The sequence below is a fragment of the Micromonospora cremea genome (assembly GCF_900143515.1).
In the GTDB taxonomy this organism is placed as follows: Bacteria; Actinomycetota; Actinomycetes; order Mycobacteriales; family Micromonosporaceae; genus Micromonospora; species Micromonospora cremea.
The window spans coordinates 4,206,894-4,262,380 of record NZ_FSQT01000002.1; the positions used below are offsets into that span (position 1 = coordinate 4,206,894).

The 55,487-nt window shown below is 73.3% G+C and carries 53 protein-coding genes and 1 riboswitch (1 of these 54 only partly in view); of the genes, 27 read left to right on the forward strand and 26 right to left on the reverse strand.

Annotated elements, in window-relative coordinates; genetic code table 11:
- On the forward strand, positions 1 to 570 hold the 3' portion of the coding sequence (locus tag BUS84_RS33230; RefSeq protein WP_074319295.1) for a DNA glycosylase AlkZ-like family protein. The gene continues 513 nt to the left of window position 1, outside the view; the window shows 570 of its 1,083 coding nt (coding positions 514–1,083); the start codon falls outside the window, past its left edge; its stop codon occupies positions 568 to 570.
- Positions 571 to 615: 45 nt separating this feature from the next.
- On the opposite strand, the gene BUS84_RS33235 is transcribed toward BUS84_RS33230, so the two are convergent.
- From BUS84_RS33235 to BUS84_RS33245, 3 genes are all read right to left on the reverse strand, one after another.
- The gene (locus BUS84_RS33235) at positions 616 to 1,605 is read right to left on the reverse strand and encodes an ABC transporter permease (RefSeq protein ID WP_074318323.1); all 990 of its coding nucleotides are present in this window, start codon (positions 1,603 to 1,605) and stop codon (positions 616 to 618) included.
- Positions 1,602 to 2,492, reverse strand: coding sequence for an ABC transporter ATP-binding protein (locus BUS84_RS33240; RefSeq protein WP_074318324.1), 891 nt, complete (start codon positions 2,490 to 2,492; stop codon positions 1,602 to 1,604). Before BUS84_RS33240 ends, BUS84_RS33235 begins: the two co-directional genes overlap by 4 nt.
- A gap of 88 nt (positions 2,493 to 2,580) precedes the next feature.
- Positions 2,581 to 2,988, reverse strand: coding sequence for a GntR family transcriptional regulator (locus BUS84_RS33245; RefSeq protein ID WP_074318325.1), 408 nt, complete (start codon positions 2,986 to 2,988; stop codon positions 2,581 to 2,583).
- A 220-nt stretch (positions 2,989 to 3,208) separates the two neighbouring features.
- On the opposite strand from BUS84_RS33245, the gene BUS84_RS33250 reads away from it, so the two are divergent.
- Both BUS84_RS33250 and BUS84_RS33255 read left to right on the forward strand, forming a co-directional pair.
- A complete protein-coding gene (locus tag BUS84_RS33250) occupies positions 3,209 to 4,477 on the forward strand; it encodes an Nramp family divalent metal transporter (RefSeq protein WP_074318326.1) in 1,269 nt (422 codons plus the stop codon).
- Between the two features lie 160 nt (positions 4,478 to 4,637).
- Complete coding sequence (locus tag BUS84_RS33255; protein WP_074318327.1) at positions 4,638 to 5,171, forward strand: hypothetical protein; 534 nt, start codon at positions 4,638 to 4,640, stop codon at positions 5,169 to 5,171.
- Between the two features lie 53 nt (positions 5,172 to 5,224).
- Here the strand turns inward: BUS84_RS33255 and BUS84_RS33260 are convergent, their stop codons facing one another.
- Positions 5,225 to 5,497 carry a hypothetical protein gene (locus tag BUS84_RS33260; protein ID WP_074318328.1) on the reverse strand — a complete coding sequence of 91 codons (273 nt, stop codon included), beginning with the start codon at positions 5,495 to 5,497 and terminating at the stop codon, positions 5,225 to 5,227.
- A gap of 175 nt (positions 5,498 to 5,672) precedes the next feature.
- Here BUS84_RS33260 and BUS84_RS33265 point away from each other — a divergent pair, with 175 nt between their 5' ends.
- On the forward strand, positions 5,673 to 6,197 hold the full coding sequence (locus BUS84_RS33265; protein WP_074318329.1) for a SigE family RNA polymerase sigma factor: 525 nt from the start codon (positions 5,673 to 5,675) through the stop codon (positions 6,195 to 6,197).
- Positions 6,194 to 7,102, forward strand: coding sequence for a hypothetical protein (locus BUS84_RS33270; protein WP_074318330.1), 909 nt, complete (start codon positions 6,194 to 6,196; stop codon positions 7,100 to 7,102). Before BUS84_RS33265 ends, BUS84_RS33270 begins: the two co-directional genes overlap by 4 nt.
- A 106-nt stretch (positions 7,103 to 7,208) precedes the next feature.
- On the opposite strand, the gene BUS84_RS33275 is transcribed toward BUS84_RS33270, so the two are convergent.
- Complete coding sequence (locus tag BUS84_RS33275) at positions 7,209 to 8,168, reverse strand: hypothetical protein (RefSeq protein ID WP_143728593.1); 960 nt, start codon at positions 8,166 to 8,168, stop codon at positions 7,209 to 7,211.
- A gap of 177 nt (positions 8,169 to 8,345) precedes the next feature.
- Between BUS84_RS33275 and BUS84_RS33280 the strand changes: the two genes are divergently transcribed.
- The 5 genes from BUS84_RS33280 to BUS84_RS33300 all read left to right on the forward strand — a co-directional run bounded on the left by BUS84_RS33280 (position 8,346) and on the right by BUS84_RS33300 (position 12,989).
- Positions 8,346 to 9,497, forward strand: coding sequence for an SMP-30/gluconolactonase/LRE family protein (locus tag BUS84_RS33280; RefSeq protein WP_244298803.1), 1,152 nt, complete (start codon positions 8,346 to 8,348; stop codon positions 9,495 to 9,497).
- Between the two features lie 124 nt (positions 9,498 to 9,621).
- Complete coding sequence (locus tag BUS84_RS33285) at positions 9,622 to 10,671, forward strand: NAD(P)H-dependent flavin oxidoreductase (protein ID WP_074318332.1); 1,050 nt, start codon at positions 9,622 to 9,624, stop codon at positions 10,669 to 10,671.
- Positions 10,672 to 10,733: 62 nt separating this feature from the next.
- The gene (locus tag BUS84_RS33290; protein WP_074318333.1) at positions 10,734 to 11,831 is read left to right on the forward strand and encodes an SRPBCC domain-containing protein; all 1,098 of its coding nucleotides are present in this window, start codon (positions 10,734 to 10,736) and stop codon (positions 11,829 to 11,831) included.
- Positions 11,832 to 11,953: 122 nt separating this feature from the next.
- Positions 11,954 to 12,580, forward strand: coding sequence for a CG0192-related protein (locus BUS84_RS33295; protein WP_074318334.1), 627 nt, complete (start codon positions 11,954 to 11,956; stop codon positions 12,578 to 12,580).
- A 67-nt stretch (positions 12,581 to 12,647) separates the two neighbouring features.
- On the forward strand, positions 12,648 to 12,989 hold the full coding sequence (locus BUS84_RS33300) for an MmcQ/YjbR family DNA-binding protein (RefSeq protein WP_074318335.1): 342 nt from the start codon (positions 12,648 to 12,650) through the stop codon (positions 12,987 to 12,989).
- Between the two features lie 39 nt (positions 12,990 to 13,028).
- On the opposite strand, the gene BUS84_RS33305 is transcribed toward BUS84_RS33300, so the two are convergent.
- Entirely contained in the window at positions 13,029 to 15,059 is a 2,031-nt protein-coding gene (locus BUS84_RS33305; RefSeq protein ID WP_074318336.1) for a glycosyl hydrolase family 28-related protein, read from the reverse strand.
- A 206-nt stretch (positions 15,060 to 15,265) separates the two neighbouring features.
- Between BUS84_RS33305 and BUS84_RS33310 the strand changes: the two genes are divergently transcribed.
- The 3 genes from BUS84_RS33310 to BUS84_RS38455 all read left to right on the forward strand — a co-directional run bounded on the left by BUS84_RS33310 (position 15,266) and on the right by BUS84_RS38455 (position 17,185).
- Positions 15,266 to 16,357 carry an NYN domain-containing protein gene (locus BUS84_RS33310; protein WP_074318337.1) on the forward strand — a complete coding sequence of 364 codons (1,092 nt, stop codon included), beginning with the start codon at positions 15,266 to 15,268 and terminating at the stop codon, positions 16,355 to 16,357.
- Between the two features lie 195 nt (positions 16,358 to 16,552).
- The gene (locus BUS84_RS33315; RefSeq protein WP_074318338.1) at positions 16,553 to 16,771 is read left to right on the forward strand and encodes a hypothetical protein; all 219 of its coding nucleotides are present in this window, start codon (positions 16,553 to 16,555) and stop codon (positions 16,769 to 16,771) included.
- A gap of 255 nt (positions 16,772 to 17,026) precedes the next feature.
- The gene (locus BUS84_RS38455; RefSeq protein WP_159451100.1) at positions 17,027 to 17,185 is read left to right on the forward strand and encodes a hypothetical protein; all 159 of its coding nucleotides are present in this window, start codon (positions 17,027 to 17,029) and stop codon (positions 17,183 to 17,185) included.
- Positions 17,186 to 17,223: 38 nt separating this feature from the next.
- On the opposite strand, the gene BUS84_RS33320 is transcribed toward BUS84_RS38455, so the two are convergent.
- The 3 genes from BUS84_RS33320 to BUS84_RS33330 form a co-directional block, all read right to left on the reverse strand.
- Positions 17,224 to 18,294: a Gfo/Idh/MocA family oxidoreductase gene (locus BUS84_RS33320; RefSeq protein ID WP_074318339.1), complete on the reverse strand. Its 1,071-nt coding sequence runs from the start codon at positions 18,292 to 18,294 to the stop codon at positions 17,224 to 17,226.
- Between the two features lie 98 nt (positions 18,295 to 18,392).
- Complete coding sequence (locus BUS84_RS33325) at positions 18,393 to 19,058, reverse strand: response regulator transcription factor (protein WP_074318340.1); 666 nt, start codon at positions 19,056 to 19,058, stop codon at positions 18,393 to 18,395.
- Entirely contained in the window at positions 19,046 to 20,338 is a 1,293-nt protein-coding gene (locus BUS84_RS33330; RefSeq protein WP_074319297.1) for a sensor histidine kinase, read from the reverse strand. Before BUS84_RS33330 ends, BUS84_RS33325 begins: the two co-directional genes overlap by 13 nt.
- 183 nt (positions 20,339 to 20,521) lie before the next feature.
- Here BUS84_RS33330 and BUS84_RS33335 point away from each other — a divergent pair, with 183 nt between their 5' ends.
- The 3 genes from BUS84_RS33335 (at position 20,522) to BUS84_RS33345 (ending at position 23,683) form a co-directional block, all read left to right on the forward strand.
- A complete protein-coding gene (locus BUS84_RS33335; protein WP_074318341.1) occupies positions 20,522 to 21,217 on the forward strand; it encodes an SDR family NAD(P)-dependent oxidoreductase in 696 nt (231 codons plus the stop codon).
- A complete protein-coding gene (locus BUS84_RS33340; protein WP_084757706.1) occupies positions 21,211 to 22,845 on the forward strand; it encodes an MFS transporter in 1,635 nt (544 codons plus the stop codon). The genes BUS84_RS33335 and BUS84_RS33340 overlap by 7 nt, the downstream gene beginning before the upstream one ends.
- Before the next feature lie 61 nt (positions 22,846 to 22,906).
- The gene (locus BUS84_RS33345; protein WP_074318342.1) at positions 22,907 to 23,683 is read left to right on the forward strand and encodes a TetR/AcrR family transcriptional regulator; all 777 of its coding nucleotides are present in this window, start codon (positions 22,907 to 22,909) and stop codon (positions 23,681 to 23,683) included.
- A 29-nt stretch (positions 23,684 to 23,712) separates the two neighbouring features.
- Here the strand turns inward: BUS84_RS33345 and BUS84_RS33350 are convergent, their stop codons facing one another.
- Entirely contained in the window at positions 23,713 to 24,066 is a 354-nt protein-coding gene (locus tag BUS84_RS33350) for a cupin domain-containing protein (RefSeq protein ID WP_074318343.1), read from the reverse strand.
- Positions 24,067 to 24,248: 182 nt separating this feature from the next.
- On the opposite strand from BUS84_RS33350, the gene BUS84_RS33355 reads away from it, so the two are divergent.
- Both BUS84_RS33355 and BUS84_RS33360 read left to right on the forward strand, forming a co-directional pair.
- Positions 24,249 to 25,451 carry a low temperature requirement protein A gene (locus tag BUS84_RS33355; protein WP_074319299.1) on the forward strand — a complete coding sequence of 401 codons (1,203 nt, stop codon included), beginning with the start codon at positions 24,249 to 24,251 and terminating at the stop codon, positions 25,449 to 25,451.
- Entirely contained in the window at positions 25,444 to 27,618 is a 2,175-nt protein-coding gene (locus BUS84_RS33360; RefSeq protein WP_074319300.1) for a hypothetical protein, read from the forward strand. Before BUS84_RS33355 ends, BUS84_RS33360 begins: the two co-directional genes overlap by 8 nt.
- 38 nt (positions 27,619 to 27,656) lie before the next feature.
- Here BUS84_RS33360 and BUS84_RS40340 read toward each other — a convergent pair whose 3' ends face one another.
- Both BUS84_RS40340 and BUS84_RS33375 read right to left on the reverse strand, forming a co-directional pair.
- Entirely contained in the window at positions 27,657 to 28,535 is an 879-nt protein-coding gene (locus BUS84_RS40340; RefSeq protein ID WP_244298804.1) for a hypothetical protein, read from the reverse strand.
- A gap of 380 nt (positions 28,536 to 28,915) precedes the next feature.
- On the reverse strand, positions 28,916 to 29,794 hold the full coding sequence (locus BUS84_RS33375) for an alpha/beta fold hydrolase (RefSeq protein ID WP_074318345.1): 879 nt from the start codon (positions 29,792 to 29,794) through the stop codon (positions 28,916 to 28,918).
- Positions 29,795 to 29,968: 174 nt separating this feature from the next.
- Here BUS84_RS33375 and BUS84_RS33380 point away from each other — a divergent pair, with 174 nt between their 5' ends.
- From BUS84_RS33380 to BUS84_RS33390, 3 genes are all read left to right on the forward strand, one after another.
- Entirely contained in the window at positions 29,969 to 33,310 is a 3,342-nt protein-coding gene (locus BUS84_RS33380) for an ATP-binding protein (RefSeq protein ID WP_208869790.1), read from the forward strand.
- A gap of 89 nt (positions 33,311 to 33,399) precedes the next feature.
- Positions 33,400 to 35,010: a Na+/H+ antiporter gene (locus BUS84_RS33385; protein WP_244298805.1), complete on the forward strand. Its 1,611-nt coding sequence runs from the start codon at positions 33,400 to 33,402 to the stop codon at positions 35,008 to 35,010.
- A 195-nt stretch (positions 35,011 to 35,205) separates the two neighbouring features.
- Positions 35,206 to 36,504, forward strand: a complete 1,299-nt coding sequence (locus BUS84_RS33390; protein WP_074318346.1) for a hypothetical protein — start codon at positions 35,206 to 35,208, stop codon at positions 36,502 to 36,504.
- A 58-nt stretch (positions 36,505 to 36,562) separates the two neighbouring features.
- Here BUS84_RS33390 and BUS84_RS33395 read toward each other — a convergent pair whose 3' ends face one another.
- The 4 genes from BUS84_RS33395 to BUS84_RS33410 all read right to left on the reverse strand — a co-directional run bounded on the left by BUS84_RS33395 (position 36,563) and on the right by BUS84_RS33410 (position 41,433).
- The gene (locus BUS84_RS33395; RefSeq protein WP_074318347.1) at positions 36,563 to 37,306 is read right to left on the reverse strand and encodes an amino acid ABC transporter ATP-binding protein; all 744 of its coding nucleotides are present in this window, start codon (positions 37,304 to 37,306) and stop codon (positions 36,563 to 36,565) included.
- Complete coding sequence (locus BUS84_RS33400) at positions 37,303 to 38,085, reverse strand: amino acid ABC transporter permease (protein ID WP_074318348.1); 783 nt, start codon at positions 38,083 to 38,085, stop codon at positions 37,303 to 37,305. Before BUS84_RS33400 ends, BUS84_RS33395 begins: the two co-directional genes overlap by 4 nt.
- 43 nt (positions 38,086 to 38,128) lie before the next feature.
- Entirely contained in the window at positions 38,129 to 39,007 is an 879-nt protein-coding gene (locus tag BUS84_RS33405) for an ABC transporter substrate-binding protein (RefSeq protein WP_074318349.1), read from the reverse strand.
- A gap of 275 nt (positions 39,008 to 39,282) precedes the next feature.
- Positions 39,283 to 39,394: riboswitch (SAM riboswitch) on the reverse strand.
- 86 nt (positions 39,395 to 39,480) lie between these two features.
- Entirely contained in the window at positions 39,481 to 41,433 is a 1,953-nt protein-coding gene (locus BUS84_RS33410) for an amino acid transporter (protein ID WP_074318350.1), read from the reverse strand.
- A gap of 221 nt (positions 41,434 to 41,654) precedes the next feature.
- Between BUS84_RS33410 and corA the strand changes: the two genes are divergently transcribed.
- Positions 41,655 to 42,785 carry a magnesium/cobalt transporter CorA gene (corA, locus tag BUS84_RS33415; RefSeq protein WP_074318351.1) on the forward strand — a complete coding sequence of 377 codons (1,131 nt, stop codon included), beginning with the start codon at positions 41,655 to 41,657 and terminating at the stop codon, positions 42,783 to 42,785.
- 15 nt (positions 42,786 to 42,800) lie between these two features.
- On the opposite strand, the gene BUS84_RS33420 is transcribed toward corA, so the two are convergent.
- On the reverse strand, positions 42,801 to 42,992 hold the full coding sequence (locus BUS84_RS33420; protein WP_143728595.1) for a hypothetical protein: 192 nt from the start codon (positions 42,990 to 42,992) through the stop codon (positions 42,801 to 42,803).
- A 384-nt stretch (positions 42,993 to 43,376) separates the two neighbouring features.
- Positions 43,377 to 43,892: a 2'-5' RNA ligase family protein gene (locus tag BUS84_RS33425; RefSeq protein ID WP_074318353.1), complete on the reverse strand. Its 516-nt coding sequence runs from the start codon at positions 43,890 to 43,892 to the stop codon at positions 43,377 to 43,379.
- Positions 43,893 to 43,969: 77 nt separating this feature from the next.
- Here BUS84_RS33425 and BUS84_RS33430 point away from each other — a divergent pair, with 77 nt between their 5' ends.
- From BUS84_RS33430 to BUS84_RS33440, 3 genes are all read left to right on the forward strand, one after another.
- Positions 43,970 to 44,479 (forward strand): mycothiol transferase, encoded by a 510-nt coding sequence (locus tag BUS84_RS33430; protein ID WP_074318354.1) that lies wholly within the window; start codon positions 43,970 to 43,972, stop codon positions 44,477 to 44,479.
- A 111-nt stretch (positions 44,480 to 44,590) separates the two neighbouring features.
- A complete protein-coding gene (locus BUS84_RS33435) occupies positions 44,591 to 44,980 on the forward strand; it encodes an SCP2 sterol-binding domain-containing protein (RefSeq protein WP_074318355.1) in 390 nt (129 codons plus the stop codon).
- Complete coding sequence (locus tag BUS84_RS33440; RefSeq protein ID WP_074318356.1) at positions 44,977 to 47,058, forward strand: amylo-alpha-1,6-glucosidase; 2,082 nt, start codon at positions 44,977 to 44,979, stop codon at positions 47,056 to 47,058. The genes BUS84_RS33435 and BUS84_RS33440 overlap by 4 nt, the downstream gene beginning before the upstream one ends.
- A 13-nt stretch (positions 47,059 to 47,071) precedes the next feature.
- On the opposite strand, the gene BUS84_RS33445 is transcribed toward BUS84_RS33440, so the two are convergent.
- From BUS84_RS33445 to BUS84_RS33455, 3 genes are all read right to left on the reverse strand, one after another.
- Positions 47,072 to 47,767 (reverse strand): Pr6Pr family membrane protein, encoded by a 696-nt coding sequence (locus BUS84_RS33445; protein WP_167627087.1) that lies wholly within the window; start codon positions 47,765 to 47,767, stop codon positions 47,072 to 47,074.
- 105 nt (positions 47,768 to 47,872) lie between these two features.
- A complete protein-coding gene (locus BUS84_RS33450; protein WP_143728596.1) occupies positions 47,873 to 48,676 on the reverse strand; it encodes a hypothetical protein in 804 nt (267 codons plus the stop codon).
- 120 nt (positions 48,677 to 48,796) lie between these two features.
- Positions 48,797 to 49,300, reverse strand: a complete 504-nt coding sequence (locus BUS84_RS33455) for a DinB family protein (RefSeq protein ID WP_074318358.1) — start codon at positions 49,298 to 49,300, stop codon at positions 48,797 to 48,799.
- A 132-nt stretch (positions 49,301 to 49,432) separates the two neighbouring features.
- Here BUS84_RS33455 and BUS84_RS33460 point away from each other — a divergent pair, with 132 nt between their 5' ends.
- A complete protein-coding gene (locus tag BUS84_RS33460) occupies positions 49,433 to 50,362 on the forward strand; it encodes a DUF72 domain-containing protein (protein ID WP_074318359.1) in 930 nt (309 codons plus the stop codon).
- A 63-nt stretch (positions 50,363 to 50,425) separates the two neighbouring features.
- On the opposite strand, the gene BUS84_RS33465 is transcribed toward BUS84_RS33460, so the two are convergent.
- Together BUS84_RS33465 and BUS84_RS33470 are read right to left on the reverse strand one after the other, a co-directional pair.
- Entirely contained in the window at positions 50,426 to 50,797 is a 372-nt protein-coding gene (locus tag BUS84_RS33465) for a hypothetical protein (protein ID WP_074319303.1), read from the reverse strand.
- A 172-nt stretch (positions 50,798 to 50,969) separates the two neighbouring features.
- The gene (locus BUS84_RS33470; RefSeq protein WP_074318360.1) at positions 50,970 to 51,599 is read right to left on the reverse strand and encodes a hypothetical protein; all 630 of its coding nucleotides are present in this window, start codon (positions 51,597 to 51,599) and stop codon (positions 50,970 to 50,972) included.
- Between the two features lie 197 nt (positions 51,600 to 51,796).
- On the opposite strand from BUS84_RS33470, the gene BUS84_RS38460 reads away from it, so the two are divergent.
- Complete coding sequence (locus tag BUS84_RS38460; protein ID WP_159451101.1) at positions 51,797 to 51,967, forward strand: hypothetical protein; 171 nt, start codon at positions 51,797 to 51,799, stop codon at positions 51,965 to 51,967.
- Positions 51,968 to 52,006: 39 nt separating this feature from the next.
- Here BUS84_RS38460 and BUS84_RS33475 read toward each other — a convergent pair whose 3' ends face one another.
- The 3 genes from BUS84_RS33475 to BUS84_RS33485 form a co-directional block, all read right to left on the reverse strand.
- Positions 52,007 to 52,870, reverse strand: coding sequence for an alpha/beta hydrolase family protein (locus BUS84_RS33475; RefSeq protein ID WP_074318361.1), 864 nt, complete (start codon positions 52,868 to 52,870; stop codon positions 52,007 to 52,009).
- A 123-nt stretch (positions 52,871 to 52,993) separates the two neighbouring features.
- Positions 52,994 to 54,250: an SGNH/GDSL hydrolase family protein gene (locus tag BUS84_RS33480; RefSeq protein ID WP_074318362.1), complete on the reverse strand. Its 1,257-nt coding sequence runs from the start codon at positions 54,248 to 54,250 to the stop codon at positions 52,994 to 52,996.
- A 491-nt stretch (positions 54,251 to 54,741) separates the two neighbouring features.
- Positions 54,742 to 55,440 carry a hypothetical protein gene (locus BUS84_RS33485; protein WP_143728597.1) on the reverse strand — a complete coding sequence of 233 codons (699 nt, stop codon included), beginning with the start codon at positions 55,438 to 55,440 and terminating at the stop codon, positions 54,742 to 54,744.
- Between the last annotated feature and the right edge of the window lie 47 nt (positions 55,441 to 55,487).

Here is a 55,487-nt window from a genome sequence, read left to right on the forward strand (position 1 = left end):
CAGGGCCGGCAGCGACTGTGGGACGTGGCGGAGCGGGTCTACCCGCCCGGCACGCCGGTGGTCCCGCTGGAGCAGGCGCTGCGGTTGCGCAACGAGCGGCGGCTGCGGGCGTTGGGCATCGCCCGGGAGAGGGCGGTGGTCGTCCCCGGCGAGCCGGCGGATGTCGGCGAGGCCGGTGAGCCGGCGGTTGTCGAGGGCGTTCCGGGGGTCTGGCGGGTGGACCCGGCCGCGCTCGGGCAGCCCTTCACCGGGCGTACGGCGGTGTTGTCGCCCTTCGACCGGCTGGTGCACGACCGGGTCCGACTCGCGGAGCTGTTCGAGTACGAGTACGTGCTGGAGATGTACAAGCCGAAGGCCAGCCGACGGTGGGGCTACTTCGCGTTGCCGATCCTGCACGGCGACCGGCTGGTCGGAAAGGTCGACGCCACGGCGGACCGCCGGCGCGGCGCCCTCACGGTGCACGCCATCCACGAGGACGTGCCCTTCGCCCCGGAGCTGACCCGGGCCGTGCACGACGAGCTGCACGACCTCGCGTCCTGGCTGAAACTGACCGCCGAGGGTCTGCGCTGACGGGTGATCGCCAGGCCCGTGGCCCCAACGATCACCCGTCGCGAGCTACGCGATCCGGCGGATCCGGCGGACGGCGAGGTACAGCAGGAGCAGGGCGAGGGCGACGAAGATGCCGGTCTCGATGCCCTGGAACAGCCAGAACCGGTCCGCCGGCTGGTAGAGCTGCCAGTTGTACGCACCCGGCTCGATGCCCAACTCGGACCCGCAGACCCGACCGTCCGGTCCCTTTCCGCCCGGCGGACACTGGATCCGGGTGTCCTCCGCGATCATCGTCCCGTCGGGGTTGCGGACGCCCTGGGTTAGGATCCAGTTCCCCCGGCTGATCTCCGGCGGCCCGTCCCCCTCGATCGGGAGGGTCTGGGTGCGGGCGGGCTGGTAGTGCGGGCGGGCCAGGATCTCCACCGCCGCCCGTACCCCGATGAACCCGGCCAGGGTGATGCCCATGGCGGGCAGCATCCGCTTCCACACCGTGCCGGCGAAGATGCCCAGGGCCACCGCGAAGAGGGTGTACCCGATCGGGACGACGCCCTGCAGGTCGAAGACGATCAGGCCGAGCCGGCCCTCCTGGGCGGCCTGGGTCAGCGGGTCGACCCACCACGAGATGCCCAGTCCGTAGCCGACCGCGAGGACCACCGCGCCGCCGCCGACCAGCCCGAACTTCACCAGCGCCCAGCGGGTCCGGCCGACGCCCTGGGTCCAGACGAAGCGGTGCGTTCCGTGCTCCACCTCGCGGGCGACAAGTGGTGCCCCCCAGAACAGGCCGACCAGCACCGGCAGGGTGATCAACAGCACGGCCAGCAGGTTGAGGCTGCCGTAGCGGTTGTTGAAGCGGTGGAAGCCCGCGTCGCAGCCGTCCCGGACCGCCGCGGCCACGGTCGGGTCGTTCAGTTGGCGTACGCACTCCGCCAGGCCGAGGTCGGCGAAGCTGCTCCGCATCGACAGGCCGATCGGCACCATCAGTGCGGCGAGCGCCGCGAACCCCAGCAGGGTGAAGAACGCCTGCTTGCGGTGCTGCCGCCAGGTCAGCCAGATCATGCTGGGACTCCCCACTCGCTGTGACTGGTCTGCCCGTTTCCCTCGGCCAGGTAGGCCAGGACGACGTCCTCCAGGCCGACCTCGCGCACCGTCCACGCGGGATCGGTGATCGGACCGTCGGTCTGGACCAGCAGCGTGGACTGCCGGTCGGTGTGGCTGGCCCGGACCACGGCGGAGACGCCCCCGATCGCGCCGCCGTCGTGCCGCGGGCCGATGAGCTGCCGGTGCCCGGCCACCAGGTCGTCGACCGCGCCGGCGAGCTGCACCTGTGCGGCGTTGAGCACGATCAGGTAGTCGCAGACCCGTTCCAGGTCGGCCAGCAGGTGCGAGGAGAGCAGGACCGTGGTCCCGGAGTCCGCGACGCTGCCCATCAGCGACTGGAGGAACTCCCGCCGGGCCAGCGGGTCAAGGCTGGCGACCGGCTCGTCGAGCAGCAACAGCCGGGGCTGTTTCGCCAGCGCCAGGGCGAGCGCCACCTGGGCGCGTTGCCCGCCGGAGAGTTTGCCGACCGGCCGGTCCGGCGGTATGCCGAGCTGAGCCAGCCGGGTACGGGCCAGCGCCGCGTCCCAGCGCCGGTTCAGCTTGCCTCCGGCGATGACCAACTCGGCGGCGGTGAAGTCCCGGTACAGCGGGGTGTCCTGGGCGACGAACCCGATGTCGGCCAGGCCCTCCGTGTCGCCGTACGGCGATCTGCCGAACACCCGTACCGCGCCCGCGTCGGGCTTGAGTAAGCCGACGGCCAGGTGCAGCAGTGTGCTCTTGCCCGCGCCGTTCGGCCCGACCAGCGCGGCGATCCGCCCGGCCGGCAGGTGCAGCGAGCAGTCCCGCAACGCCCAGGTGCTGCCGTACCGCTTGCCCAGCCGGTCGGCCTCCAAGACCATGTCCATCCTCTGTCCTCTCATTCCGCTCATGCCACCGCTTCGCGGCGGCGCGAGCGCCTGCTGCTGTGCCTGATGGTTCGCTCGCTGCGCTCGCTCACGCAGGCTCCTTCTGAGGGGTGTCGTCGGCGAGGGTGGCTCGCAGCGTGGTCTCCAACAGGGCGACGACGTCGTCGGCCGTGAGGCCGGCGGCGTGCGCCCGGTGCAGCCACGCGACAAGGTCTTCGCGCAGCTCGGCCTGGTTGGGCAGGGACGCGCCGGCCAGGGTGCGCTGGACGAACGTGCCCACCCCCGGCCGGCCACCGACCAGACCCTCGATCTCCAGCTCCCGGTACGCCTTCAGCACCGTGTTCGGGTTGATCGCCAGCGACTGGGCGACCTCCCGGACCTTCGGCAGTTGGTCGCCCGGCACCAGCAGGCCGACCCGCAGCGCCTGTTTCACCTGCTGCACGAGCTGCATGTAGGTGTTCACCTTCGACCGGCTGTCCAGCACGAACTCGATCACTCGAGATGATCCTTCCTGTTGTCCTACGACAGTAGGACTAATAGACAGCTTCATCGGGAGCCCCACCGCTGTCAAGGGCGACGCGGCGAGTCGTCGCGAATCCCGCGCGTCCCGGCGCGTCGGCGATGCTGGCACCGGAAGGCCACCACCTGGCACCGACGGGTCAACCGGTCGGGAAGGGGATGGGCACGCGCGATCCATGTGGACGGGGAGGTGCTCGATGGTCACCAACGAACTCGCGGTGTCGACGGCGACGCCGTTGCAGATCGCACGCGCCCGCGGCCGGGTACGCGGACGACTGATCCTGCTCGGCCCGGCGTTCGTCGCCGCCGTCGCCTACGTCGACCCCGGCAACTTCGCCACCAACTCCGCAGCCGGCGCCCGCTACGGCTACCTGCTGGTCTGGGTCGTCGTGGTGGCCAACCTGATGGCCATGCTGGTCCAGACGCTGACCGCCAAGCTGGGCCTGGCCACCGGGCGCAGCCTGCCGGAGCTGTGCCGGGAACGCCTGCCCCGCCCGGTCAACCGGGTGATGTGGGTGCAGGCCGAACTGGTCGCGATGGCCACCGACCTGGCCGAGGTGATCGGTGGCGCGGTCGCCCTGTACCTGCTCTTCGGCATACCCATGCTGCCCGGCGGGATCATCATCGGCACCGCCTCGTTCGTCGTGCTCGCGTTGCGCTCGCGCGGCTTCCGGGCCTTCGAGATCGCCATCGCCGTGCTGCTCGGCGTCATCGTCCTGGCATTCGCCGCGAACCTGCTCGCCGCCGGCTCCGACCCGGGCTCCGCCGTGGCCGGCCTCGTGCCCCGGCTCCAGGGCACCGACAGCGTGCTGCTGGCCGCCGGCATCCTCGGCGCCACGGTCATGCCGCACGTCATCTACGTGCACTCCGCGCTCACCCGCGATCGCATCCCCGCCGCCGACGACGTCGAGCGCCGTACGCTGTTCCGTGGCCAGCGCACCGACGTGCTGCTCGCCCTGACGGCGGCCGGCGCGGTCAACCTCGCCATGCTGCTCATCGCGGCGGCCAGCTTCCGCGGCGGCGGCCCGGCCGGCGCGGACAGCCTGGAGGGCGTGCACGCCGGCCTCGGCCAGACCATCGGCACCGCCGCCGCGTTCGGTTTCGCCATCGCCCTGCTGGTCTCCGGGCTCGCCTCCACCAGCGTCGGCACCTACGCCGGAGAAGTGATCATGCAGGGCTTCCTGCGTCGGCGGGTCCCGCTGCTGCTGCGCCGGCTAGTCACCCTGCTACCCGCGCTCGCCGTGCTCGCCATCGGCCTCGACCCCACCCGGGCCCTGGTGTTGTCGCAGGTCATCCTCAGCTTCGGCATCCCGTTCGCGCTGATCCCGGTGGTCGCCTTCACCCGCCGCCGTGACCTGATGGGCAACCTGGTCAACCACCCGCTCACCACGGCCGCCGCGTCCCTGGTGGCCGTCCTGGTCGTCGCACTCAACGCCTTCCTGCTCTGGCAGGTCGTCACCGGCTGACCCGGTCGGACGGGTCCCGGCCGGAGCGTGTACGTCGGGTCGGAGCGGGTACCGCGATCGGGCTGGTCCGGGGGTGTGACCGGCGAAGAGCCGAGCTGCCGTACTGCGGAAGGGTCCTGCCGTGGGGTCGTACCGGATCGGGTGGACGGGCGGATGCCGGGTGGGATCGGATGCGGCGGCCCGCCGGCCGCTGACCAGGCTCGCCACGGCGGGGCTGGCGGCGCACATCTTCTTCGAGCTGGGCGCCGGCGTCGGCATGCCGGCGGCCTCGGTTCTGGGCCCGGTGCCCGCCGCCGGGCTGTGGGCACTGGGCAGCGGGACGCTGTGGCGGGCGGCCGGCACCCGCCCGGCGTCCAGCGACGGGGTCTTCGCCGTCTGCAACGGCGTCGGGCTGGCGGCGGTGATCGCCCACCTGCGGGGCTGGCCGCGCCGGCGCACACGGCTGGGCCTGCCCTGGCTGCGGGAGTGCGAGGGGCTGGGGCCGGAGCTGATGCGGTTCTACAACCCGATCCTGTACGTGTCGGGCGCGGCGGCCCTGGGCGCGCTGTTGCGGGAGAACCGTTCGGCGCCGCGCTACCTGCCGCTGCTGGCGCTCGGCCTGGTGCCGCTGTTCATCGTCACGCAGCACGCCGAGCACTGGCGGCTGCGCGAGATCGCCCGCCAGCGGCCGGGCTGGTGGAACCGCAGGTTGTAGCTACTCGGCTGAGCCGCCGCCGGCCGGGGCTCAGCCGGCCGCGACCGGCCCGGTCACGTCCGCCGGCCCTCGTCGCGGGTGGGGATCTCCTGGCGCTGTTCGAGGGCGTCCGCCGCGTTGGCGTCGGCCGGAAGTGACGTCGCCTCCTCGAGCGTGCCCGCCGGTAGGGATCCCTGCTCGGCCAGGTCGGCTTCGGACGCCTCCGGGTCCACGTCACCCGACATCCGGTCCGGCGGCCCCATGTCGACCGCGTCCTGCCGCTGTTCGAGGGCGTCCGCCTCCGGCGCGGGAATCGGATCACTCTGCTCGTCCCGGTACGTGCTCATTGCGGCCTCCTGCCCAGCGGGTGTCGACATCCCGCCGGGCCGCTGCCTACCCGTCACCGTCCGATTCACGCCCCATCGCTGCTCCGTGGCGGACACCCGGCGCGCGGAAAGTTGCTGGCGGCAGTCAACCTGGGCCCCGGAGCCGTCGTCCTTGGTTGCGACGGAAGGAGAGCCCGTGCGGTGGAAGAAACGCTTCGAGGGGTTGGACACCCTCGTCGCTGATCGAGGCAGTGCCCTGCTCGCGACGGCGGTACTGCTGACTGGTAGCCGAGCTGCCGGCGAGGACCTGGTGCAGGCGGCGCTGGAGCGGCTTATGCGGCACTGGAGCCGGGTGCACGGTGACAAGGAGGGCTACCTGCGCCGGACGCTGTACCACCTCGCGGTGGACCAGTGGCGCAGCCGCCGACGCCGGCCGGAGGTGCTGGCCCAGGTCGAGCCGCCTGGCGAGCCGGACGGCACCGATGCGTTGCACCTGCGCCAGGCGCTGATGCAGGCGCTGGCCACGCTGCCGCCCCGGCAGCGGGCGGTGCTGGTGCTGCGGTACTGGGAGCAGTGCAGCGAGGCAGAGGCCGCCGAGATCCTCGGTTGCTCGATCGGCACCGTCAAGTCCACCGCCTCCCGGGGGCTGTCCCGCCTCCGCGAGGTGACCGCCGCCTGGACGGTCGACGACGTCCCGGCCTCGAACGGAGCGAGAAGATGACCAGCGACATCGAAGAGCAGTTGACCATTGGGATGCGTCAGGAGGTGGCGGGTCTCGCGCTCGACACGGACGTGCTGGACACGGCGACCCGGCGGCACGGGCGGCGCATCAGCGTGCAGCGAGCCTCGTACGCCGCCGGCGTGGTGGGCCTGGCCGGGGCGCTCGCCGCGGTGGTGGCGATCGGCGGGCCCGGCGCCTCGACACCGGAAGGCAGTGCCCCCGTCGCCTCGGCGCCGGGTGGCAACCGGCCGCCGGTGGCCAGCGCCGACTCGCCGCAGCTCCAGCTGGCCTCGGCGATCACCGCCAGCGAGACCGTCAGCTACCGCCTGAAGATCACCGCTGGCAGCAAGGATGACCCGGATGCCGGGGGGATCGCGGAGGCGGCCTGGGACCCGGCTCGGTCCACCGGCTGGCTGACCACCGCCATACCCGGTGGGGGCGCCTACTACCAGCGGATGATCAACGGGACGTTCTACGTCGGATCGAGTGGCTCGAGGACCTGGAAGCAGGAGCCGAACAACGGCTACCTCGAGTACGGCGATGTCCTCGGTGGTGCGGCCGGCGCGTCGGCCGACCCGAAGGAGCTGTTCGCGGCGCTACGGGAGGCGCACGCCAAGATCACCCGGACCGGCGACGGTCGGTACCACTTCGAGAGCACCCGCGCCTACGACGACGAACACAGCACCGGCACCCGAACGCTGGTCGGCGACGTGACCGTCGGCGCGGACGGCCGGATCGCGAAGGTGACGTACCTGTCGACGAACAAGGCCCGGGTCAAGCCGGGGGTGAAGAGCCCCAAGAGTGGGCTCACCATTGAATCGCATCAGCGGCTGACCCTGGAGCTGTCCGACTACGGCGTCCCCGTGCGGGTGCAGAAGCCGACGAAGGTGATCGTCGCCCGCTGACCGAACGGCCCTGCGATCAAGGCCCCGCACTGCCCGCCGCACCGCGCGGCGGGCAGTGCTTCAGGCGACGTCGGCCGATCTGGTCCTCAGTAGACGCTCCAGCGGATCAGCTGCCGAGCGTCACCAGGGAGCGGTCGCGGCGGGGTGTGGCGGCCAACCCCAGTGCCAACAGCGCGCACAGCGTGCCGACCAGGAGGAGCAGCGAGGCCGTCGGTTGGCCCAGCCACTCCCACAGCGGGTGCCACGCCGGGTGTGGCTCGCCGAGATGGTGCTGCAGCAGGTACGGCGCCGACAGCAGCACGGGTAGCCACCACAGCACCATGGTCACGCCGAACAGGACGCTCACGGCGCCGCTCACCCGGCGGCCCTCGGTGCGTCGGCTGGCCCAGCCGAACACCAACCAACCGGCGACCGCGCCGAGCAGCGCGCCGAGCACCCCGGCCGGGACCACCGCCGGCGGCGGCGCGCGGTGCAGCTCGACCACCAGGTACGTGGCGTCGGCGGCGGTCTGCGTGGAGATCGAGGCGTTCAGGATGGTGTCGCCGCGCCGAGCGGTCAGGGTGGTGTCGGTGATCGGCACCGGTGTGGCGCACAGCTTGTCGGTGCAGCCGGTGTAACTGGACACCTCTGGGTCGTACATCCGCCAGCCGGCCTCGGTCAGGCGTTGCCGGGCCACCGTGACGATCTGCTCGGCCGGCGCCGGTGGCGCGCCGAAGGCGACCGCGCCGGTGGCGCTCTCCTGGTACTCGCCGCCGTCGCCGAGCAGCACGGTCTTGAGGTTGCTCAGGCGCAGGGGATGGCCGTACACGACGAAGAGCGCGGGTGGCGTGTCGATGTCGCCCAGGTCGTGCCCGGGGAAGACCTCGGTCAGGATGGCACCGGCCTCGGCGCGGTCGGGCTGCGGTCGGGAGGTCTCCCAGGCGGCTCGGCTGGCCAGCGCACCGGCGAAGAGGCCGCAGATGACGGCGGCGAGCCCGGCCCAGGCGACGACGCTGTTACTGGCGGGGCGGCCGAGCCGGCGGCGCAGCCGCTGGTACCGGCGGGCCAACAGATCGGTCGTCGGCATGGCCATCCTTCGGGTCCGGGGGCAGTCGGGGCGGAAACGCAGGTGCCGCAGTCGCGCCTCGGCGGCGGTGGTGAGCTGGTGGAGCGGGTGCCGGCACTATAGATAGATCATTTATGCGTGGGCAAGGATGTGGCGTCATCCCGCGATAGCCACCGCCGGTGGCCGGGATCGGCCAGGATGGGCGAGGCGGCCGGCCACGGCCGTGGCGAGGAGGGCGGGGCGATGCGGGTACGGGGGCGGCACGCCCGCGCGGGAACGGCGCTGGCCACCCTGCTCGTCGGCGCGGTGCCGCTGGCACTGCTGCTGGTGCCGGGCGCGGCGCTGGCCGGCGCGCCCGGCGCCGGAACGCCGGTCTGTCAGGTGCGCGACGATCGGCTCAGGGAGATCTCCGGGATGGTCGCCACGGACGACGGGTACGTGGTGGTCAACGACGGCGCCGACGACGAGTCCCGCCGCCGGATCTTTTTCCTCGACCGGCGTTGCGCGGTGGTGCGGACGGTCGCCTACCCGTCCCGGCCTCGCGACACGGAGGACCTGGCCGTCGGCCCGGACGGCACCATCTGGGTCGCCGACATCGGCGACAACGACCGGACCCGGGAGACGGTCGCACTGTGGCGGCTCGCGCCGGACGCGGACCGGCCGGTGCTGCACCGGATGACGTACCCGGACCGTCCGCACGACGCGGAGGCGTTGCTGCTCGACGCGGACGGCCGGCCACTGATCGTGACCAAGGGGGGCAGCGGCACGGTCCTCCTGTACGCGCCGACCACCGCGCTGCGGGCCGCGGCGACGACGCCGCTGGCCCCGGTCGGTCAGGTGGTCCTGCCGGCGTCCACGACCAGCAGCCCGTTCTCCTTTCTCGGCCGGGGCGTGGTCACCGGGGCGGCGAGCGCGCCGGACGGGCGTCGGGTCGTGCTGCGCACCTACGCCGACGCCTTCGAGTACGACGTGCCCGACGGTGACCTGGTTGCCGCGCTGACCAGCGGCGTCCCGCGGGTCACCCCGCTGCCGGACGAACCCCAGGGCGAGTCGATCACCTACAGCCGGGACGGCCGGTCGCTGCTCACCGTCTCCGAGTCCGCCGGCCAGCCGCAGGGCACCGACCCGGCGATCCTGCGGTACCCGGCCACGACGGGGACTGCCGTCGCCCCACGCCCGACGGAGTCCACCACCGCCGGCCCGCTGGCGCCCACCGCGGCCCGCCCAGCGGCGGTGGACGTCGGCGTCGAGGGCGATCGGACCTGGCCGCTGGTGACCGGCGCCGGGACGCTGCTGGCGCTGGTCGGGCTGGCTGGTGTGCTGTGGTGGCGACACACGGCCCGACGGTGACGGCAGCACCCGCGGCGAATGTCGACAGCCGCCAGGGGCGCGTCCGGCGCAACCGGCCCGTCCCCGGCTGACGGACTCGAGCACCGGCCGGCCCCGGGTCGGGTCGGTGCGACAGGATGGGTGGATGTCCGTGCTGTCCGCGTTGCGTCACCCGATCGTCGCCGCCCCGATGGCCGGCGGCCCGTCCACGCCGGCGCTCGTGTCGGCCGTCTGCTCCGCCGGCGGGTTGGGATTCCTGGCCGCCGGGATGATCGACACCGGCCGGCTGGCCGCCGACATCGCCGAGGTCCGTGCCCACACCGACGGGCCGTTCGGTGTCAACGTCTTCCTGCCCGGCTCCGGCACCGTCGACGAGGCCGCCATCCGGGCTTACGCCGACCGGCTCGCCCCGCAGGCCGGCCAGCGCGGGGTGACCCTGGGCGAGCCGGTGGGCGGCGACGACGGGTACCCGGACAAGCTGGCCATGCTGCTCGCCGACCCGGTCCCGGTGGTGTCCTTCGTCTTCGGGCTGCCCGACCGGGCCGCGGTGGCCGCGCTGCGCGAGCGGGGCACCGAGGTGTGGGCCACGGTCACCCGGCCGGACGCCGCCACGGCTGCCGCCGAGCTCGGCGTGGACGCGGTGGTGGTGCAGGGCACCGAGGCCGGTGGGCATCGCGGCGGCCTGCCGGACGACGACGACTACGCGCTGCTGCCGCTGCTCCGGCTGGTCGCCGCCGGCTGTGACCGGCCGCTGGTGGCCGCCGGCGGCATCGTCGACGGCCCCGGGGTTGCCGCGGTACTGGCCGCCGGCGCCGCCGCCGCGCAGCTCGGCACGGCGTTCCTGCGCTGCCCGGAGGCGGGCAGTACACCGATGCACCGGGCGGCGGTGGCCAGCTCCGCGCCGACCGCCCTGACCCGCGCGTACACCGGCAAGCGGGCTCGCGGCGTGGTCAACGACTTTCTGCGCCGGCACGACGCGGCGGCACCGGCCGGCTACCCGCAGGTGCTGCACCTGACCCGCCCGCTGCTCGCCGCCGCCCGAAGCGACGGGGACGCCGAGGTGCCGAACCTGTGGGCCGGGCAGGCGCACCCCCTGGCACGGGACCTGCCAGCGGCCGATCTGGTCGTCGAGGTGAGTGCCGGCGCCCGGACCGCGTTGGCGGCGGCGGCCGAGCGGGCGACCCGCTGGTGCTGACCAGATCGCCGCCGGTCCGGGCGGGCCGGACGGGGCGGAGGCGAAAGCCGTAGAGTCTCGCCGTGATCGAGATCGGCGCGCAGGTCGACCTGTCCCACCCGCCGGACCGGGTGTGGCTCGCATTGACGGATCGGGAGCTGCTCGGCCGGTGGTTCGCCGAGGCCGAAACGGTGGCGGGAGTCCCGGACCGGTTGGTGCTGCACACGGCGGGGTTGCCCGGCTTCGACGCCAACATCGAGGTCGAGGTGACCGAGCGGCAGGTGCCGGAGCTGCTCGCGCTGCGCTGCGACGAGGCCGGCCGGCTCACCGAGGTGACCTGTGCCGTCACCGCCACGAAGCAGGGCTGCCGGCTGGCGGTCCGGGAGGTCACGACGCACGGCACCTGGTCCGCCGAGCAGCACGATCCGCGCGAGCAGCAGCTCCGGCAGGCGCTGACCGTGCGCCTGCCGGCCATTCTCGACTGGCTCGCCTTCCAACAGGTCGACCTGCGGCGCGGCGAAGCCGGAATGACGACCGAACTGCCGACGATCGGTGCGCGCCCCGCCCGAGCCCGTCGCCGTCGCCGCACAGTGGTCGCGGTGCTGGCCGGGGCCGTACTGGTCGCGGGGCTGGCGGCGTGGGTCACGTTGCCGGACGAGCCGGACAGCGCAGCCGCACCGCCCCCGGCGGCGCCATCGCCATCGTCGTCGTCGCCGTCATCGTCGTCCGTGGCGGCCGTCGCGCCCACCGGCACACCGAGGGCGACGCCCTCGGCGCGCCCCTCGCGGACCACCGCGTCGCCGACCGCCCGCCCGAGCCGCACCCCGACGGCGAAGCCGTCGCCCACCGTCGCCTCAGCCCCCGCAGCACCACCGCCGGTGACCGCCACCTACCGCACCGACTCCAGCCGGCTGTTCGGCTACACCGGCGAGGTGGTGATCGACAACCCAGGGGGCGCGGCGGCGGACTGGGTCGTGGTGGTCACCCTCGCCGAGGGCAGCAGCGTCGACGACGTCGACGGCGCTGACGTTCGGCAGGACGGGCGGACGCTCACCTTCACCGGGCCGGCCGTGCCGGCCGGCGGATCGCAGACGATCCGCTTCGATGTTCGCGACAGTCGACCGAAGGCCAGGGAACCGGAGGGCTGCACGGTGGGCGGCAACGCGTGCGCGGGCGTGTGAGCGTGGGCCGCGACGGGTGGCGCACCGGTGACCGGCGTACCGCCTCCACCGGTTGTCACCGCCCGCCGTCTGCGGACCGACCCGGGAGCAGGCGGGCGGGCGGTCGTCCCTAGGCTGGCGGCATGGCACTGCTGCACCGGGCGACCCTGCGCCCCACGAAGCTCGACCTGCTTGCGACCTGGCTGCCCACTCGACCGTGGTACCGGGGGCCGGTCGGCGTCGACGTGGTGAGCCGGGGCGCCTACCGCTTCGACGACCCCGCCGGCGCGGTCGGCATCGAGACGATCCTGGCCGGCGCCGCCGACGGGCCGGTCCACCAGGTCCCGCTCACCTACCGCGCCGAGCCCCTCGACGGCGCCGACGACTGGCTCGTGGGCACCACCGAGCACTCGGTGCTCGGCCCGCGCTGGGTGTACGACGGCTGCGCGGACCCGGTGTACGCCGCGGCGCTGGCCCACGCGATCCTCACCGGCACCGGTCAGGCGGAGCAGTACATCGAGGTCGACGGCCGACGCGAACTGCGTGAGCCGACCATGACCATCGTGGCCAGCGGCGCCGGCGTGCCCCCGGTCGGCGCCGCGGGACCGGTGGTTGACGAGGACGCCACGCTCATCGTCACCGACTCCGTCGAGCTGGTCGTCGTCCGCCGGCCCGGCGCTGGCGCGGTCGTCGCCGCCGGGGCGGTCCTCAGTGGCAGCTGGAACGGCCAGCCGACGACCGTGCCGCTGGCGTACGCCCGACCACGCTGACGCTCCGGCGGCCCGGCTTCCTCCCAGCGGGCCGACGGGCGGGCCGGCCGGCCGCTACGGTCGTGGCATGGTCACCGTCGCCGACGTACGGGCCCTCGCCCGGACGCTGCCACGCAGCAGCGAGCACCTGATCCGGGACCGGGTGAAGTTCCGGGTCGGGTCGATCGTCTACGTCGCGTTCTCCCGCGACGAGGCGACGATGGGCTTCGGGTTCCCCAAGGAGGAACGGGCCGGGCTGGTCGCCGCCGAGCCGGACCTGTTCTTCCTGCCCGGCGAGTCCGACCTGCGCTTCCATTGGGTGTGCTGCCACACTGCCCGACTGGAGCACGGGTACATGACCGAACTGGTCACCGAGGCATGGCGGATGGTGGTGCCGAAGTTCCTGGCCCGGCAGCGGCTGGACAGCTGACGGGCGACGGGGGGCCCGGTGTCCGGGCCCCCCGTCGCGTCACCACCCGGCCGGTGGCGGTGGCGGCGACACCGGCGGCCGGTCGTCGCAGGTGATGGTGTTCGGCAGTAGCCACGGGGCCAACCAGCCGCCGTCGTTGCCGCCGAGGTCGGTCAGCGCGAACTCCGAGCCGGCCGGGGTGAAGTGGAACGACCCGCAGTTGTTGACGCCGACGGCACCCACGTTGCGAGCGTCCACGTTGGCGAACGAGGCCGACCCGGCCGACCGGGCGCTGACCACCGAGGTGCCGGTGCCGTCGACCCGGATGTCCCGGAAGCGCACGTTGGTGATCGAGTGGAGATCCTTCACCGGCCAGTCGCTGACCAGCATGATCGCGTTGTAGGTGTTGTCGAGGTACGCGTCACCGACCACCTCGATGGTCGCGTCGATGCTCCGGTCCAGGGCGAAGATCCAGATCGCGCCCAGCCCGATGTTCCAGTTCAACTCGTACGTGCCGGCGCGGGCGGTGGTGTTGTTGGTGATCCGCAGGTGCCCGGTGAACGGTTCCGCGCTGAAGCGGGCACCGATGTGGATGCCGCTGCCCTCGCGGACCGGGTCGGCGATGAGGTTGTGCGACACGGTGTTGTCCGTGCCGCCGTAGATGGCGATGCCGTTGGCCAGTGTCGGCGACTGCACGGTGTTGTGGTCGAACGTGTTCCGCGCGTTGGCCGTCGTCTCCGACCACATCGCCAGGCCGTCGTCGCCGGTGTTGCGGACGAAGTTGTGCGCGACGAGCGAGTCGGTGACGCCGGTGTGGAAGTTGAGCGCGTCCGCGATCTGGTCGACGATGATGTTGTTGGTGACGCGCACGTTCCTCATCGGCCCGTCGAACCACAGGCCCACCTTGGTGTGGTGCAGGTAGAGCCCGTCGATGGTCGAGTCGCTCATCGCCCCACCGATCGCGTTGACCTGGTCGGTGTCTATGCGTTCCCGGACGTCGCCCTCGATGGCGAAGCCGGAGAGGTGGACGTTGCGGCTGCCGCCGTCAGCGGCGTCGCGGCCGTAGAAGCCGACGCCGGTGTGCACCGAGCCGTCCGGGGCCGGAGTCGGCAGGGCGACCTCGCGCCCCTTGATGATGGTGTACCAGCTGCCGGCGCCCTCGATGGTCACGTCGTCGACGATGATGTGCCGGTTGACCTGGTAGGTGCCCGGCGGGATGTACACCTTCAGGTGGGCCCGCCGGGCGAAGGCGATGGCCCGGTCCAGGGCGTCGGCGGAGTCCCGCCGGCCGGTGGGGTCGGCGCCGAAGGCCAGCACGTTCGCCGCGAGGAGCCGGAGACGCGGCGGCGCGACCACCTCGGAGTCGAGCAGGTCGATGACCGTCCAGGCGGCGGCGCTGCCGGGCGGCGCGGTGAGCCGGATCTTGTCGCCGGCCCGGTAGGTGCGCCCGAGCAGGAGCCGCTGCTCGTCGTAGAAGTGGGTGGGCCGGAACGGCGTGCTGATGGTCGGGTACGGCGTGGTGGCCGACGGCACGCACGAGCACTCGGTGATCCACCAGTCCGGGTGCAGCAGCCCGGCCCGGGGGTCGTTGGAAAACGGGTACTGGTTGTAGAGCCACGAGTACTGCGACGTCAGCGTCATGCTGCGGACGTGCCGGCCGTTGACCGCGACGCCCAGCGGGGCGGTGATCCCGCCGCCCTGTGACGCGTCCGGGATGCTGTACCGCACGGTGATCGCGTTCGCCGCGCTGGGCAGGACGAACTCGACGTACCGGCCGGGGGTGAGCCGCACCGCCCGGCGGCCGGAGGCCTCCGCGGGCAGCGTGTAGGCGGACCGGTCCGGGCCGATGATCTCGCCGTTGGTGCGGGCGTTCTCCGCCTCCTGTTCGACGAAGTCGACGTCGGCGCCGCGCCCCGCGACCAGCGCCGGGTCGAGGGCGGCCCGGGTGACCACCGGCTGCGCGCCGGCGGGCGGCGCGGCGGTCGCGGCGGGCCCACCGCCCAGTAGCGCCAGGACGGTCACGGCCACGACCGCGCCCGCGGTCAGTGGCCGGTGGGGGCGTCGCCGCGCCGGCGTTGTGCTCCGGGACATGGGACTCTCCTCTGTGGTCCGCGGGCGCTCTCACCGGCGCTCAGCATCGACCGCCATGATGCCAGTGGCGAATGTCACGTTGCAAGAGCAAGATGGAAACATGAAAAGCGGCGACCGGTACGCAGAAAGAAACCGACAAGCTGATGCGACGCTCCCCTTTGCTCAGCTCCACCGGATGCGCTGCCGGCGGGCGTAGGCTGAACCGCGTGGATCAAGAAGACCGGATCGCCCTGTTCCTCGACTACGAGAACCTCGCGCTGGGGGCTCGCGACAACCGTGGCGGCATGGCCTTCGACTTCCGGCCCATCGCCGACGCCCTGGCCGAGCGGGGGCGCGTGGTGGTGCGCCGGGCGTACGCCGACTGGTCGTACTTCGACGAGGACCGCCGGATGCTCACCCGGTCCCACGTCGAGCTGATCGAGATCCCGCAGCGGATGGGGGCGTCCCGCAAGAACGCGGCCGACATCAAGATGGCCGTGGACGCCATCGAGCTGGCGTTCGAGCGCGACTACATCTCCATCTTCGTGATCTGCAGCGGCGACAGCGACTTCACCCCGCTGGTGCACAAGCTCCGCGAGCTCAACAAGCGGGTCATCGGCGTCGGAGTCGAGGGGTCGACCTCGGCGCTGCTTCCGCCGGCGTGCGACGAGTTCCTCTACTACGACCGGCTGGAGGGTGTGGACATCCCGCCGACCCGCGCCCGGCGCGGTCGTCCGGTGCGGCAGCCGGGCCCGGACCTGCGTCCACCCGAGCCGGAACGGGAGCAGGAGCCGGAGGAGGAGCGGCAGCCGACGGGGGAGGAGCCCGGCCGGGACGTGGACGCCCTCGCCGTGCTGGTGGCCCAGACGGTGGCCGGGCTGCAGGGCAGCGCTAGCGGCGAGGTGACCGCCTCCCGGCTCAAGCGCACCCTGCTGCGCAAGGACGCGACGTTCAGCGAGTCCGACTACGGGTTCCGTACCTTCGGCGAACTGCTGCGCCACCTCGCCGCGCACAACGTGATCGAGCTGGCCGAGGGCCCCGCGAAGGGGGACCCGGAGGTCTCGCTGCCCGAGCACGGCGATCGGGAGGTGGCCTTCGGCCTGCTCCGCGGCGTCGTGGCGGAGCTAGGCAGCGGTGGCAACCCGGTGGCGCTGTCCGGGCTGAAGAACCAGCTGCGCCGGGCCCGGCCCGACTTCAGTGAGAAGAAGCTCGGCTACCGCAGCTTCCTCCAGTTCTGCAAGGCCGCAGCCACCGCCGGAGCGGTTGACCTGCGCTGGAGCCCCGAAGCCGACGACTACCTGCTCACCGCGCAGGGGTGAGTGCGGCCGGCCGTGGCCGGCGCATCCACCGGCACCTCGCCCGGCCCTGATCCGCTGCTCAGGACGGGAGAAGTGGCCGCGGTGGCTCCTCCACGTCTCGACTTGACCCGAACTGCGCCCGAATTACGGCCATTGTCCCGCTCTAGGCCCACCTGCGCCGTACCCCTTGCCGCCGAATTGCTATACGGTCGGCGAATGATGGTGGAGGAACACTGGTGGAACGGTGACACGACCCCGCGCGGGCGCCGGGACGTGTACATCCGTACTGACGGGCAGGGTTGGGAGGTCCGCGCCCAGATCGGTGGGGCGTCGGGTCGTGAGCGGGTGCAGCAGTGCCCCAGCCGGGCCTCGGCGGCCATCCTCGCCGACGCCTGGCGCGGCACCCACCCTTCCTGGCGCGAACTGACGCGCTGATCCGGCACCGGGCCGGGCCGGCAACGCTCCCGGGCTCCAGCCCGGGGCGGTCACCGGCCGGCCCGGCGCACGGCTCACCCGCCGTCCTCGACGCCGATCCGAATCCCCTCGATCACTTGATGCTGAGCAGTCGTCAACGGGCAAGATCCGACTACTGACCATCAAGAGATCAAGGGGGTTCTGTGCAATCCCGTGTCCCCCGCCTCAGGCGGGGTACACCAGGGGAAGCCGGACCGCGCCCGATGGAGGTCACCCATGTCGCAGGGTCCCGACGAGGAGAACCCGAGGATCGAGGAAGAGGCGCGGGAGGCCGAGCGTCGGCTGGCCGCGCTCACCAACCGGTCCGAGGACGCGCTGACCGACGAGGAAGCCCGGGCGTCGGACGAGGCCCGCACCGAGCAGGACGCCGGCTAGGCCGGCCCGACCGGGCCGGCCTGCCTCGACGGTATCGGTCAGGCAGCCGGGTCCGACGGGACCGGGAGCACCACACCCTCGGCAGCCGACCGGTGCGCCAGCTCGATCAGCTCGACGGTGGCGACCGAGTCCCGTGGATCCACCGGCATCGGCGTGCCGTCCCGCAGCGCCGCCGCCACCTGCTGGTAGAAGCTCTGGTACGAGCCGGCCTCGGTGGGCACCGGCCGCAGGTCACCGTCAACGCCGAGCAGGCCGTACCGCTCCGGCGGGACCTCGCCCCAGCCCGGCTGGTCCGGCCGGCCACCCTCGTGCAGCGCCGCTTCCTGCACGTCCAGGCCGTACGTCGTGTAGCCGGCCCGGTCACCGAGCACCCGCAGGCGAGGCCCGAGCTGAGCGGTCACCGCGCCCATCCACAGGTGCGAGTGGACCCCGTTCGCATGGGTCAATGCCACGAACGCGTCGTCGTCGACCGCGGCGCCCTCGCGGCGGCGGTCGACCTCCGCGTAGACGCGGTCGACGCGGCCGAAGAGCTGCACCGCCTGGTCGACGAGGTGGGCACCGAGGTCGAAGAGGGCGCCGCCGGCCTCCTCGGGGCCGGCAAGCTCCCGCCAGCCCGGCTTGATCGTCGGACGGAAACGCTCGAACCGGGACTCGAAGCGGAGCACCCGCCCCAGTTCGCCCTGCTCCACGAGGCGGCGTGCGGTCAGGAAGTCGCCGTCCCACCGGCGGTTCTGAAACACCGTCAGCGGCACTCCCCGGCGGGCGGCCTCCTCGACCAGCGCCCCACTCTCGGCGGAGGTGGGGGCCAGCGGCTTGTCGACGACGACCGGCAGGCCGGCGGCCAGCGCCGCCCGAGCCATCGGCACGTGCTGCCGGTTCGGCGTCGCCACCACGACCAGGTCCAGCGCCTCGGGCGTACGCCACAGCTCGTCGGCATCGTCGACCAGGCGGGCGTCCGGGTGGTGCTGCCGGGCCTGCTCGCGCCGCTGCGGATCGCGGGTCATGATGGCGTCCAGCCGCAGCCCGGGCGTCGCGGCGATCAGCGGTGCGTGGAACACCCGGCCCGCCAGCCCGTACCCCAGCAGACCGACCCGCAGCGCCTCCGCCATGCCGTACTCCCGTCTCCCGGTCCGCGCCCTGGTGACGGCGGTCCCGGTGATCGAATCTACGCCCCGGCCGGCCGGGTGCGACCCGGGCCCGGCGCTGCTCAGCTGCCCGGGTCGGCGCGCAGGTAGGTGAGCACCGCGAGCACGCGGCGGTTGGTGTCGTCGTTGGGCGGCAGGTCGAGCTTCAGCAGGATGTTGCCGACGTGCTTGCCGACCGCCGCCTCGGTGACGTGCAGCCGGGCGGCGATCGACGCGTTGGACCGGCCCTCGGCCAGCAGCGCCAGCACCTCGCGTTCCCGGGCGGAGAGCGCGGCGAGCGGGTCGCGCGGGCGGTGCAGCAGCTGCCGGACGACGTCCGGGTCGATGGCGGTGCCGCCGGCGATGACCCGGTGCAGCGTGTCGACGAACTCGGCGACCTCTGCCACCCGGTCCTTGAGCAGGTAGCCCACCCGCTGGCCGTCGCCGCTGTCCAGCAGCGCCGCGGCGTACCCGGTCTGCACGTACTGACTCAGCACCACGACCGGGAGCTGGGGCCGCTCGGCGCGCAACGCCACGGCCGCGCGCAGCCCGTCGTCCCGCCGGCCGGGCGGCATCCGGATGTCGGTCAGCACCAGGTCCGGTCGGTGCGCGCGGGCCGCGTCCAGCAGCTCCGGAGCGGAGCCGACGGCGGCACACACCGCGAAATCGAATCGGGTGAGCAGCGCGACCAGGCCCTCGCGCAGCAGCACCTCGTCCTCGGCCAGCACGACACGGGTCACGCACGGCACGGCAGCTCCACCCGGACCAGGGTCGGCCCGCCGGGCGGGCTGGACAGCAGCAGCCGGCCGTCCGCGGCGGCGACCCGGTCGGCGAGACCGGTCAGGCCGGTGCCCCGGGCGGGGTCGGCGCCCCCGCGGCCGTCGTCGGACACCTCGACGACGAGGTCACCGCCGGTCCGGGTGAGGCGCACCTCGGCGCGGGTCGCCCCGGCGTGCCGGGCCACGTTGCCCAGCGCCTCCGACACCACGAAGTAGGCGGTGGTCTCGACGATCTCCGGTAACTCGCCGTCGAGGTCGGCCCGTACGACGACCGCGACGGTGGCCGCGTCGGCCAGCTCCCGTACCGCACCGGCGAGACCAAGGTCGGTGAGGCTCTGCGGCCGGATGCCGTGCACCAACTGCCGGAGCATCACCATCAGGCCCCGGGCCTGGTCGTGCGCGACGGCCAGCGGCCGGGCCGCGGGGGAGTCCTCGGGCACGTCCAGCCGGGCCAGGCCCAGCTGGAGGGTGAGGCTGGTGAGCCGAGGTTGGGCGCCGTCGTGCAGGTCGCGTTCTATCCGGCGACGTTCTGCCTCGTACGCGCCGACCAGCCGGGTCCGGGACCGGGCGACCTCGCGCAGCGCCGCCGCGTCGACCGGCCAGGCCAGCGCCCACCGGGCCACGGCGGCCTGGGCGGCGGCGAGCAGCCCGGCGGCGTAGCAGAGCACCGGGACGAGCAGCACACCCACGATCGCGTACGGGACAGCCTCACCGGCGGTGTCCACCGTGCCCCACACGACGATGACCTGGTCGGCGTCCCCGGCCAGCCAGGGGCTGGCGACCAGCCCCACGTCCAGCACCACCAGCAGCAGGAACACCCAGTACGCGACCGGCACGAACCCGCCCAGCCAGAACAGGTACGCCACCTCCCGCCACCCGGCGGCGGTGCGGTAACGGGCGGCCAGGCCCGGCCACGGCGACGCGGGCAGCGGGCGGCCGTCCACGAGACCGAGCCGCCATCGCTCGACGGCGGCCACCGGGAAGCTCGCGATCGGCGCGAGTGCCAGCAGGATGAGGCTGCCGACCGTCAGGAACAGCAGGAGTGGGATCTCCGGCGGTCGGCCCTGCAGCCGTACGCCGTTGACGGCTGCCAGCAGGGGCGCGACGACGACGAGCAGCCCGACGGCGAGCACACCGGCGACCGGCACGGTGCTGACCAGGTAGGCAAGGGCGCGCCAGGGCCAGGCGGAGACCAGCCAGCCGCGGCGACGTAGCGCCTCGGCCAGGTGGCGGGGGTGTTCCGGGATCATGACGCAGACGCTAATCGCCGCGTCCGGGTCGACCCAGCCGTCCAGATCCACTCCTGGGGTATGCCCAGCCCTACCTCGCCGCCCGTGCCGAGGCGGGGCGGGACGGGTGTGGTGTGGCCGGAAACGGGAAGAACGCGCCGTCACGCGACCCGCGTGACCTGTGCTGGCGGCAACTGGAGAGACATGGGTGCCAGAACCTTCGTGGTGGTCGGCGCTACCAGCGGGCTCGGCCTCGCGGTGGCCCGGCTGCTGGTCGACGAGCACCAGGTCGTGGTGCTCGGCAACGTGGCGGCTGAGGTCGCCGCGGTGACCGACGAGCTGGGCTGCGCCGGGGCGGTGTGCGACGTCTCCTCCTACGAGCAGGTCCGCGACGCGTTCGCCGAGGTGGTGGGACGCTACGGCACGATCGACGGGGTGGCGGCCTGCTCGTCGATGTGGGCGGGCGGCGACCTGGCTGACCTGTCCGTGGAGCACATCCGGCGGGCCGTGGAGACCAACGTGCTGGGCACCACCTACGTGCTCCGGGAGGCGCTGGAGCACCTGCACCGGCAGGGCCACGGCAACGTGGTGTACATCGGCGCGATGGCGGTGACAACGCCCCGGCCCGGCATCCCGGTGTACCGGGCGACCAAGAGCTACGGCAGCAGCCTGGTCGAGTCGCTGGCCGAGGCCCAGCACAGCAACCAGGTCAAGGTGATGCAGCTGCATCCCGGGCCCATGCCGACCCGACTGCAGGAACGGGTCGGCGCCGAGTTCCTGGACGAGGTGTACGCCATGCCCGAGCAGGTCGCCACTGAAGTCGTCCGGCTGCTGCTGCTCGAGCCCGACGATCTCTACGTCTCCGGCGAGCGCGTCCTGCGCGCGGACGGGCGGTGGTGACGGCGGAAGCCGGACCCGCCGAGCGTCCGGCTTCGGCGTTGGCTCCGCTGCGGACCGCCGTCTATCGCAACCTGTGGCTGGCCCTGCTCGCCGCCAACATCGGCACCTGGATGCAGACGGTCGGCGCGCAGTGGCTGCTGATCCACCACTCCAACGCCTCGACCCTGGTCGCCCTGGTCCAGACCGCCAGCCTGCTGCCGGTGCTGCTGCTGGCGCTCCCCGCCGGCGTGCTGGCCGACAACTTCGACCGCCGGCACCTGCTGATCGCCGTGCAGCTGTTCCTGGTGGCGGTGGCGGTGGCGTTGACCCTGCTCACCGTCACCGACCGGATGCCGCCCGCGCTGCTGCTCACCCTCACCTTCGCGTTCGGGGTCGGGCAGGCGCTCACCCTGCCGGCCTGGGCGGCGGTGATCCCGGAGCTGGTGCCGCAGGACCAGCTCCGGGCGGCTTCCGCGCTCGGTTCGATCAGCGTGAACATGGCGCGGGCGGTCGGGCCGGCGGTGGCCGGTGTGTTGATCGCCCGGACCGGTGTCGCCCCGGTCTTCGCGTTGAACGCCGTCGCGTTCCTGATCTTCACGTACGCGCTGGCGCGCTGGAAACCGGGCAACGCCCGCGCGGTCGAGGTGCCCGAGCGGTTCACCGCGGCGCTGCGTGCCGGCAGCCGCTACGTGCGGCACTCGCCGACCGTCCGCCGATTGTTGCGCCGGGCGCTGGTCTTCGTGATCCCGGCGAGCGCCCTGTGGGCGCTGCTGCCGCTGGTGGCCAACCACCGGCTCGGGCTGGGCTCCGGCGGGTACGGTCTGCTGCTGGCGGCCGTCGGGGTGGGGGCTATCGCGGGTGGCCTGCTGCTGGCCGTGATCCGGACCCGCCTGTCGGCCAACCAGCTCCTGTTCATCGCCGGGGCGCTGTTCACCACCGCGCTGGCGGTGATCGGCACGGTGCGGGTGGTGCCGCTGGTGCTCATCGCCCTGCTGCCCGCCGGGATGGCCTGGGTGACGGTCCTGGCCAACGTCAACGCCGAGATGCAGGTCTTCCTACCGACCTGGGTGCGAGCCCGAGGGCTGGCCGTCTACCAGGTCTTCTTCGCCGGCGGGCAGGCGGTGGGCGCGCTCGTCTGGGGTCTGGTGGCCGACCTCGCCGGGCTGGTGACCGCCTTTCTCGCTGCGGCGGCGTTGATGCTGGTCGGCACCGTGACCAGTCGGATCTGGCCGCTGCCGGACCTGCGGACGGTGAACCGGGACCCGGCCGCCTACTGGCCGCAGCTGCACCTGGCGAACGAGCCGGACCCCCGGGTGGGGCCGGTCCTGGTGACGGTGCAGTACACCGTCCGGCCGGAGCGGACACAACCGTTCCTGGCGGCGATGGACCTGGTGCGCGGCGCCCGCCAGCGGACCGGCGCGATGCGCTGGGGACTGTTCCGGCCGGCCGAGACCACGGACCGGTTCGTCGAGGTGTACCTGGTGCCGTCCTGGGACGAGCACCTGCGCCAGCACGGCGGCCGGTTGACGAGCGAGGACCGTCAGGCCGAGGAGCGGGCCCGGGAGCTGACCGACGGGGAACCGGAGGTGCGCCACCTGGTGCCGGCCGCGGCCGGCCCGACGCTGACCGACGATCGGGAAGCGCTCTGAGGTCGGCGGCGGGCCGGCACGCGGCGTACGGCGTACGGCCGATTGCTAGGATGGCCACACCATGGCGAGCGAGCGCAAGGCCACCGCGGACCCGGCCCGCAGCCTGGCCATCCTGTGGCGCACCCGGGAGCCGACCAGCCGCAGCGCCGGCCCGGGGCTCAGCGTCGACCGAATCGTCCGGGCCGCCATCGCCATCGCGGACGCCGAGGGCCTCGACGCCCTGACCATGCGCCGGGTCGCTGAGGCGCTGGGCGTCGGCACCATGTCGGTCTACACCTACGTGCCGGGCAAGGCCGAACTCGTCGACGTCATGATCGACACCGTGTACGGCGAGATGCCCCGCGCCGCCGTCGCCGGCGACTGGCGGGCCCGGCTGGAGCGGATCGCCCGGGACAATCTCGCCCTCTACCAGCGCCATCCCTGGATGCTGCGAGCCGAGACGACCCGACCCGTGCTCGGCCCCCACCTGGTGGGCAAGTACGACCACGAGCTGAGCGCGGTCGCCGACATCGGGCTCACCGACGTGGAGATGGACGCGGTGCTCACCCTCGTCCTCGGGCACGTGAAGAGTGCCGCGCGCGCTGCGTCCGAGGTGGTCGATTTGGAGCGGGAGACCGGCATGACCGACGGCCAGTGGTGGCAGTCGCACGCGCCCTGGCTGGAGAGGCTCATGACGGCCGGCAGCTACCCGACCGCCGCCCGGGTCGGCACCGCGGCGGGCCAGCAGCACGGCGCCGCGTACGGGCCGGAGTACGCCTTCGAGTTCGGCCTGCAACGCGTCCTGGACGGCATCTCGGTGGTGGTCGCCGAGCGGGCGGCCGCCGGCCAACCCGGATAGCCACGGCGGCCGGAGGCGGCATCGCCCGTTCACGGGTACGGCGTCACCAGCGGCTCGTTCTCCTCGACCAAGTACGTCGAGAGCATCATGGTGGTGGTGTCGTCGGTGACGTTGCGGGCATTGTGGATCGTCCGGGGCGGGATCAGGAGCGGCTCGCCGGCGTGGATGGTCAGCGTCGGCCGGTCGTCGAACTCCATGTCCACCGTGCCGCGGATGAGGAAGCCCACCTCCTCGCCGGGGTGGCTGTGCCGCCCCGATGCCAGCCCGACCGGAATCTCGAAGAGCGTCTGCACGATCAGGCGGCCCGGCGCGGAGGCCGGATGACGCTGCAATTCGGTGCGCGTGACGCTGGGCGCCGAGGTGCTGCCGGGATCCTTCGCCACGGGCTCCTCCTGATTCCTGGCGGCTTGCCCGAACTCACGCCGGATACGGGCGACTCTAACGGGGTTCGTCGTGACGGACCGCCGGAACAGACGAGCTGCGGGCCCGGGGGAACTGACCCGGGCCCGGCCCCGCGGGTGGTACGACTGGAGGCGGCGACACCGGAGGCCGGGGAAGGATGGCGATGGCGAACGGGCTTCCGGGGCGGCTGCTGCAGCGGCGGGAGGACTTCAGGCGACCGTCGTTCCTGGAACTCTTCTTCGACCTGACCATCATCTTCGCGCTGACCCGATTGTCCCGGGCGCTGCTCAGCGACCTCAGCCTTCACGGCGGCTTCCAGGTGCTCCTGCTGCTGGCGGCCATCTGGTGGGTGTGGTTCGTGACGGCCTGGTCGGCGGACTGGTTCGACCCGCGTACCCCGCTGATCGTCGTCCTGCTGCTCTGGGTGATGTTCGGCAATCTGCTGATGGCCGCCGCGGTGCCCACCGCATTCGATGGGCACGCCATGGTGTTCGCCATCGCGTATGTGGCCATCCACCTGGGCCGCGCCTTCATGCTCATCCCCGCCCTGCGGGGTCACCCGCTGCAACTGCGGACCGCGCGGGTGGCGATCTGGTTCGCCGTCTCCGGCGTGCTCTGGGTGGTCGGGGCGGCCGTCCCCCCGGCCCGGGAGGCGCTCTGGGCGCTCGCACTGATCCTGGACTACGCCATGGCGCGGCTGGGCTGGCCGACGCCGCGGCTCGGCCGCAGCTCGTGGCCGGACCTTCAGGTGAACGGGGAACATCTCTCCGAGCGTTACCAGCAGATCTTCATCATCGCGCTGGGTGAGCTGATCCTCATTTCCGGCATCACCTACAGCGACTCCGGCTTCGACCTGGAGCGCACCATGGCGTTCGCCGTGGCGTTCCTGACCGCGGTGGCTCTCGCCCGGCTCTACCTGGTTCCCGCCGGTGGGCGGCTGGGCGCCGCCATCGAAGCGGCCGGTCCGCCCGGCAGTCGACTGGCGCTGCTCGCCGGCTACCTGCACCTCGTCATGATCGCCGGGGTCCTGGCGACCTCGGTCGGTATGGAGCTGGCGATCGACGACCCCGGGGCGTCCGACCGGGACCGGTTGACTCTGACCGTCGCCGGCCCCGTGCTGTTCCTGATCGGTCGGCTCCTGCTCTCGGCGGTCGTCGACGGCAGCCTCTCCCGGCCCCGGCTGATCGGGCTACCGCTGATCGTCCTGGGTGGCGTGGCGAGCGCGCAGCTGCCGCTGGTCGGCGCTGGCGCGACCATCCTCGGTCTCCTCATCCTGATGATCGCGGCCGAGGCGCTGCTCGCCCGGATTCGGCGGCGCCGACCGGCGGGTGCGGGCGGGGCGGTTGGCCGGTGGCGGCATGGGTAGTGACGGGTCACCGCGCTACCGCGACGGACCGGGGTGGCACGACGACGTCGTGGAGTTGCGGGTGCATGGGGTGTCCGGGGCGGGACCGGAGCGGGTGCTCGACCGGGCAGACGTACGCCAGGTCGCCGGTGACCGCAGCGGCGGTTTCCACCGTCCCTCACCCCAGCCCGACGGCACCGACCCGGACGGGGTCACGCTGGAGGCGTACCGGTGGGGCGACCTGCCCTCGGGCACCATGGCCCGGACGCTCTCCCTGGTCTTCCTGCTGCCGTTCATGCTCAGCAACCTGGCGGTCCTGATGCGGCCCACGGGTCGGCGGAGTGGCCCCGGTGTCACCGTCGTGTGCCGGCTCATCGCGCTCGATCTCACCCTGCTGTACGTGCTGTCGACCGCCGGTGTCGCGCTCGACCTGCTCGCCTGGCGCTGTCTCGGCGCGGCCCGCTGCCCGGCCGCACGTGACGCGCTCGCCGGGCTCGACGGCTGGTCGACCGGGCAGCGACTGGCGCTGCTGGCCCTCCTGCCGGTCGCCGCCGTCGGGTTCCTCCGGCTGCTCGGCGCCCGTCGGCGCCGTCCCGTCGGCAACCCGCTGTGGGCCGTGGACCCACTGGTCGCACGGCTGCGGGCGACCCACGTCGCCGCCGCGCTCGCCGTGCTCGACCTGGTGCTGCTCGCCGCCCGGTCGTCCGGCGGCCGGACGACCGCGACGACCCTGCTGCTCGTGCTCACGGGCGCGGTGCTGCTCGCCTGCGTCGCCCTGCTCGGCGTGCCCGGGCTGCTGGACGGGGCGGCGACCGCACGGGCGGCCGGCCGGACCGCCGCCGCGGTGCGCGTGGTGGCGTACGGACTGAGCGTGGCCACCTTCGCCACCGTGGCCCTGGACCCGCGAGGCTGGCCGTCGTCGATCGGGCTGCCGGGGCTCGAGCGGATCCTCGGCTCGGTGTCGCTCGTCCAGATGTCGCTGCTCGTGGCGCTGGGCGGGCTGGTGGTGTGGGACCACGGTCGGCGGGTCCCCCGCGGCGCACCGCGGCACGGGCTCGGCGCGGCGGTCATCGCGGCCATCGCGGTCGGCCTGGCCGGAGCGTTCTCCGCAGCCCTGGTCTACTGGGCCGGGAAACTGCTTGGTGGCGCGGCCGGTCAGCCGCTGGCGTACAACTGGACCATCCTGGCCTTCTTCCTGCACGTCGTCGCGGCGGTGGTGCTGTGCGGTGCGATGACGCTGCTCTCGCGCGGCCGCCGGTGGCGTGCCGCGGCGGCGATCACCGCCCGGGACTTTCCGACGGCTCCGCCGGGAGCCGCCGAGTATCTGCCGAGGGTGACGAGAATGATCGCCCGAGCCCGCTTCACCGAGTGGCTGGGACGGCTCGCCGTGGCCTACGCGGCGCTGGCGGTCATCGGTCTGACCACGAGCGTGCTGGGACAGTTCCGGCTCCAGCCGGACCGGCTGGGGCGGCAACTCCTCGGGCTGCCACCCGGGTTCGTCGGCGCCGGGCTCGCCGTGGGCAGCTTCCTCGTCGCCGCCCTGCTGCTCGCCCTGCTCCTGGGCGGGTTGTTCGCCTACCGGACGTCATGGTTCCGCCGGTACGTCGGGGTGCTGTGGGACCTTGGCACGTTCTGGCCCCGGGCCGCCCACCCGTTCGCGCCCGCGAGCTACGCGGACCGCGCGGTGCCCGAGTTGGCCGACCGGATCACCCAACTGGCGCAGCGGCACGCCGGGGTGGTGCTCTGCGGGCACAGCCACGGCTCGGCGCTGCTGGCTCTCGCGGTGCTGCGGCTGCCGCCGGGGGTGCGCCAGCGGGTCGCGCTGCTCACCTACGGGTCCCCGCTGGACCGCCTGTACGCCCGGCTGTTCCCGGCGTACCTGAGCGAGGAGGTGTTGCGCCAGGTGGGGGAGCGGGTCGGGTGGCGGTGGCTGAACCTGTGGCGGGACACCGACCCGGTCGGTGGCTGGATCTTCGCCGCGCACCGGCCCGGCGATCCGCCGCCGGACACCGCCGACCCCGCCGGGCGGGTCGATCGGCGGCTGCGGGATCCGCGGAACCTGCTGGCGCGGCCAGGGGAGCACCAGCCGCCTCCGCTGCGGGGGCACCAACCGGGCGAGTCCGATCCCGAGTTCCGGGCAGCGGTGCGCGAACTCGCCGGTCGCCTACGCGACCAGGGCCGTACCTGAACGGTCGTCGGTGAATCCGGGCGGTCCGGCGCCGATCCTCACCGATCCTCGGGCAGCCGTTCGGACTCCGCGACCACCGCCCGGACCTTGCGCAGGGTGGCGTCGGGGGAGCGGATCGCGGCACGCCACCGGTCCAGCGTCCGGGTGAGCACCCGGACCACGAACTGCAACTGATTGACCTGCTCGCGCAGCACTCCCAGCTCCGAGCGGGCGCTCAGCGCCTCCTCCTCCAGCTCGGTGATCCGGGTCTGTAGTGGTTGCACCAGGGTGAGGGCGGCCTCGGTGAGGGTGTCGGCGGCGTCGGCCTTGAACTTGCCCCGCTGCACCACGACGGTGGCGATGGCGGCCAGCCCGGTGCTGCCGCCGAGGATGCCGAACACGCTGAGCGCCACCTGCAGCCACGGGGGTGCTTCGGGCGCCGGTGTGGAGATCACGTGACACCGCCTTCTGCCGGTTCGACAGCCGCACACTGACTGGCCTGGGCCAGCCGGCGCAGGTCGACGGCGATCTGAACGGCCCGCCACAGCGACCCGACGGCGAGCGCCGTGATGAACGACGCCGCGGCGATGGCCTACCCGCCCCGCCGAACATGCCGCCGGCCTTGCCGGCCGCCGGCCCGACACGACCACCAGCGCCATCGTGTACATGCCGCTGATGGTGCCGAACACCACGACCGAGGCGAGCTCGATGCCGAGCCCGGTGGCGAGCCGGCCGGGCCACAGGATGCCCAGCAGGCCACCCACGCCGACCAGGACCAGACCGATCTCCCAACCGATCTGGATCGGCACCGGCATGGCCATCCGGACCGAGGTCGGCCGGCTGCCGAGCAGGAGCAGCAGAACACCGCAGACACCAGCCATGGCCAGGGCGGCCACCTCGAACGGCTGGTGCCGGGACCGGATACGCAGGTACCCCACGGCGACTCCTTGGTCGAGAACCGTCGTTCACCCGCCGGCGGCCGTTTGGGGCTGCCAGGGGAGTGGGTGGTGACCGCGCTGCGGTCCGTGCGGCGGAGCCCGACGGTGGTGACGGTGCGTGTGGACGGTCGATGGTCGAGGAGGTGAGCGACTCGCCGTCGTTGGCTGGCCGATATCTGCCTGTGTATCACCGATGAGCAGTCAGCGTCCACTTTGTGTAACGTCGCATATCCGCAGGTCAGGGCCCTTCTGCAGGGCTGTTGGCCCTAGGGGCCCGGTGCGGGCCGAAAGAGGGCCCCGGGCCGACCGAGCCACGCCAGCGAATGACAGTAAGTGTCGGATATCTTACGACTCGTGACATGGCTGCGGTCGGCCCGTCACTATCGCGCGAGCAGTGCGCGCAGCGCCCGGACCACCTCTGCGGGCGCCTCCTCGGCCATGAAGTGACCGCAGGTGACCGTCTGGTGCGACAGGTCCGGCGCCCAGGCCCGCCACAGCCCGGCCGCGTCGTAGCCGAGAGCCGCGCCCCAGTCCTGCTGCAGCACCGTCACCGGCATCCGGAGCTGGTTGCCGGCCGCCCGGTCGGTGGTGTCGTGGGCGACGTCGATCCCCGCGGACGCCCGGTAGTCGGCGACGATGGACGTGACCGCGGCCCGGGACGCGCTCAGGTACGCGGCCCGCACGTCCGCCGGCAGGGCCTCCGGGTCGCGGGTCCAGGCGTCCAGGAAGTGGCCGAAGAAGGCGTCCGGGCTGCCGCCGATCAGCTCCTCGGGCAGGCCGGGTGGCTGCGCCATCAGATACAGGTGGAAGGCGACCGCGGCGCTGGCGCCGTGCAGCACGTCCCACATGTCCAGGGTGGGCAGCACGTCGAGCAGGGCGAGCTGGCTGATCGCCTCCGGATGGTCGAGACCGGCGCGGAACGCGACCAGGGCGCCCCGGTCGTGCCCGGCCAGCGCGAAGCGCTCGTGGCCGAGCGCCCGGGCCAGCGCCACGACGTCGGCTGCCATGGTGCGTTTGGCGTACCCGCTGCCGTCGACGTCGACGGGCTTGTCGCTGTCGCCGTAGCCGCGCAGGTCCGGGCAGATGACCGTGTGGTCGGCGGCCAGGTCGGCCGCGACGTGCCGCCACATGAGGTGGGTCTGCGGAAAACCGTGCAGCAGCACGATCGGCGGCCCGGAGCCGCCCACGGCGACGTTGAGCGTCACGCCCTCGGCGACGGTGACCCGCCGGTAGTCGAATCCGTTGATCGTCGGGTCCACGGGGAACCTCTCTGGTGAGCAGGGGCCGGCGGGGGCGGTGGCCCGTCGCCGTCGTACCTGGTCGAGCCTGCTCCCTGGTGATCAGCAGGCGGTCAGCGTCGGATCAGTGCCGGCGGGCCGGGTTCGGCCGGGTGGACCCGCCTAGATTGGTGCCATGACCAGGCGGCGGCACCCGTGGCGGTGACCTTCGGCGTGCTCGGGCCGGTGACCGCCACGACCGAGGGTGGTCCGGTCCCGCTCAAGGGTCTCCGTCAGCGCACGGTGCTGGCCCGGCTGCTGATCGCCCGGGGTCGGGTCGTCCCGGTGGACCGGCTCGTCGACGACCTGTGGGAGGCGCCACCGGAGGGCGCGGTGGGCGCGATCCGAACCTTCGTCGCCGACCTGCGCCGGGCCCTGGAGCCCGACCGGCCGCCCCGGCAACCGCCGCGGCTGCTGGTCACCGAACCACCGGGGTACGTGCTGCGGGCCGCCCCGGACGCGGTGGACGCCGGACGGTTCGAGGCGGCGGTCGGCGAGGCGGGCCGGCTGCTGGCGGCGGGACTGCCCGCACCGGCCCTGGCCGCGCTGGACGCGGCGCTCGGGCTCTGGCGCGGGCCCGCGTACGCGGACTCCGCGGGTGAGGCCTGGGCCGTCGCGGAGATCAACCGGCTGGAAGAGCTGCGGATGCTCGCCATCGAACGGCGGGCGGAGGCGCTGTTGGCGCTCGGCCGGCCGGACGAGGCCGCCGTCGACCTGCCGGCCCATCTCGCCGCCCACCCGCTGCGCGAGGACGCCTGGCGGCTGCTCGCGGTGGCCCGGTACCGCTCCGGTCGACAGGGCGACGCGCTGGCCGCGCTGCGCCAGGCCCGGGACGTCCTGGTGACCGAGCTGGGTGTGGACCCCGGGCCCGAGCTGCGGCGGCTGGAAACCGACATCCTGGCCCAGGCGCCGCACCTCACCCCGCCCGCCGCTGCCCCGTCCGCCCTGGACCTGGCCGGACCCGTTCGATCCGGCGGGCCGGGACCGGTGCGGGAGCGTCCCTTCGTCGGCCGCGACGCGGAGCTGGACCGGCTGCGGCGGGCCGCTGAGGTCGCCGCCCGGCGCGGCCAGCCGACCCTCGCCCTGCTCAGCGGGGACCCGGGCGCCGGCAAGACGGCACTGGCCGAGACGCTGACCCGGCGGCTCGCCGCCGAGGGCTGGGCCACGGCGTGGGGCCGCAGCCCGGAGTCCGAGGGCGCCCCGGCAGCCTGGCCGTGGACGCAGATCACGGATGCGCTCGTCGGACCGACCGACTCCAGCGGCGGCACCGGCATCGACGGCGCGGTCGATGGCACCGGAGCCGCGAGCGATCCCGCCGTGGCCCGGTTCCGCCGGCACCGAGCGGTGGCGTCGCTGGTCTCGGCGGTCGCCGACCGGCGACCGGTGCTGCTGGTCCTCGACGACCTGCACCGCGCCGACGGGGACACCCTGGACCTGCTCACCGTGCTGCTCACCGGCCCACAGCCGGCCACCGGACCGGTGCTGATCCTCGGCACGTACCGGGCCACCGAGATCAGCCCGGAGCTGACCGCCGCGCTGGCCCGGGCCGCCCGGCTGGAGCCGGTGCGGGAGTACCTCGCCGGCCTGTCCGCGTCGGCGACCGGTGAACTGGCCCGGGTCGTCGCCGGCACGGAGCTGGACCCGCCCACCGTACGGTTGATCCATTCCCGCAGCGGCGGCAACCCGTTCTTCGTGCGGGAGCTGGCCCAGCTGTACGTGGCCGAGGGCGGCGGGGCGCTGGCGGCGGTGCCGCCCGGGGTGCGCGACGTGATCCGGCATCGGCTGGCGCAGCTGCCCGCGCCGACCCGCACGGTGCTGCGGCAGGCGGCCGTGCTCGGCCGGGATCTCGACCCGGAGGTGCTCGGCGCGCTGGCCGGGGACACCACGACCCTGCTGGACGCCGTGGACCGTGCGTTGCAGGCCGGCTTCCTCAGCGAGCAGGAGCCCGACGGGCGGCTGAGGTTCACTCACATCCTCGTCCGCGACACGCTCTACGCCGACCTGTCCGCGCCGCGTCGCGCCGCCCTGCACGCGGCCGTGGCGGAGGCGTTGCAGCGGCGCCAGCCCACCGATCCCGCCGCGCTGGCGCACCACCTGCTGCACGCCGGTGGACCGGCAGCCGCCCGGCGCGCCGCCGGCTACGCCCGTACCGCCGCGGAACAGGCCGAGCGGGCCGGCAACCCACACGAGGCGGCCCGGCTGTGGGCGCAGGTGGTCGACGCGTACGACCGCGCCGGCGAAAGCGAGCGGCGCGAGCGGCTGGGCGCGGTGCTCGGCCTGGGGCGCGCGCTGGCCGTGACCGGCCGGTTGGCCGAGGCGCGACGGCGCCGGGCCGAGGCGATCGCCGACGCCGAGTCGATCGGTGACCCCCGCCTGGTCGCGGAGGTGCTGGCCGGCTTCGACGTGCCCGCCATCTGGACCCGCAACGACGACGATCGGCTCTCCGGGCGGATCGTCGAGGCCGCCGAGCACGCCCTGACCGCCCTCGGCTCGACCGGCTCGGCGCAGCGCAGCCGGCTGCTGAGCACCCTCGCGCTGGAGCTGCGCGGCACCACCACCGACCGTGGCCGCCGGGCAGCGCAGGAGGCCGAGGGGATCGCCCGGACGGCCGCGGACCCCGGGCTGCTGGCCTTCGCGCTCAACGCCCGCTTCATGCACGCCTTCCACCGCGTCGGCCTGGCCGGTGAGCGGGCCCGGATCGGCGCCGAGCTGGTCGACCTGGCCGCCCGGCACCAGCTGGTGACCTTCGAGGTGCTGGGCCACCTCGTCCTGGTGCAGGCCAGCTGCGCGCTGGCCGACCGCGCCGGCGCCGACGCGCACGCCCGCGCCGCCGACCGCCTCGCGGAGCGCTACGAGCTGCCGCTGGTCGGTGTCTTCACCCGGTGGTACGCCGCGCTGCGGCTGGCGCTGCAGGGCGAGCAGGCCGCGGCGGCGCACGCGTACCGGGCGGCTGCCGACCGGCTGCCCACCGACGGAATGCCGGGCCTGACCCGGGGGCTGCTCCCGCTCGCCCTGCTCGGGCTGCGCCTGGCCGGTCCCGTCGACGCCGACCGGTCGGTACCCGGGCCGGACGGGATCGTCGACCAGCCCGTCCCCGGGCTCGACGGCGAGGACTGGGTGGGCATGGACTGGGGCCCCCACGAGCCGTGGGTCCGACCGTTGCTGCTCGTCGCCGCCGGCGACCGGGACGCTGCCGGAGCGGCCCTGCGTGCCCTCCCGGAGGGACCGCACGATCTGCTGCGGGAGGCACGGCTCTGCGTCACCGCTCGCGCGGCGCTCGCCCTCGGCGACCGCGCCACGATGGAGCGTGTCGCCGCCGGACTCCGGCCGGCCGCCGATGAACTGGCCGCCGGCAGTGGGGTGCTCACCGTCGGCCCGGTGGCCGGGCACCTCGCCGACCTGGCCGCCGCGCTGGGCCGCGACGACGAGGCGGCCGCGCACCGCCGTACCGCCCGCGCGACAACCGCCCGGGCCCGCGCCGCCGCCTCCCCGACCTGACCGTCGGCGGCGGTGTCACCCGCCGCCCCCGGCGACTTGCCGGTTCCCCCGGAACCGACGGGCAGGGTGCGGTCAGATGGGAACCAGCGGTGCGGTTCCCGTCCGCCGGGATCAAGGGGGTACGCGTGGAGGTGCTCGTCCTGATCGTGGTGCTGGGCGTCACCGTCCTCGTCGGCACCACGCTCGGCGGCCGGTACAGGGTCGCGCCACCGATCCTGCTCATCGCGTTCGGGGTGCTGCTCGGGCTGGCGCCGCCGTTGTCCGAGCTGACCCTGGAGCCGGACCTGGTACTGCTGATCTTCCTGCCGGCGATCCTCTACCGGGAGAGTCTCACCATCAGCCTGCGCGAGATCCGGGCCAACTTCCCGGTGATCGGGCTGCTCGCCGTGGTGTTGGTGGTGCTCACCATGGTCACGGTGTCGCTGACCGCGCAGGCGTTCGGGGTGAATCCCGCCGCGGCCTGGGTGCTCGGGGCGGTCCTCGCGCCGACCGACGCCGCCGCGGTCACCGGGCTGGCCAAGCGGCTGCCCCGGAAGCTTCTGACCACCCTGCACGCGGAGAGCCTGATCAACGACGGCACCGCACTGGTGCTCTTCGCGGTGACCGTGGGCCTGCTCACCGGGGGAGCGGAACCCGGCGCGCTCGGGATCGGCGAGGAGTTCGTCGGGGCCAGCGCCGGGGGAGTGATCGCCGGCCTGCTGGTCGGCGGCGCCGTGGTGCTGGTCCGCAAACGGCTCGACGATCCCCTGCGCGAGGGCGCGCTGAGCGTACTGACGCCGTTCGGCGCGTTCCTGCTCGCCGACGCGGTGCACGCGAGCGGCGTGCTGGCGGTCGTGGTCGCCGGCCTGGTGCTGGCCTACGCCGGCCCCCGGGTGATCCGCGCCCGGTCCCGGGTGCTGGCGTACGCGTTCTGGGACCTGTCCACGTTCCTGATCAACGGCGGGCTGTTCGTCCTGCTGGGCACACAGATCCCCCGGGCGGTGAGGGGCATCACCAGCGCCTCGCCGCAGCGCGCGCTGGCGATCGTGCTGGTGGTCACCGTGGTCGTCCTCGTCACCCGGCTGCTCTTCGTCTACCTGACGGCGGAATCGGTGAAGCTGCTGAGCCGCCGAAGGATGAACGCGAGTCGGGCGCAGGGCGGCTGGCGGGTGGGCACCGTCGCCGGCTGGTCGGGTTTCCGGGGTGCCGTCTCGCTCGCCGCCGCCCTGGCGGTCCCGACGATGACGGTGTCCGGTCAACCGGTGGCCGAACGCGACCTGATCATCTTCGTCACCTCGCTGGTGATCGTGCTGATCATGCTCCTTCAGGGCACCACCCTGCCGCTGGTGGTGCGCTGGGCGCGGCTGTCCGGCGACCCCGAGCGGGCCGACGAGTTGCGGCAGGCACGCCTGCGGGCCACCGAGGTGGGCCTGGCCGCGCTGCCCCAGGTCGCCGAGGAGATCGGCGCCGACGAGGAGTCGGTCCGCCGGCTGCAGGCCGAGTACCAGCGGCACCTGGAGGACGCCAACGAGGGCTCTGGGCGTACCGCCGAGGAACTCCGCCGGGAACGCCAACTGCGCCTCAGGGTTCTCGAGCACAAACGGCGGGAGGTCACCCGGTTACGCAACAGTCGGGAGATTGACGACCTCGTGCTGCTCGACCTTCAGTCCGCGCTGGACAACGAGGAGATCCGGCTGCTGGGCCGCGAGGCCACAGAGTGATCGCGGCCGCCCGCGGTGCCGGCCGCCCGTCGGGGACGAGCCGGACCGGCGGCGCAGTCGTCGTGCGGTGGGCGGCGGACCGACGGATTGGCGACACCTCCCGGGCCGCGTGCGGGGCGGGTGGCCGCTCCGTCGCCGGGTACGGTGGAATCGGTTCGGCGTCGGTCGATGCGTTCGGTCCGCGAGGGGGTGCCCATGACCACCGGGGCGACGGAGGCCGACCTGCGGATGGTCACCGAACGGGAGTTCCTCGACGAGCTGACGTCGGTCACCCGTGAGCGCGGCGCGACCGAATTCCTGTACCTGATGGCACAGGGCGACGGCGTCATCGGGGTGCAGTGGGAGCAGCCCGGCCTCGATCATCTGCGCCGCTACCGGGTGCGCGGCCCGGCCTGCCCGCACTGCGTCATCTTCGAAGCGGTGCTGGCGCTGGCGCCCGTGCTGCCACTGGACCTGATGCGGACCGCGCGTACCCGACCCCAGTACGAGACGGTGCTGCGCACCGGCCGGCTGCCCCACCTGGCGTTCGCCCGGCCGGTCGGCCAGCCCGGGGCGAGCTGGCTCGGCGACTGCCACGCGGTCACCGGCGACCCGCACACCGACGCCGACTGCCCGCGGCACGCCGTGCCCGCACCGAGCGGCGACCCGCTGGACCTGCGCGTCGGGTCGCTACCCCGGGCGATCCGGGAGCTGTACCCCCACGACGCGGCCGCGACGGCGGATCTTCAGCAGCGGCTGCGGATCGCCCGGGACTGGCGGGCCGACGCGCAGGCCGTGGCGAGCGGGGTCCGTGAGGCGGCGGCGACCTGGGCGTTCCTGCGCAACTCCTGCGTGCTGGGTGTGCCGGTGCCCGGCGCCTACGGTCTCGTCCTCACCCTCCCGCCGGCCCGGGCTCCGGACGACCGACCGCTGGCCGAGTTGCACGCTGCGGCGGTGCGCGCGCTGCCCGCCGGCGGCCCGGTGGCCTTCCAGGAGCGGGCCTGCCTGGTGCCGGAGCCGGCCCCGGGGGCGCAGCGGATGCCGTCGTACGTCGGCGCGCTGGACCTGACCGGTGCGGCGCCGGTGCGCACGCTGCGGCTGCCGGCGCCCCGCCGGCCGCTGAGCACCACCGGCCGGGGCGTGCTGCTGCTCTACGAGGCGCGGCACGCGATGGGCCGGCACTTCGCCAGCGCGCCGGAGCGCGACAGCGCCTACTGGGAATCCGAGGCGGCGTTGCACGTCTTCGAGTTCACCCTGTTGGAGCGGGTCGCCGGCCGGCACTACCAGGAGGCGGTGGCCGCCTACCTGCAGGCTCTGCGCCGGGAGGGCGACCTGCTCGCCCGCCCGCACAAGGTGCTCGACCGGCGCCGGCGCAAGGCGTTGTCGCTGGCGTTCGGTGGGCTGGACGACGAGGAGCTGCACCTGTGGGCGTCGGTCGCCTACCGCAACGCCAGCCTGGTGCTGCTCGGCGACCTGAAGGCGTTCGCCGCGCACCTGCGCCGCCAGGCCGCCTGACGCGAAGGAAGGGCACCTTGTTACGCCTCGTGTAGAGGAAGGGCCCCTTCCTGACGGTTCAGAGCACCTGGGCGAGGAACCGGCGCAGCCGGGGATGCTCGGCCCGCTCGAAGATCGCCTCCGGCGGGCCCGCCTCCAGCACCACGCCCCGGTCCATGAAGGCCACGGTGTCGGCGACCTGCCGGGCGAAGCCCATCTCGTGGGTGACCACCACCATGGTCATGCCCCCGGCGGACAGGTCGGCCATCACTCCGAGCACCCCCTTGACCAGCTCCGGGTCGAGCGCCGAGGTGGCCTCGTCGAAGAGCATCACCTCCGGCCGCAGGGCCAGCGCCCGGGCGATCGCCACCCGCTGCTGCTGACCGCCGGAGAGCTGCGCCGGCCGGGCGTCGGCCTTGCCGGCCAGCCCCACCAGCTCCAGCTGGGCCCGCGCGACGGCCTCCGCCTCGTCCTCCCCGAGCTTGCGCAGGCGCCGCAGCGCCAGGGTGACGTTGCGCAGCACGCTCATGTGCGGGAAGAGGTTGAACTGCTGGAAGACCATGCCCACCCGCTGCCGCAGCGCGTCCGGGTCGTCGCGCAGCACGCTGCGCCCATCCAGCAGCACATCGCCGCGGTCCGGTTCGATCAGCCGGTTGATGGTGCGCAGCAGAGTGGACTTGCCCGACCCGGACGGCCCGATCACGCAGGCCGTCGCGCCGCGCGGCACGGCCAGGTCGACGCCGCGCAGCACCCGGCTCGGTCCGAAGGCGAGGTGCACGTCGCGTACGTCGAGGCTGACCGAGGTGGTCGTGCTGGCGGTCATCGCCGGTCCCCTTCCGTCGCGCCGGACAGCGCCGACTCGGTGTCGTCCTCGTCCTCGTCGGCAGGCGCGGTGGCCGGCCGGCCGTGGCGCAGCCGCCAGTCGATCCAGTTGACCGCGTGCGTCAGCGGAACGGTCAGCGCCAGGTAACAGAGCCCGGCCAGCAGCAGCGCGGACTCGTTGCCGGTGGTGGCCGCGTAGTCCTGCCCGATCCGGAACAGCTCCCGCTGACTGGCCACCAGTCCGAGGAAGTAGACCAGGCTGGAGTCCTTGATCAGCGCGATGAGCTGATTCACCCAGGCCGGCAGCACCCGCCGGATGCCCTGCGGAATGATCACCAGCCGCATCGCCTCGCCCCAGGAGAAGCCGAGAGCCCGGGCGCCCTCCAGCTGCGCGGCCTCCACGGACTGGATGCCGGAACGGAAGATCTCCCCGATGTACGCCGCCGCGATCAGCGACAGTGCCAGAATGCCCAGCGGGTAGGGGTCGGGTCCCCAGACCTGCATGCCCAGCGGCGCGAGCCCGACGCCGATCAGCAGGATCGTCGCCGCGGCCGGCAGCCCCCGGAACACATCGGTGTAGACCCGCGCCGGCCAGCGCAGCCACCGGCTGCGGGAGATGCCGGCGACGGCCAGCAGCAGGCCCAGCACCGAGCCGAGCAGGGCGGCGGAGACCGCCAGGATCAGCGTGTTGGGCAACCCGACGGTCAGCATCTCGGGTAGCGCCTCGCGCATCGCGTCCCAGTCGAAGAAGGTCTCCCACAGGGTGCTCAACGGATCCATCGGTCGCCTCTCCTACCGCCCCGCTCGCTCGTCACCGGGTGTCTCAGGACGCAGCCGACGCCGACGCCGACGCCGACGCCGCGGCCGGCACGGTCACGGAGCCGCTGCCCGGGTGGAAGTCCGCCGGTACCGGCCGGCCCGGGTAGTACTGCGCCTGCAACCGGCTCCAGGTGCCGTCCGCGATCACCTCGTCGAGGCCCTTGTTCAGCGCCTCGCGCAGCTTGTCGCCGCCCTTGGCCACGGCGTACGCGGTCGGTGCCGGGCTGAGCTGCTTGGCCGCCACGGTGATCTTGCCGTTGCTGTCGGCGGCCGACTTCTCGCCGATCTCGGCCGGGGCGATCCACGCGTCGGCGGTGCCCGCCTTGAGCTGGTTGATCGCGCCGTTGTAGTCCGGCACCCGGACCGGGTTGAGCTGCTCGCCGGTGGCGTAGTCGTCCTGGACGGTGCCCTGCACCACCACGACCCGCTTGCCGGCGAGCTGGTCGAAGCCGGTGATCGGCGAGCCGGCCGGCACGTCCAGGCCGAAGTAGCCGAAGTCGTAGCCGTTGCCGAAGTCGACCGTCTTCTTCCGCGCCTCGGTGATGGTGATCGAGGAGCTGCCGACGTCGAACTTGCGGTTGTTGACCTGGGAGAGCAGGGCGGAGAAGTCGGTGCCGACGAACTCCACCTTCAGGCCGAGCTTGCTGGCCACCGCGGTCAGCAGGTCGTTGTCGAAGCCGGTGAACCTGCCGTCCTTGAGGTACACGTTCGGCGGCGCGTCGGTCAGCGTGCCGGCGCGCAGCACGCCCGGCTGCGCCAGGCCGTACGGATTGCCGGCGGCGTCGGACGAGGTGTCGTCGCCGCAGGCGGTGAGAGCGGTGGCGGCCAGGATCGTGGCCGCGCCGAGGGCCGCGGCGCGGGTCAGGGCAGGAAGAAATCGCACAGGTGTCTCCGAAGGTTTCGCAGCGGCGGGCACAGACGTGCGCCGCCGACGGTGCGCCCGGTGGGCGTACCGCTGGGATGGGGTTCGAAAAGGGGTGCGCTAGTACGCTGCGTGGCCGCGACAGGCGGCGCTGCACACCCGCATCATGTCCACGTGCCGCCGCCGGGTCAGTGCCGGTGGTGGCCAGCCGGTGCGGGAATCCGCGGCGTCGGCCGATGGGATGGTGCTGCTGAGGATGCGCATGGTTCTCCCGGGTCTGTGCTGACCTGGGTGCCAGGCCACGCTTGCACCGACGTCGTGCCGGTGCCTGGTCTTCACCCGGGGCACCCCACCGCGGAGGAGGGTTGCCGGCCTGCGAGCCGGGGCTTCGCGCTGGCGCTCATGACCTGTGCCGAGGCTAGCAGCTTGGGGCGGCGGATCGTCCAGTCGTTATGACCACGCTCACCGTCCGCGACGAACATCGACCGAGCGGGTCAGCCGGCGTGCACGTGCGGCCGGCGGCTCCGGTCGGGCTCCTGGCGGCGCAGGATCTCCCGGGTGACCGGGGCGACTTCGCCCTGGCCGAACGCCAGGTAGCGCAGGAAGTTGCCGAACGGGTGGCCCTCGGTCCACTCGAAGTAGATGTGCGGGCGCCGCCGGGTCTGGTCGCGGATCTCCAGCAGCACAGCGGCCAGCGCGTTGGGCACCGAGGAACTGGCCAGGCTGAGTACCAGGTACTGGTCGTGCACCACGCTGCCGCGCACCAGCAGCTCGGTTTCGAAGTCCGACGGGTCAGTGACCGTCACCTCGACGAAGATCACGACGCTGTCGGCCGGGAAGTCGTTGTCCGCGACGGTCTGGGCGAGCTTGTCGCGGTACTCCGCCGGGTCTCGGCTGGCCGGCTCGTGCGCGATCAGGCGGACCCGGCGCCCGGCGCACTCGTCGATCAACCGTGCTGCCTCGGGGTCCAGCTCGACCCGACGGACCCGCAGTTCGAAGGCGCGGTTCAGCCGGGACAGCAGCGATACCACGATCATCCCGCCGATGAAGCAGGCCGCGATCTTCACGCCGTCGGGGCGCTCCACCACGTTCGCCGCGGTGGTGTAGACGAAGAACACCGCGATGGCCGCGAACGCGACCGTGCGGCCGCGCTGGCGCCGCCGCCGTGCCGCGAGGGTCACCGCCGTCGCCGCCGAGGTGATCAACACCAACACCCCGGTGGCGTACGCGCCGCCCTGCGCGTCCACGCTCGCCCGGAAGACGACCGTGATTAGAAACGCCACCGAGGTGAAGACCAGCACCAGCGGCCGAACGGCCCGGGCCCAGGTCGGTGCCATGCCGTAGCGGGGCAGGTAGCGGGGTACGAGGTTGAGCAGGCCCGCCATCGCCGAGGCGCCCGCGAACCAGAGGATCCCGATGGTGGACAGGTCGTAGACCGTGCCGAACACCTCGCCCAGGTATTCGTGCGCCAGGTAGGCCAGCGCCCGGCCGTTCGCCGGCCCGCCCGGCTGGAACGCCTCCGGCGGGATCAGGACGGTGGTGGTCACGCTGCTGGTGACCAGGAAAACGCTCATGATCACGGCGGCGGTGGTGAGCAGCAGGCGGGCGCCGCGGATGCGGCCCAGCGGCCGGTCCTCCGAATCCTGCCGATCCCCTCGGATGTGTGGCATCACCGCCACCCCGGTCTCGAAGCCGGACAGGCCCAGCGCCAGCTTCGGGAAGACCAGCAACGACAGCCCGACCACCATCCACGGGTCGCCGTGCCCGGTGGTCAGTGCGGTGGTCCAGTCCCCGACCGCGCTCGGGTGCGTCACCACCCGCCACAGCGCGGCGGCGATCACGACCGCGTTCAGCGCCAGATAGACCGCGACCAGGACGACGGCGATCCCGATGGCCTCGGTGAATCCCTTGAGGAACACCGCGCCCAGCAGCGTCACCAGCAGCAGCGTGAGCAGCACCTGGTGCCCCTTGAGCCCGCTGGGCAGGAACGGGTTCTCGTCGATGTGCGCGGTCGCGTCGGCTGCGGAGAGGGTGATGGTGATGATGAAGTCGGTGGCCGCGAAACCGAGCAGCACGAGCACGAACAGCTTGCCGGGCCAGAAGCTCAGCAGGCGTACCAACATGGCGATGGAGCCCTCACCGTGTGGGCTCTCCACCGCCACCCGCCGGTAGACCGGCAGCGCGCCGAGCAGCGTCACCAGCACCAGCACCAGGGTCGCCACCGGCGAGAGCGCGCCGGCGGCCAGCGCGGCGATGCCCGGCTGGTAACCGAGCGTCGAGAAGTAGTCGACGCCGGTCAGGCACATCACCTTCCACCACGGATGGTGCCGGTGCTCCGGTGGGCGGGCGTGCGGGCCGTGGTGCTGCACCGCCTGCTCCGAACCGCCGTCGAACAGCCAGGCCCGCAGCCGCCCGGTCCGGCGGCCGGCGCGCCTGTCGACCTCCATCGGCGCTTCCCCCGTCGTCCGCCCACGGTCACCGTGAGTATCCGCCAGCGGGGCGGTGCCCGTCCGCCGGTGCGCGGAACCCAGCCAACGCGGCTGGCCGCCGGGCAGCGCGTCGGAGGGTTTCGGGCCGTGGGCACCGGGGAAGCAGCGCCTCCCGGCGTCCCGCCCGAACGGTCCGGGTGGTGCGGGCAGCCGCCGGACGGTGCGGGAGGGAGCGGCTCATGGTTGGCGGCCGTCGGTTCCGCCCGGGCGGTGGCTTCGGCCGGCGGCTTGACGAGCACGAGGTCCGCGTCGGCGAGCCGCCGCAGAACGAGCCGACGACACCGCCCACCGGCGGGCTGGTCGACAGCGCCGTCTACGTCCACGGGCATCGGTTCGCGTCGCCCGACGGCCTCGCCGAGACGTACCGCTGTCTCCAGGAGCAGGACGGTGCGATGGCCTGGATCGGGTTGTACCGGCCCGACATCGACCAGATCACCTCGCTGGCCCGTGAGTTCCGGCTGCACGACCTGGCGGTGGAGGACGCGATCAACGCCCACCAGCGGCCCAAGCTGGAACGGTACGGGCACACGCTCTTCGTGGTGCTGCGCGCCGCCCGCTACGACGACCAGCGGGAAGAGGTCGCGTTCTCCGAGCTGCACCTGTTCATCGGGCCCGGATTCGTGATCACCGTTCGACACGGTGAGGCGCCGGACCTGGCCGCGGTGCGGCGGCGGATGGAGACCGACGCGCAGATGCTCGCCCAGGGCCCGGAGGCGGTCCTGTACGCGATCCTCGACCAGGTGGTCGACGGCTACGCGCCGGTGGTGGCCGGGTTGGAGAACGACATCGACGAGATCGAGACGGAGGTCTTCGGCGGCGACCCGAACGCCAGCCGGCGCATCTACGGGCTCAGCCGCGAGGTCATCCAGTTCCAGCGGGCCGCCCGCCCCCTGCTCGCCGTGCTCGACGCGCTGGCGGACGGCGCCGGCAGCTACGGCACCGACGAGGAGCTGCGCCGCTACCTGCGGGACGTCACCGACCACCTCACCCAGGTGGTGGAGCGGGTGGACGGCTTCCGGCACCTGCTGCAGAACATCCTCACGGTCAACGCCACCCTCGTCTCGCAGCAGCAGAACGAGGAGATGCGCAGCCTCACCGCGGCCAGCTACACGCAGAACGAGGAGCTGAAGAAGGTCTCCTCCTGGGCGGCGATCCTGTTCGCTCCCACGCTGATCGGCACGGTGTACGGGATGAACTTCGTGCACATGCCGGAGCTGAACTGGCGCTACGGCTACCTGTTCGCGCTGCTGCTGATGGCCCTGGTCTGCGGCAGCCTCTACCTGATCTTCAAGCGGCGCGGCTGGCTGTGACCGGACCGTCGAGGGTCACTCGATGCCGCGCAGGATGTGCCGTTCGTCCTCGCTGTCGTCGTCGCCGGCGCTGATCCGGCCGAGCAGCACGGCAGCGGCCCAGATGGTCAGGGGCGTGGCCGCTCCGGTCATGCCGCCGCCGGTCCGGTCGTCCCGGGTCTGGCTCCGCTCCGTACGTGGTGGCCTGCGCTGAGCCTGCATGGGCACTGCCTCTCCTCGTCGACGCCGCCTCCGCGGCGCGGCGTGCACCCGCGCCGCCGGCCGGGCCACCCGCGTGTGGGCAGGTCGCCGCCGGTACAGCAGCCATCTCGCACCATCGCACGCCCGGGCTCGTTCGCACCCCTGGTTTTCAGTTTCCCGACTCTCGCCGTCCCGGGGACGCTCACCAGCGGTGCAGCTGCGCCCGCGCCGCGGCCCGATTCGGCTACCTCAGACGCGGCCCGGCGAAGCCCCGCTCGCGGCGCGGCGAACCACTATCAGCCCAGGAGATCTCTCTTAACGAGTGCGGCCAGTTCCTCGAGAGGGGTGTCCCCGTCGCAGTCAAAGAGATGCACTTCGCCTTTCGGCCCCTTGATGTGAAAAGGCGGCAAGTCAGGGCAGCGGGTGGGCGATGCCGCGGGCGTGGTCGGTGAGCGCCGCGCCGACCACGGTCGCGGCCACCGGCAGCACCTCCAGGCAGCGGCGCACCGCAGCGGCCATCAGCGCGTTAGGCACGCGCATGGACAGCGTGCAGTGCGGGACCCAGCGTCCCGGCTGGTAGTGCTCGACCAGGGTGATGCCGGCGGCGGCGAGGCGGTCGTGCACCAGCCGGTGGTGCGCCAGCAGCTCCGGGGTGACCGTCGGGCCGAGCCACAGCACCCGGCCGACGAACTGACCGGCGTGCTGGAAGTCGAGCCGCAGCGGTGCGGCCACGACCGTGCCGCGCAGCGCCGCCGCGACCTGCTCGGGATCGAAGCGGGGCGCCACCGCGAGCGAGACGTGCGGGCGGTGGCGCTGCTCCAGCAGCGAACGCATGCTCTGCACGCCCTCGGCCTCCAGCGCGTCCCAGAGCACCCGGATCCGCCGGGTGGCGTCTGGATCCAGATACAGCTCCAACGCGGCGACCACGTGATCACCGTAACGGCAGAGGTTTGCCGGCCGGTCTCGGCGGTACCTGACCGGAAACAGACCAGGAGGCGTGGCCCGTGGACGTGAGTGACCTGCTGACCGAGGCGTACGACCGCCTGCCCGACCTCGTCCGCGCGGCGGTCGACGGCCTCACCCCGGAGCAGCTGCACTGGGCGCCCGGTCCGGGCGCCAACACGATCGGCTGGCTGGTCTGGCACCTGACCCGAGTCCAGGACGATCACGTCGCCGACCTGCTCGACACCGACCAGATCTGGGTGAGTGGCGACTGGGCGGGGCGGTTCGGACTCACCGCCGACCCGGCCGACACCGGCTACGGCCACTCGCCCGCGCAGGTCGCGGCGGTTCGGCCGGAGAGCGCGCAGGCGCTGATCGACTACTACGAGGCGGTCTCGGGGCGGACCCGCCAGTTCCTGGCCGGTCTGCGTGCGGCGGACCTGGACCGGGTGGTCGACGAGGCGTGGGACCCGCCGGTCACCCTCGGCGTCCGGCTGGTCAGCGTCGCCGAGGACGACCTGCAACACGTCGGCCAGGCCAGCTACGTCCGCGGCCTGATCGGGGTCGACTGACCGGCGGCGTCCGCCCGGCTCACGCCACGCCCCCGCTCGTCACCCGGTTCGGGTGAGCCGGCCTCACCCCGGCGCGGGTGATCCTGCGGGGAAGCGGGGGGAGGGGACGTGATGGGAACGACGATCGCGGAACACCTGCGACAGCTGGGCTCCGGCCGGCGTACCGACCTGCCGGAAACGACTTCCGGGACCCTACGGCTGGACGCGCGCGAGGACGGCCATACCGAGCACTGGCACCTGACCGTCGCCGACCAGCACGTGCGGGTGACTCGGTCGGGCGACGACGCCGAGTTGGTCATCCGCGCCGCCCCGGAGGTCTTCGACCGGTTGGCGAGCGGGGAGACCCACGTGGCGACGGCGCTGCTGCGCAACGAGCTGACCGTGCAGGGCAACCTGCAGCTGCTGATGCTGCTGCGGCGCATCTTTCCCGGGCCGGCCGGTGCCCGCCATCCGCGCGAGCTGGGTCGGGCCGCGATGGCCGCGCGGGAGGGGCGGCAGTGAGCCGGGAATGGGTGCACGTGATCGCCGGGAACGCCTTCGCGATCAGCGACGGGCAGGGCGACGTGGTCGATGACCCGAACACTCCGGTGGGACTCTTCTCGTTCGACACCCGCTTCCTGTCCCGCTGGGTGCTCAGTATCGGCGGGGAAGAGCTGAACGTGCTCTCCCGCGACGACATGACGTACTTCGAGACCCGGTTCTTCCTGGTGCCGGGCGCGGCGAGTCACTACGTCGACGCCGACGTGTCGGTCATCCGGCACCGCTCGATCAACGACAGCTTCAACGAACGCATCACGTTGCTCAACCACTCGGCGCGGCCGGCCGAGTTCACCGTGCGGATGGACATGGGCAACGACTTCGCCGACCTGTCCGACCTGGCCGAGGTTGCTCAGGGCCGGGAGCTGCGACGACGGGACGTCTGCGTCGCCGCCGACTCCGCGCGCAGCCAGCTCGTGCTGCGGTACGAGCGGGAGCGGTTCGCCCGCGAGACCACCGTGAGCAGCACGGCTTCCGCCGACGTGGACGAGCGGGGGATGACGTTCCGGATCCGGATCGAGCCCGAGGGGATGTGGGAGACCGACCTGCACGTGACCATGAACATCCGGGGCGAGGGCGGCCGGGACCTGCGCAAGGACCTGGAGGCACACCGGGAGCACGTACGCGTGGGGATGCGCGAGGATCTGGCGGCGTGGATGGACCGGGCCCCGCAGTTGGTGGCCGAACGGGATGGCCTGGAGGAGATCTACCGGGGCAGTCTGGCCGATCTGGCGGCGCTGCGGTACCTGCCGCTGGCGCACGAGACCCGGGTGCCGGTCGGCGGCCTGCCGTGGGCGATGGGACTCTGCGGGCGGGACAGCATCATCACCTGTCTGCAGACCATGGCGTTCACCCCCGAGCTGGCCCCCGCGACGCTGCGGTTGCTGGCGCTGTTGCAGGGTGGCCAGCTCGACGACGAGCACGAAGAGGAGCCGGGCAAGATCCTCGCCCAGCTTCGCTACGGCGAGTCGGCTGCGTTCGCCGACCGGCCGGACGTGCTGTACTACGGCGCGGCGGACACCACCCCGCTGTTCGTCGTTCTGCTCGACGAGTACGAGCGCTGGTCCGGCGACGCGGACCTGGTCCGCGAGCTGCGCCACCCGGCCCGGATGGCACTGGACTGGATCGACGAGTACGGCGACCTGACCGGCGACGGGTACCTGCGCTACCAGCGTCGCAACGAGCGGCACGGCCTCGTCAACCAGTCCTGGAAGAACTCCCCGGACGCGATCACCGACGCGTGCGGGCGGCAGCCGGCCTTACCCCGGGCCACCTGCGAGTTGCAGGGCTACGCGTACGACGCGAAACGGCGCGGCGCGCGGCTGGCCCGGGAGTTCTGGGGCGATCCCGGGTACGCCGACCGGCTGGAGCGGGAGGCGGCGGAGATGAAGGACCGGTTCAACCGGGACTTCTGGTTGCCGGAACGGGAGTACTACGCGTTGGCGCTGGACCCGTACGGTGAGCCGACCGACGCGCTGTCATCCAATATCGGGCACCTGCTGTGGAGCGGGATCGTCACGGACGACCGTGCCGAGGCGGTCGCCGAGCACCTGCTCGGACCGCGACTGTTCAGCGGTTGGGGAGTGCGGACCTTCGCTGCCGGGCAGCGCCCGTACAACCCGGTGGGCTCACACCTGGGGGCGGTGTGGCCGTCGGACAACGCCCTGATCGCGGCCGGGCTGCGGCACTACCGCTTCGATGCGCAGGCGGGCCGGATCGCGGCCGGCATCTTCGACATGGCGCAGACGCTCGGCGGGGCGGTGCCGGAGCTGATCGCCGGCTACGAGCGCAGCCGGACGAAGTACCCCGTTCAGCTGCCCGCGGCCGGTCGCCCGCAGTCGTGGTCCTCGGGCGCGCTGCTGATGCTGCTGGGCGCCCTGCTGGGGCTGCGTCCCATCGGCGACAACCTTCTGGTCAACCCGGCCCTGCCAGCCGGGTTCGGCAGAGTCGAGCTGCTGGACATCCCGGGCCGTTGGGGTCTTGCCGACGCGTACGCCGGAGACCGTTCCGCCACCGCCACCGGCCGTCGCCGACTTCGCTGATCGGAAAGCCGCGTCACGGCACGCCGTCGGCGGTGACGCCGACGTCTCGATCACTGTGCGCGGTGGGGGCGGGTGGGGTGGGGGTGCGGCGGGAGAGGGTGCGGTCGATGCCGACGAACAGCAGGCCGAGCAGCCAGAACGCGATGGCGAAGAAGACCGCGCTGATCGCCACCCCGGCGTAGCCCAGCTCGCCCGCGTCCAGGAACGGGTACGGGTAGCCGTGCACGACCAGACCCCGCAGCAGGGCGAAGCCGAGGTAGCCCAGCGGAAACGCCAGCCACCAGGCCGCGTACCGCGGGCGCAACTGGCCGCGCTGGTCGAACAGCGCCCAGTCGGCGACCGCCAGCAGCGGCACCACCGTGTGCAGCAGCTGGTTGCCGAGTGCCTCGCCGACGGCCCGGTCCGGCTGGGCCATGGCGAACGGGCTGGCCGGGTTGGCCAGCACCAGGTGGTAGACCACGCCGGTGATGGTGATGTAGAGGGTGACCGCGCCGCGTAGCGCCGACGGTGGATCGGCTCGGTCCCGCCACGCGCTGAGGCCGGCGTACCCGGCGAGGGCGCCGACCGCGACGTTGCTCTGGATGGTGAAGTAGGGCAGCAGCCCGGTGACGGTGGCCGGGCCGAGGGCGGTGAGTGCGATCCCGGCCAGCACGCTGAGCACCACCACCAGGCGCAGAACCGCCGCCGCGCGTCGCCGCCGCAGACTCATCGGGGCAAGCTATCAGTCCACGGGCGACCGGCGCTGGGCTGGACGAGTCGCACGCCCCGCCGCGCGAGGGCCGGCGGGGGAGCCGCCAGTGTGCGTCCCGGCTGGTCAGGTCGGTGGGCCGCCCCGCCGGGAGTGCCGGCCGTCGCTTGGTCCGGTGCGGTCCGGTCCGGCAGCGGTGGGCCGGTTGTCGGGCGGGCTGGGCGGCTGTGGGCGCCGGCTCGGCGCGGTCTCTGGTCGCCCGTCGGTCGCCCCGTCCGGCGCCGGCCTGGCGGCCAGGACCCGGGTGCAGTAGTCGGCCACCCGCTGCCGGTCACCGGCGGCGGCGATCAGACCGGAGAAGGCCGGGTTGTCGAGGGCTGCTGCGCGGTCGTCCCCGGCGACCGCCTGGTACGCCCGGCACGGGCCCGCCATCTCAGCGGTGACCGAGGAGGCGGGCGGCACCGACCCGCTCGTGGCGGGGCTGCCCGGTACGGCCTGACCACCGGTGACCGGGGCGGTGACGGCGGGTGGATCGGCGGGCGCCGGCGTGGTGGCGGTGGGCGGCTGCGGTGGACGGGGCGCAGGGCCGGTGGCGGCGGCCAGCGCCACGCCGCCGCTGGCGACGAGGGCCAGGGCCACCACGGCGGCCCTGCCACCGAACCCGGCGAGGCCGCGTTTCCGGCGGGCTACGGCCGGTGCGGCCTCGGCGACGCCCTCCCCAGGGTGCCGGGCGTGCTCTGCATGGAGGCGGCCGTGGCGCTCGCGGCGGAAGGCCAGCACGGCGACGTCTTCGCCGGCCAGCTCCGCGGGGCGCGGCGCGGCGCGTGCCGCGGTCAGCAGCAGCACGACCGGTCGTGGCCCGGCCGATGGCTCGACCGTCCCGCCGAGCAGCCGCTCGGCGGTTTCCTGGTCCATCCGGTCTGCGTTCATCTCGTGTCCCTCAGCGCCGCCCACCTGCGCGGTGTCACATCCGCCCCGGGGGGGGGCGGGGTGACGCGCGAGGTGGACGGTGGGGACCGCTGGTGAAACGCCCGTGGCCGCCGAGCCCGCTCAGCCCATGGTCTTGGCGCCGTCGATCGCCTCGCGCAGGATGTCGGCGTGCCCGGCGTGCTGAGACGTCTCGGCGATCACGTGCAGCAGCACCCGGCGGACCGTCCAGCTCGCCCCCGGCTCGAACCAGGGCGCCTGTGGCAGCGGGTGCGCCGCGTCCAGGTCGAGGGTGGCGATCAGCTCGTCGGTCTGCTCGGCGATCTGCCGGAACCGCTCGACCAACCCGGCCAGGGTCTCGCCCTGCGCCATCTGGAACTGGCCGACCCAGTCGACCTCCTCGCGCTGCATCGCCTCCGCGCCCCCGACGGCGAAGAGCATCCACCGCTCCTCGATGCCGGCCACGTGCTTGATGAGGCCGCCGAGACAGAGCTCGCTGACGGTGCTGCGGGTGGCCGCCTGCTCGTCGGTCAGGCCGTCGACGGTGTGCAGGAGGAAGCCCCGGTGTCGGCGCAGCGTCTGCAGCAGGTCGGCCCGCTCCCTGGTGAGCTGCTCGGTGCTGGTCATGGTGCCGCCTCTCCGTCGATGTCCCCTCGCCGCCAGCGTAGGAGGCGGCACCGACAATTCCGGACCCGACACGACGGCGGCGCGGGCCGCCAGCGGTTGCCGATCCGCGCGCGGGGCGGTCCACTGAACGACATGGGTGTGATTAAGGTGGGCACGTCATCCTGGGCCGACCAGTCGCTGCTGCGCTCCGGGTGGTACCCGCGCTCGGCCAACACCCCAGCCGGCCGACTCGCCTACTACGCCGGCCGGTTTCCGCTGGTCGAGGTGGACACCTCCTACTACGCGATCCCCGCGCCGGAGATCACGCAGGGCTGGGTCGACGCCACACCGGCCGAGTTCACCTTCGACGTCAAGGCGTTCGGTCTCTTCACCGGTCACCCGACGCCGGTCGCCGCGCTGCCCCGCGACCTGCGCCCGGCCGGCGGCCCGAGCCGGATCCGTCGCCGCGACCTGCCGGAGCGGGCGTACGACGAGCTGTGGTCCCGGTTCCGGGCGGCGCTGGACCCGCTCGCGGCGGACGGCAAGCTGGGTGTGGTGCTGCTGCAGTTTCCGCCATGGCTGGTACGCAGCGCCGCCGCCGAACGCCGGATCGCCGAGCTGGCACAGCGGTGCCGGCCGTGGCGGGTCGCCGTGGAGCTGCGGCACGGGTCCTGGTTCGACGAAGAGGCCGCGCCGGCCACGATGGACCTGCTGCGCGCGCACGACCTCTCGCTGGTCTGCGTCGACATGCCGCAGGGCCACCCGTCGTCGGTGCCGCCGATCCTGACCACCACGGCGGAGCCGGCGATCGTCCGGTTCCACGGCCACAGCGACGCCTGGCGCGACGGCGACAAGCAGGACAAGTTCCGCTACGCGTACGCCGATGGCGAGCTGCGGCACTGGGCCGGGCTGCTGGCCGAGCTGGCCGGCCCGGCCGACGAACTGCACGTGCTGTTCAACAACTGCTGCGCCGGTCAGGCCCAGCGCGACGCCACCCGGCTGGCGCAGCTCCTCACCGAGAACATTCTCGGAGCCGAACCCGAGCGCCAGAGCGTCCAGGCCCGCGCCACGTCGACCGGCTGACGGTCGGGCGTCCGGCACTCAAGTGCCCACCGGGCGGACGCTCGGTGGGCGGCGCCGCTGCCGTCAGGAGCGCCGGCCCCGGGTCCGCAGCGCGTCCTCGGCCCGTTCGTCGATGTCCGCGTCGTCCGGGAAGGACCGGCGGCTGGGTGCCGGGTCGGGGGGCGCGCCCGGTCCGGCCGCGGCGGTACGGGTCGGTTCCACCGAGCCGAAACCGTGCCGACCCGCCGGGCCGGACCGGCCCGCCGGGGCGCCGGCGCGGCGCTCGCCGCGCCGTCCCTCGGGCACCGCCGTCTCCTCGCTGCCCTCGTCCATCGGCGAGTCCTCGTCCGCGCCCCAGGGCGGTTCGGCATCGAAGCCGTCACTGGTCTTCCACGGCTCGACCGCCTCTGGCTGCAGCGGGTCGCCGCTGCCTCTGGGTCCCTCGTGCGCCGTCATGGCCACCCCGCTCGTCGGGTCCGCCGCTACCGGCGGACGATTGCCCTCCCCGGGCCGGTCAGGAACCGCCCGGTCGCACGCCGCACGCCGCGCGCCGTGCCCGTGACGGCGACGCAGAGCCGGCCGGCGCCCCGCCGTCGAGGTGCCGGCGGGACGCCGGCCAGCCCGGCGCTCAGCGCCCGGCCATCGCCATCTGCCGCTTGCCGGCGCCCATACCGGCGATCTTGACCATCCCCTTCGGGGCGCTCGCCAGCATGCCGGCCCGGCCGAGCATCCCTCGGAACACCTGGCCGGGCTTCTGCTGCTCACCCATGTACGCGGTGACCACGACCAGGGTCCCGGTCAGCGCCGGGATGGCCCACTGGAGCAGCTTCATCTGCCGCTGGGAGGAGGCCACGCTGGCCGGGGTCTGGTGGTTCGGCTCGGTGGCGCCGTTCACCGGTGGGGCGCCCGCCTTCTCCAACCGCATGCCGATCAACCGGCTGTAGCCGGTCACCGCGAGCGCGCCGATGGTCAGCGCCGTCTTGATGGTGCTGGCCCGGGCGACACCTGACTGGCTGGCCACCCGTGGGCTCTCCGTCACCAGCTCACCGACCGCTCCGGCCAGGTGGGCGCCGATCGCGGCCGCGTTGACCGGGGTCCACTTGGACCATCCGGCCGAGGCGACCGGGAGCCGCTGGGTGGAGTCACTGATCTTCGCCGCTGCGCCGTTGACGCCGAGCGCTCCCATGAGGGAGCCGCCGAACCAGGCCGCCAGACCCAGATCGTGCATCGAGCGCAGTGCGGTATGCCGTTCGGACATCTGATCCCCTTCCGCCGTGTCGGGCGCTGCGGCTTACCCGCCGCCCGGGCGGCTAACCCCGTCCCTGGCCGGCCGATCCGCGCCGCATCCGGTACTCCGGGGACATCCGGGCCCTGGGTTGCCGCATCGTCGCCGGCAGGAGTCGTCCGGTCCGTGGTGGGTAGATCTCGACGGACGCTGAGGGAGAGGGGAACGGGATGTCGCAGCCGGACGAGAGCCGGGAGAAGACCGCCAAAACTGACGCGGTGCTCATGCACCCGGACAACGACCTGAAGAAGAACACCGCGGAGGTCCCGCCGCGCAAGGACCACGGTGAGGTCCGGGTGGAGCGCGACGGCGACCTGGTGCCGCTGGATCAGGACGAGTGAGCGGGCCGGCCGGGCCATGCGGCGACCGGCCGGCACCTCTCAGCGGCGCGGCAGGTCGCCGGCGAAGCGGGCGACCCGCTGCGCGAGCGGGGTGCCCGCGCGGACCCAGGTGAAATGGTCCAGTGCAGCGCCGGCCTGCGTCACCGTGTACCGCTCCCGGGCCAGCGGCGCCGCGGTGAGCTTCGCGCAGAGGTGGTCCATGGACTCGTGCGGCGTGTACTGGTCGTCGTCCACGCTGACCGCCAGCACCGGGGTTCGGACCGCGCGCACCGCCGCCTCGGCGTCCGTGCCGTCCAGCTGGGGGAAACGGCCGGTCCGCGCGGTGTACGCCCAGTCTCTGATGACCCCGCGTGCCTGCCGGCCGCCGAAACCCCAGCCCGGCCAGACCCCGAGCAGCGCCGCGGTCGCGGCGATCCCCTGGGTGGACGCCAGCACGCCGAGGCCGCGCCGGCCCGGATAGCTTCGCCAGTAGGGGATGCCGACCGCGACCAGCGCCAGCCCGTCCACCGCGTCATCACCGTGCAGGGCGAGGCGCAGCAGCGCGGCCTGCCCGCCGAGTGAGTGCCCCAGCAGCAGCCGGGTACGTCCGTCCAGTCGCGGCTTGAGCGCGGCCAGCACGGTGCCGACGTCGCCGGCCAGCTCGCTGTAGCCGTGCCGGTCGCCGCGGCTCGGCGCGGGGGTGCTCGTCCCAGTGCCGCGCAGGTCGGCGACGACCACCGCCAGCCCGGCGGCGCGCAGCGCGGCCGCGAACGGCCGGTAGTAGCGGGCCCGGACCCCCATCGCCGGCCAGATCACCACCATCGGCGCGCCCGCCGGTCCGGCCGGCTCCGGATACACCTGCACGCCGAGGCGACCGCCGTCGACGTCGACGAACTCCTGCGCGTACTCCGTGTCCCCGTTCACCGGCCCAGCTTACGGGCCGCCATTACCGGCGGGTAGCAGCCGCTTTCGGAAGCCTGCCCGCGCCGATCTGTCTGGATGCGACGGAGGCCCCGCCGGGTGGCGGGGCCTCCGTGAGGACTCCGGTCAGGAGACGGAGATCGTCCCGTTGCTGGCCCGGACGCAGGCCACCGCCCGGGCGCTGGTGGTGGCGGCGCCGCTGAGGCACTGGCCGAGCACCTGGTGCCCGGTGGCGTTCGGGTGCCACGACTCCTGGCAGGTCTGGAAGTAGCTGACGCAGGTGTTGGCGATTCGCTGGATGGCGATCTTGTCCTTGCCGGAGAGGCTGGTGACGAAGGTGCCGTTCGGGCTGTCCTGCAGTCGGATCGGGGTGGCCAGCGCGCCGGTCGGGCTGGTCGACGACTCGCAGAGCCGCGCGCCGTCGAAGGCGCGCTGCACGTTGAGGTAGACCAGGTCGGCGGCGGGGAACTCGGCGGCCAGGGTGTCCCGGGTGGACTTCACCAGGGTGCCCAGGCCCTGCGAGAAGCGGTGTCCGGGCATCAGGCTGGCCCGGTGGATCGGGCAGCCGGCCGCGTACCGCTCGGCTCCCAGGTCACGGAACTTGTCCCGGGTGTCGTCCCGGCCGTCCTCGGTGTGGAATGTCGGGTTGAGGTCCATCGGCAGCGGGTTGGTGTAGTCCTGGAACACGATCCGGTGCTGCCCGTCCGCGTCCACCTGGTCCAGGGTGGTCAGCAGCTGTCGTACCGCGGCGGTGGTCTCCGCGGTCGCGGCGCTGAGCTGCGCGGCGGTGGCCAGGTCGGCGTCGCTGCACGGCTTCTGCTCCACCGGGCCACCCAGGAACGCCCAGAACTCCCACCAGCCCGTCCAGGCGTCGGCGATGAACCGGTTGGCGCACTTCTCCGCCACGCTGCCGAAGGTGAACGAGCTGTTGTTCGAACCCAGGCCGATCAGCACCAGGTCGATGTCCTGGGTCTGCGCGACGGCGCGCAGCTGGCCGATCTGAGAGGCCACCGTGCGGCCCTTCTCACGCGCCACCGACGCGGTGGCGATGTCGTGCGGCTGGCCGCCGGAGCAGGCCAGGTTGAACCGGTTCTGGATGCCCGCCAGGGTGGCCTGGTTCAACGAGGCGTTCGCCGAACGGTGGCAGAAGAACGCGTTGTTGTTCGGCGCCGTCCAGCCGGGGAAGCCCTGGGCGACACCGTTGACGTCGACGACCGGGATGTACGCCCCGGCGCCCTCGCCGCTGATGAAGCTGTCGCCGAGCGCCACCGCGGCGGTGGGCAGCGCGGCGGACGCGGGGGCGGGCAGCGCGACGGCGGTCGACAGCGCCGCCGTGACGATCGTGAGTGCCGCGGCGAGCGCGGTACGCCGGAACCTGGGCATGGGGCCCCATCCATCGAAAGATGAAAGATTCTCTGAGAGCGCGATCAGATCACCCTCGCGCGACAGGCGTCAATGGCTCGTAACAGATTCGTTCGATGAATGACACGCCCGAGCGGGCTGCGCGACACCGGCTGGCCGTAGCTCCCACGGACGGCACCCCGGCCGACATCGTCGAGGCCGTCTGGGGCGTGCACGCCCAGGTCATGTCCGAGCTGTCGGTCGGTCTGCGTGCCGGGGGCGCTGACCCGCGCCGCGCTCGGGAACGAGCCCACCCTGGTCAAGGGTTTCGGCCCATGCACCTGCTGCCCACGCGGGACCTGCCGATGTGGACCGGAGCCCTCGCCGCCGTCGCGCGGGCCCGGCCGGACCGTGATGCGGGCACTCCACAACGGGCAGAGCGGCAACGACCCGGCGCTGTCGCGTCGGGGCGAATGCCCGACCGACGGTGGGCCGGTGGGACCGCGCGCCTGAGACTGGTGGCGCCGAGCGACCTACCGGTCGGGCTGCCGGCGCCGCCTCAGCAGTGCCGCGCCAGCGGCGTTCAGACCGACACCCCAGATCAGCAGGACGCAGAGCCACTGCGCCCACCGCAAGACGCTCATGTCACCGGAGAGCAGGTTGCGCACGCTGCCGTACGGGGTGAGCCAGGCCTGGGCGGGCCGGAGTGCGTCCACGGCGCCCAGCAGCGCGTACAGGCTCAGCGGCAACACGATGGTGCCGAGGAACGCGACGACGGGCGAACGCAGCAGCAGGCCCAGCCCGGTGCCCACCAGCCCGGCGACGACCTGCACCAGCACGCTGCCGACCGCGATGGTCCCGGCGTGCCGCCACGGGTCGTCGGCGACGTCGGCCGGGGTCAGGGCGAGCGTCGCGGCGCAGATCAACACCCCGACGACGCCGATGACGACGGCCGGCAGCCCCACCGCGAGCACCGTGGGGATGACCCGGACGGCGTCGGGCGCCCGTCGCAGGTCGCGCACCAGCAGGATGCCGAAGAGCGGCGTCGCGACCGACATCAGGCTCTGGACCGTGTCCGAGAGGCCGGCGAACGTGCGGTCGGCGGGGTCCATCGCGGCGGTCAGGGCCACGGCGGCGAGCAGCCCCGCCAGCAGGGTGCCCGCGAGCAGCCACCGTCGAGCCGGCGTAACGATGGCGCTCCGGGAAGTGCCGCGAGTCGTCGTCTCTTCCACCCCGATGGCCTCCTGACGGTTGGTCGTACCCGGATCTGTTGGCGTGC

What these genes read in the sequence shown, in the direction of transcription:
- BUS84_RS33235 (WP_074318323.1), bottom strand. Translation starts at nt 1,605, where the DNA reads ATGATCTGGCTGACCTGGCGGCAGCACCGCAAGCAGGCGTTCTTCACC.
- BUS84_RS33240 (WP_074318324.1), bottom strand. Translation starts at nt 2,492, where the DNA reads ATGGACATGGTCTTGGAGGCCGACCGGCTGGGCAAGCGGTACGGCAGC.
- BUS84_RS33250 (WP_074318326.1), top strand. Translation starts at nt 3,209, where the DNA reads ATGGTCACCAACGAACTCGCGGTGTCGACGGCGACGCCGTTGCAGATC.
- BUS84_RS33260 (WP_074318328.1), bottom strand. Translation starts at nt 5,497, where the DNA reads ATGAGCACGTACCGGGACGAGCAGAGTGATCCGATTCCCGCGCCGGAG.
- BUS84_RS33270 (WP_074318330.1), top strand. Translation starts at nt 6,194, where the DNA reads ATGACCAGCGACATCGAAGAGCAGTTGACCATTGGGATGCGTCAGGAG.
- BUS84_RS33275 (WP_143728593.1), bottom strand. Translation starts at nt 8,168, where the DNA reads ATGCCGACGACCGATCTGTTGGCCCGCCGGTACCAGCGGCTGCGCCGC.
- BUS84_RS33280 (WP_244298803.1), top strand. Translation starts at nt 8,346, where the DNA reads ATGGGCGAGGCGGCCGGCCACGGCCGTGGCGAGGAGGGCGGGGCGATG.
- BUS84_RS33285 (WP_074318332.1), top strand. Translation starts at nt 9,622, where the DNA reads ATGTCCGTGCTGTCCGCGTTGCGTCACCCGATCGTCGCCGCCCCGATG.
- BUS84_RS33295 (WP_074318334.1), top strand. Translation starts at nt 11,954, where the DNA reads ATGGCACTGCTGCACCGGGCGACCCTGCGCCCCACGAAGCTCGACCTG.
- BUS84_RS33300 (WP_074318335.1), top strand. Translation starts at nt 12,648, where the DNA reads ATGGTCACCGTCGCCGACGTACGGGCCCTCGCCCGGACGCTGCCACGC.
- BUS84_RS33305 (WP_074318336.1), bottom strand. Translation starts at nt 15,059, where the DNA reads ATGTCCCGGAGCACAACGCCGGCGCGGCGACGCCCCCACCGGCCACTG.
- BUS84_RS33315 (WP_074318338.1), top strand. Translation starts at nt 16,553, where the DNA reads ATGATGGTGGAGGAACACTGGTGGAACGGTGACACGACCCCGCGCGGG.
- BUS84_RS38455 (WP_159451100.1), top strand. Translation starts at nt 17,027, where the DNA reads ATGTCGCAGGGTCCCGACGAGGAGAACCCGAGGATCGAGGAAGAGGCG.
- BUS84_RS33320 (WP_074318339.1), bottom strand. Translation starts at nt 18,294, where the DNA reads ATGGCGGAGGCGCTGCGGGTCGGTCTGCTGGGGTACGGGCTGGCGGGC.
- BUS84_RS33330 (WP_074319297.1), bottom strand. Translation starts at nt 20,338, where the DNA reads ATGATCCCGGAACACCCCCGCCACCTGGCCGAGGCGCTACGTCGCCGC.
- BUS84_RS33335 (WP_074318341.1), top strand. Translation starts at nt 20,522, where the DNA reads ATGGGTGCCAGAACCTTCGTGGTGGTCGGCGCTACCAGCGGGCTCGGC.
- BUS84_RS33345 (WP_074318342.1), top strand. Translation starts at nt 22,907, where the DNA reads ATGGCGAGCGAGCGCAAGGCCACCGCGGACCCGGCCCGCAGCCTGGCC.
- BUS84_RS33355 (WP_074319299.1), top strand. Translation starts at nt 24,249, where the DNA reads ATGGCGAACGGGCTTCCGGGGCGGCTGCTGCAGCGGCGGGAGGACTTC.
- BUS84_RS33360 (WP_074319300.1), top strand. Translation starts at nt 25,444, where the DNA reads ATGGGTAGTGACGGGTCACCGCGCTACCGCGACGGACCGGGGTGGCAC.
- BUS84_RS33390 (WP_074318346.1), top strand. Translation starts at nt 35,206, where the DNA reads ATGACCACCGGGGCGACGGAGGCCGACCTGCGGATGGTCACCGAACGG.
- BUS84_RS33395 (WP_074318347.1), bottom strand. Translation starts at nt 37,306, where the DNA reads ATGACCGCCAGCACGACCACCTCGGTCAGCCTCGACGTACGCGACGTG.
- BUS84_RS33400 (WP_074318348.1), bottom strand. Translation starts at nt 38,085, where the DNA reads ATGGATCCGTTGAGCACCCTGTGGGAGACCTTCTTCGACTGGGACGCG.
- BUS84_RS33410 (WP_074318350.1), bottom strand. Translation starts at nt 41,433, where the DNA reads ATGGAGGTCGACAGGCGCGCCGGCCGCCGGACCGGGCGGCTGCGGGCC.
- corA (WP_074318351.1), top strand. Translation starts at nt 41,655, where the DNA reads ATGGTTGGCGGCCGTCGGTTCCGCCCGGGCGGTGGCTTCGGCCGGCGG.
- BUS84_RS33435 (WP_074318355.1), top strand. Translation starts at nt 44,591, where the DNA reads ATGGGAACGACGATCGCGGAACACCTGCGACAGCTGGGCTCCGGCCGG.
- BUS84_RS33445 (WP_167627087.1), bottom strand. Translation starts at nt 47,767, where the DNA reads ATGAGTCTGCGGCGGCGACGCGCGGCGGCGGTTCTGCGCCTGGTGGTG.
- BUS84_RS33450 (WP_143728596.1), bottom strand. Translation starts at nt 48,676, where the DNA reads ATGAACGCAGACCGGATGGACCAGGAAACCGCCGAGCGGCTGCTCGGC.
- BUS84_RS33455 (WP_074318358.1), bottom strand. Translation starts at nt 49,300, where the DNA reads ATGACCAGCACCGAGCAGCTCACCAGGGAGCGGGCCGACCTGCTGCAG.
- BUS84_RS33460 (WP_074318359.1), top strand. Translation starts at nt 49,433, where the DNA reads ATGGGTGTGATTAAGGTGGGCACGTCATCCTGGGCCGACCAGTCGCTG.
- BUS84_RS33465 (WP_074319303.1), bottom strand. Translation starts at nt 50,797, where the DNA reads ATGACGGCGCACGAGGGACCCAGAGGCAGCGGCGACCCGCTGCAGCCA.
- BUS84_RS33470 (WP_074318360.1), bottom strand. Translation starts at nt 51,599, where the DNA reads ATGTCCGAACGGCATACCGCACTGCGCTCGATGCACGATCTGGGTCTG.
- BUS84_RS38460 (WP_159451101.1), top strand. Translation starts at nt 51,797, where the DNA reads ATGTCGCAGCCGGACGAGAGCCGGGAGAAGACCGCCAAAACTGACGCG.
- BUS84_RS33480 (WP_074318362.1), bottom strand. Translation starts at nt 54,250, where the DNA reads ATGCCCAGGTTCCGGCGTACCGCGCTCGCCGCGGCACTCACGATCGTC.